General features: G+C 71.0%; 47 protein-coding genes and 2 pseudogenes (1 of these 49 running past the window's edge). 27 read left to right on the forward strand and 22 right to left on the reverse strand.

All coding sequences use genetic code 11. From position 1 onward, the window contains the following. Window positions 1–1,148: 1,148 nt before the first annotated feature. The 9 genes from IEY89_RS11460 to IEY89_RS11500 all read right to left on the reverse strand — a co-directional run bounded on the left by IEY89_RS11460 (window position 1,149) and on the right by IEY89_RS11500 (window position 9,805). Window positions 1,149–1,985: a glycosyltransferase family protein gene (locus tag IEY89_RS11460; RefSeq protein WP_189147241.1), complete on the reverse strand. Its 837-nt coding sequence runs from the start codon at window positions 1,983–1,985 to the stop codon at window positions 1,149–1,151. Between the two features lie 124 nt (window positions 1,986–2,109). Beyond that, window positions 2,110–2,715: a GTP-binding protein gene (locus IEY89_RS11465; protein ID WP_189147242.1), complete on the reverse strand. Its 606-nt coding sequence runs from the start codon at window positions 2,713–2,715 to the stop codon at window positions 2,110–2,112. After that, window positions 2,702–3,058: a DUF742 domain-containing protein gene (locus IEY89_RS11470; protein WP_189147243.1), complete on the reverse strand. Its 357-nt coding sequence runs from the start codon at window positions 3,056–3,058 to the stop codon at window positions 2,702–2,704. Before IEY89_RS11470 ends, IEY89_RS11465 begins: the two co-directional genes overlap by 14 nt. 1 nt (window position 3,059) lies before the next feature. Further along, complete coding sequence (locus tag IEY89_RS11475; RefSeq protein WP_006377390.1) at window positions 3,060–3,485, reverse strand: roadblock/LC7 domain-containing protein; 426 nt, start codon at window positions 3,483–3,485, stop codon at window positions 3,060–3,062. A gap of 14 nt (window positions 3,486–3,499) precedes the next feature. Continuing rightward, the gene (locus IEY89_RS11480; protein WP_189147244.1) at window positions 3,500–5,950 is read right to left on the reverse strand and encodes a sensor histidine kinase; all 2,451 of its coding nucleotides are present in this window, start codon (window positions 5,948–5,950) and stop codon (window positions 3,500–3,502) included. A gap of 288 nt (window positions 5,951–6,238) precedes the next feature. After that, a complete protein-coding gene (locus tag IEY89_RS11485; protein ID WP_189147245.1) occupies window positions 6,239–7,258 on the reverse strand; it encodes a substrate-binding domain-containing protein in 1,020 nt (339 codons plus the stop codon). Window positions 7,259–7,755: 497 nt separating this feature from the next. Further along, entirely contained in the window at window positions 7,756–8,571 is an 816-nt protein-coding gene (locus IEY89_RS11490) for an SAM-dependent methyltransferase (RefSeq protein ID WP_189147246.1), read from the reverse strand. Between the two features lie 66 nt (window positions 8,572–8,637). Beyond that, entirely contained in the window at window positions 8,638–8,928 is a 291-nt protein-coding gene (locus IEY89_RS11495; protein ID WP_373287227.1) for a DUF397 domain-containing protein, read from the reverse strand. A 1-nt stretch (window position 8,929) separates the two neighbouring features. Beyond that, window positions 8,930–9,805, reverse strand: coding sequence for a Sco1979 family transcriptional regulator (locus IEY89_RS11500; protein ID WP_189147247.1), 876 nt, complete (start codon window positions 9,803–9,805; stop codon window positions 8,930–8,932). Between the two features lie 293 nt (window positions 9,806–10,098). Here IEY89_RS11500 and IEY89_RS40560 point away from each other — a divergent pair, with 293 nt between their 5' ends. The 8 genes from IEY89_RS40560 to IEY89_RS11540 all read left to right on the forward strand — a co-directional run bounded on the left by IEY89_RS40560 (window position 10,099) and on the right by IEY89_RS11540 (window position 19,617). After that, entirely contained in the window at window positions 10,099–11,304 is a 1,206-nt protein-coding gene (locus IEY89_RS40560; protein ID WP_229695168.1) for an ATP-binding protein, read from the forward strand. Window positions 11,305–11,524: 220 nt separating this feature from the next. Further along, complete coding sequence (locus IEY89_RS40565; RefSeq protein ID WP_308437429.1) at window positions 11,525–11,857, forward strand: hypothetical protein; 333 nt, start codon at window positions 11,525–11,527, stop codon at window positions 11,855–11,857. 247 nt (window positions 11,858–12,104) lie between these two features. Then, complete coding sequence (locus tag IEY89_RS11515) at window positions 12,105–13,241, forward strand: MFS transporter (RefSeq protein ID WP_229695190.1); 1,137 nt, start codon at window positions 12,105–12,107, stop codon at window positions 13,239–13,241. Window positions 13,242–13,348: 107 nt separating this feature from the next. Beyond that, complete coding sequence (locus tag IEY89_RS11520; protein ID WP_189147250.1) at window positions 13,349–15,115, forward strand: glycoside hydrolase family 35 protein; 1,767 nt, start codon at window positions 13,349–13,351, stop codon at window positions 15,113–15,115. Then, window positions 15,112–17,481 (forward strand): beta-galactosidase, encoded by a 2,370-nt coding sequence (locus IEY89_RS11525; protein ID WP_189147251.1) that lies wholly within the window; start codon window positions 15,112–15,114, stop codon window positions 17,479–17,481. The genes IEY89_RS11520 and IEY89_RS11525 overlap by 4 nt, the downstream gene beginning before the upstream one ends. 98 nt (window positions 17,482–17,579) lie before the next feature. After that, window positions 17,580–18,656, forward strand: a complete 1,077-nt coding sequence (locus IEY89_RS11530; protein ID WP_189147252.1) for a LacI family DNA-binding transcriptional regulator — start codon at window positions 17,580–17,582, stop codon at window positions 18,654–18,656. A gap of 137 nt (window positions 18,657–18,793) precedes the next feature. Continuing rightward, window positions 18,794–19,150, forward strand: a complete 357-nt coding sequence (locus IEY89_RS11535) for an ArsR/SmtB family transcription factor (RefSeq protein ID WP_189147253.1) — start codon at window positions 18,794–18,796, stop codon at window positions 19,148–19,150. A gap of 29 nt (window positions 19,151–19,179) precedes the next feature. Next, window positions 19,180–19,617, forward strand: coding sequence for a hypothetical protein (locus tag IEY89_RS11540; protein ID WP_189147254.1), 438 nt, complete (start codon window positions 19,180–19,182; stop codon window positions 19,615–19,617). Between the two features lie 43 nt (window positions 19,618–19,660). Here IEY89_RS11540 and IEY89_RS11545 read toward each other — a convergent pair whose 3' ends face one another. Next, complete coding sequence (locus tag IEY89_RS11545) at window positions 19,661–21,169, reverse strand: LCP family protein (protein ID WP_189147255.1); 1,509 nt, start codon at window positions 21,167–21,169, stop codon at window positions 19,661–19,663. 86 nt (window positions 21,170–21,255) lie between these two features. Between IEY89_RS11545 and tatA the strand changes: the two genes are divergently transcribed. Together tatA and IEY89_RS11555 are read left to right on the forward strand one after the other, a co-directional pair. After that, complete coding sequence (gene tatA, locus IEY89_RS11550; RefSeq protein WP_189147256.1) at window positions 21,256–21,546, forward strand: Sec-independent protein translocase subunit TatA; 291 nt, start codon at window positions 21,256–21,258, stop codon at window positions 21,544–21,546. A gap of 10 nt (window positions 21,547–21,556) precedes the next feature. Continuing rightward, window positions 21,557–22,294: pseudogene (locus tag IEY89_RS11555) on the forward strand (Type 1 glutamine amidotransferase-like domain-containing protein). On the opposite strand, the gene IEY89_RS11560 reads toward IEY89_RS11555, so the two are convergent. Further along, a complete protein-coding gene (locus tag IEY89_RS11560; RefSeq protein ID WP_229695169.1) occupies window positions 22,216–22,767 on the reverse strand; it encodes a DUF6114 domain-containing protein in 552 nt (183 codons plus the stop codon). The pseudogene IEY89_RS11555 and the gene IEY89_RS11560 overlap by 79 nt on opposite strands. Continuing rightward, complete coding sequence (locus IEY89_RS11565; protein ID WP_189147257.1) at window positions 22,767–23,498, reverse strand: DUF6230 family protein; 732 nt, start codon at window positions 23,496–23,498, stop codon at window positions 22,767–22,769. Before IEY89_RS11565 ends, IEY89_RS11560 begins: the two co-directional genes overlap by 1 nt. Window positions 23,499–24,251: 753 nt before the next feature. On the opposite strand from IEY89_RS11565, the gene IEY89_RS11570 reads away from it, so the two are divergent. Continuing rightward, complete coding sequence (locus IEY89_RS11570; protein WP_189147258.1) at window positions 24,252–24,911, forward strand: Tat pathway signal sequence domain protein; 660 nt, start codon at window positions 24,252–24,254, stop codon at window positions 24,909–24,911. A 33-nt stretch (window positions 24,912–24,944) separates the two neighbouring features. On the opposite strand, the gene IEY89_RS11575 is transcribed toward IEY89_RS11570, so the two are convergent. Then, complete coding sequence (locus IEY89_RS11575; RefSeq protein WP_189147259.1) at window positions 24,945–25,952, reverse strand: lytic polysaccharide monooxygenase auxiliary activity family 9 protein; 1,008 nt, start codon at window positions 25,950–25,952, stop codon at window positions 24,945–24,947. A gap of 386 nt (window positions 25,953–26,338) precedes the next feature. Here IEY89_RS11575 and IEY89_RS11580 point away from each other — a divergent pair, with 386 nt between their 5' ends. Beyond that, window positions 26,339–28,144 carry a S8 family peptidase gene (locus tag IEY89_RS11580; RefSeq protein ID WP_189147260.1) on the forward strand — a complete coding sequence of 602 codons (1,806 nt, stop codon included), beginning with the start codon at window positions 26,339–26,341 and terminating at the stop codon, window positions 28,142–28,144. 134 nt (window positions 28,145–28,278) lie between these two features. On the opposite strand, the gene IEY89_RS11585 is transcribed toward IEY89_RS11580, so the two are convergent. Together IEY89_RS11585 and IEY89_RS11590 are read right to left on the reverse strand one after the other, a co-directional pair. Then, a complete protein-coding gene (locus tag IEY89_RS11585) occupies window positions 28,279–29,142 on the reverse strand; it encodes an NAD(P)H-binding protein (RefSeq protein ID WP_189147261.1) in 864 nt (287 codons plus the stop codon). Continuing rightward, window positions 29,139–29,780: a ScbR family autoregulator-binding transcription factor gene (locus IEY89_RS11590; protein WP_189147262.1), complete on the reverse strand. Its 642-nt coding sequence runs from the start codon at window positions 29,778–29,780 to the stop codon at window positions 29,139–29,141. Before IEY89_RS11590 ends, IEY89_RS11585 begins: the two co-directional genes overlap by 4 nt. Before the next feature lie 258 nt (window positions 29,781–30,038). On the opposite strand from IEY89_RS11590, the gene IEY89_RS11595 reads away from it, so the two are divergent. The 4 genes from IEY89_RS11595 (at window position 30,039) to cyc2 (ending at window position 35,254) form a co-directional block, all read left to right on the forward strand. Next, on the forward strand, window positions 30,039–30,935 hold the full coding sequence (locus IEY89_RS11595) for a ScbA/BarX family gamma-butyrolactone biosynthesis protein (RefSeq protein WP_189147263.1): 897 nt from the start codon (window positions 30,039–30,041) through the stop codon (window positions 30,933–30,935). 72 nt (window positions 30,936–31,007) lie between these two features. Further along, entirely contained in the window at window positions 31,008–31,658 is a 651-nt protein-coding gene (locus IEY89_RS11600; RefSeq protein WP_189147264.1) for a ScbR family autoregulator-binding transcription factor, read from the forward strand. Window positions 31,659–31,760: 102 nt separating this feature from the next. Further along, window positions 31,761–32,966, forward strand: coding sequence for a damage-control phosphatase ARMT1 family protein (locus tag IEY89_RS11605; protein ID WP_189147265.1), 1,206 nt, complete (start codon window positions 31,761–31,763; stop codon window positions 32,964–32,966). Between the two features lie 134 nt (window positions 32,967–33,100). Then, window positions 33,101–35,254 carry a germacradienol/geosmin synthase Cyc2 gene (cyc2, locus tag IEY89_RS11610; RefSeq protein ID WP_189147266.1) on the forward strand — a complete coding sequence of 718 codons (2,154 nt, stop codon included), beginning with the start codon at window positions 33,101–33,103 and terminating at the stop codon, window positions 35,252–35,254. Between the two features lie 97 nt (window positions 35,255–35,351). Here the strand turns inward: cyc2 and IEY89_RS11615 are convergent, their stop codons facing one another. Then, window positions 35,352–36,881, reverse strand: coding sequence for a hypothetical protein (locus tag IEY89_RS11615; RefSeq protein WP_189147267.1), 1,530 nt, complete (start codon window positions 36,879–36,881; stop codon window positions 35,352–35,354). A gap of 171 nt (window positions 36,882–37,052) precedes the next feature. Here IEY89_RS11615 and IEY89_RS11620 point away from each other — a divergent pair, with 171 nt between their 5' ends. Then, window positions 37,053–37,730: a PDZ domain-containing protein gene (locus tag IEY89_RS11620; RefSeq protein WP_189147268.1), complete on the forward strand. Its 678-nt coding sequence runs from the start codon at window positions 37,053–37,055 to the stop codon at window positions 37,728–37,730. A 9-nt stretch (window positions 37,731–37,739) separates the two neighbouring features. Here IEY89_RS11620 and IEY89_RS11625 read toward each other — a convergent pair. After that, window positions 37,740–38,488: pseudogene (locus IEY89_RS11625) on the reverse strand (metallophosphoesterase). 191 nt (window positions 38,489–38,679) lie between these two features. On the opposite strand from IEY89_RS11625, the gene IEY89_RS11630 reads away from it, so the two are divergent. Both IEY89_RS11630 and IEY89_RS11635 read left to right on the forward strand, forming a co-directional pair. After that, the gene (locus tag IEY89_RS11630; RefSeq protein WP_189147269.1) at window positions 38,680–39,807 is read left to right on the forward strand and encodes an aminopeptidase P family protein; all 1,128 of its coding nucleotides are present in this window, start codon (window positions 38,680–38,682) and stop codon (window positions 39,805–39,807) included. 54 nt (window positions 39,808–39,861) lie between these two features. Next, entirely contained in the window at window positions 39,862–40,809 is a 948-nt protein-coding gene (locus tag IEY89_RS11635; RefSeq protein ID WP_189147270.1) for an aminoglycoside phosphotransferase family protein, read from the forward strand. 14 nt (window positions 40,810–40,823) lie between these two features. On the opposite strand, the gene treZ is transcribed toward IEY89_RS11635, so the two are convergent. Further along, on the reverse strand, window positions 40,824–42,569 hold the full coding sequence (gene treZ / locus IEY89_RS11640; protein WP_189147271.1) for a malto-oligosyltrehalose trehalohydrolase: 1,746 nt from the start codon (window positions 42,567–42,569) through the stop codon (window positions 40,824–40,826). Between the two features lie 182 nt (window positions 42,570–42,751). Between treZ and IEY89_RS11645 the strand changes: the two genes are divergently transcribed. From IEY89_RS11645 to IEY89_RS11655, 3 genes are all read left to right on the forward strand, one after another. After that, the gene (locus tag IEY89_RS11645) at window positions 42,752–43,303 is read left to right on the forward strand and encodes an FHA domain-containing protein (protein WP_189147272.1); all 552 of its coding nucleotides are present in this window, start codon (window positions 42,752–42,754) and stop codon (window positions 43,301–43,303) included. Window positions 43,304–43,480: 177 nt separating this feature from the next. Next, window positions 43,481–44,806 (forward strand): M14 family zinc carboxypeptidase, encoded by a 1,326-nt coding sequence (locus tag IEY89_RS11650; protein WP_189147273.1) that lies wholly within the window; start codon window positions 43,481–43,483, stop codon window positions 44,804–44,806. Continuing rightward, entirely contained in the window at window positions 44,803–45,261 is a 459-nt protein-coding gene (locus IEY89_RS11655) for an SSI family serine proteinase inhibitor (protein ID WP_189147274.1), read from the forward strand. Before IEY89_RS11650 ends, IEY89_RS11655 begins: the two co-directional genes overlap by 4 nt. Before the next feature lie 42 nt (window positions 45,262–45,303). Here the strand turns inward: IEY89_RS11655 and IEY89_RS11660 are convergent, their stop codons facing one another. The 3 genes from IEY89_RS11660 to glgX form a co-directional block, all read right to left on the reverse strand. Next, window positions 45,304–46,560, reverse strand: a complete 1,257-nt coding sequence (locus IEY89_RS11660) for a M14 family zinc carboxypeptidase (protein ID WP_189147275.1) — start codon at window positions 46,558–46,560, stop codon at window positions 45,304–45,306. Window positions 46,561–46,895: 335 nt separating this feature from the next. Next, a complete protein-coding gene (gene treY / locus IEY89_RS11665) occupies window positions 46,896–49,295 on the reverse strand; it encodes a malto-oligosyltrehalose synthase (RefSeq protein WP_189147276.1) in 2,400 nt (799 codons plus the stop codon). Between the two features lie 110 nt (window positions 49,296–49,405). After that, window positions 49,406–51,541, reverse strand: a complete 2,136-nt coding sequence (gene glgX, locus IEY89_RS11670) for a glycogen debranching protein GlgX (protein ID WP_189147277.1) — start codon at window positions 51,539–51,541, stop codon at window positions 49,406–49,408. Between the two features lie 190 nt (window positions 51,542–51,731). Here glgX and IEY89_RS11675 point away from each other — a divergent pair, with 190 nt between their 5' ends. The 4 genes from IEY89_RS11675 (at window position 51,732) to IEY89_RS11690 (ending at window position 56,142) form a co-directional block, all read left to right on the forward strand. After that, complete coding sequence (locus IEY89_RS11675; RefSeq protein ID WP_189147278.1) at window positions 51,732–52,556, forward strand: Tat pathway signal sequence domain protein; 825 nt, start codon at window positions 51,732–51,734, stop codon at window positions 52,554–52,556. Window positions 52,557–52,635: 79 nt separating this feature from the next. Continuing rightward, window positions 52,636–53,934 carry a copper amine oxidase gene (locus IEY89_RS11680; protein ID WP_189147279.1) on the forward strand — a complete coding sequence of 433 codons (1,299 nt, stop codon included), beginning with the start codon at window positions 52,636–52,638 and terminating at the stop codon, window positions 53,932–53,934. A 114-nt stretch (window positions 53,935–54,048) separates the two neighbouring features. Further along, window positions 54,049–55,287, forward strand: a complete 1,239-nt coding sequence (locus IEY89_RS11685) for a DUF5919 domain-containing protein (protein ID WP_189147280.1) — start codon at window positions 54,049–54,051, stop codon at window positions 55,285–55,287. 111 nt (window positions 55,288–55,398) lie between these two features. Continuing rightward, entirely contained in the window at window positions 55,399–56,142 is a 744-nt protein-coding gene (locus IEY89_RS11690; protein WP_189147281.1) for a 3'-5' exonuclease, read from the forward strand. 180 nt (window positions 56,143–56,322) lie between these two features. Here IEY89_RS11690 and IEY89_RS11695 read toward each other — a convergent pair whose 3' ends face one another. Then, complete coding sequence (locus IEY89_RS11695; protein WP_229695170.1) at window positions 56,323–57,309, reverse strand: DMT family transporter; 987 nt, start codon at window positions 57,307–57,309, stop codon at window positions 56,323–56,325. Window positions 57,310–57,403: 94 nt separating this feature from the next. On the opposite strand from IEY89_RS11695, the gene IEY89_RS11700 reads away from it, so the two are divergent. Then, window positions 57,404–57,671, forward strand: the 5' end (the start) of a protein-coding gene (locus tag IEY89_RS11700; protein WP_189147283.1) for a LysR family transcriptional regulator. It continues 635 nt past the right edge of the window; only the first 268 of its 903 coding nucleotides appear in the window; its start codon is at window positions 57,404–57,406; the stop codon falls past the right edge of the window.

Genomic DNA, 57,671 nt, shown 5'->3' on the forward strand with positions numbered 1-57,671 from the left:
ATCCTGGTCCAAACGCTGTCCACGGGAGGGGAACGCGCGTTGGACGCTGTCCGTGCGACCGATCTGGACCAATCCGCAGAAACCCTGCCCGAAACGTTGCGGAAGGCTGCAAAGCCACATAAGCGAGGGGCGTTCATCGACGCCACCTGGCATAACGGAGGCACTGGACTTGCCCTCGCAGCGACCACCGCCGCCATCCTTCCCACCAGCTACTCGACATGGGCGCGAATAGCAGCTGGCTCGGCGACGTTCCTCATCGCTCTCTTGCGAGCACTCGACTTCGCCTCTCGGTGGCGCTGGCATCTCAACATGCGAGCCCGCTACACCAGCCTCGTGGATCGAGTCGACCGCGTCGCCGTACTTCCTCTCACGCGGTAGGCGGAGGTGGCGTGGTGGCCAGTTCAGGGTTGGCGGATGCTTCCGCACCGCTGGTGCGGCTGCAGGGGGTGTCCCTGAAGCGTCGTCCAGCGTCGCCGTCGGCTGGGCCAGGGCTCGCACAGGGCGGTGTCTGCGTGCCGGGCGTATCCCCAGCGGCATGAAGATCGTTAGCGGGGCATGAACAACACCAAGCGTGTATTTGCTGCTGCTGTCCTCGGAGCCACCGCGCTTCTTGGACCTACCGCCGCCACCGCAGCAGCAGCAGAGCTCACTAACGTGTCCTGTGGCCTCCCCTCTGACCTCTGCCCCGTGACCAACCCGCTCGGCCAGGCCCTGGCTCCCGTGCTCGACACCGTGTACGTCTTGTTGGGGAGCGCAGGAATTTAGGCAGCCCGGCTGTGTGAGTTCGCGCTTTCCGTTCCGGTCCGCCCGGTTGACAGCAGGTACACAACCGGGTTCAGAACGGCGGACCAGCGGCTCCGAATCCTCGCGCGTCTTGAGGCGGTGGCACGGGCGGCAGAGCGGTTGAACGTTCCCGTCCGTGTCCGTCTCGCAGATCTCCCTTCACCGATCGCTCGGGCTGGGATTCCGCAAGTTCTGATAGCCGGGCTTACCAGCACAGAGGGTCGGGCGGGTCCAGCGCGGGTCCTCGGGGGCGCCGGTGAACAGGCGCCGGGCGCGGGCCGTGAGACCGTCCCCGGAGGCCGGGGATGCGGCACGTCGGCTGTGGCGGGGCGCGCTGTCGCGGGTCGGCGGCGGGGCGAGGGTCGTCATGACGCGTACTCCAAGCTGGGGGCGGGGCTGCTGATGTGCTGCGGCGCGCCGATCGGACTCGATACGGGCCCGCGCTGTGGGACGGCGATCCGGGAGCGGCCGGTGAGACCGGCGCGCAGCATCCGGCGCGTGCCCCTGAGGCCGTCCGGCGTGGTGTGGACGATGCCGACACGGCTGCCGGGGGCGTCGAACCGGTCGACCGGCACTTCGTGGACGCCCAGACGGTTGCGCTGGGCCAGGACCAGCAATCCGGTGTCGGGGAACCAGTCGTTGTCCGCGGTGTACGGGGCGAGTTCCGTCCGGCGGTTCAGGCCGGAGGAAGCCGGCGGCGCCTTGTCGGCGCACGCGAGCCCCTGCGTCTCCGGCGTGATCCGCCGGACGGGCTCCGAGGCCCGGAAGGCGTCGGTGCGGACCGCCTCGAAACCGCACTGGGGGTCCGAGAAGCGGGCCACGAGCCCGATCTTCGGCAGGGCGTTGTACGACCGGGAGACGAACTCGCGCTCCGGACCACGCACCACGTCGGCGGTCGAGCGGCTCCACCCGTGTTTCAGGGCGCGGCCCCGGCACCGGCCCTTGGCATCCGGACGGACGGCGTGGACATGGGGGAGGCGCAGCGGCAGGTCGTTCGCCGCCCGGCAGGTGGCGTCAGTGCCGGCGTTGTCCGCGACCGTGATCCGGAGCGGGAGCGGGAGCGGGAACGGGAACGGGAAGGAGGCTACGAGGCAGGCGTGGAGACGGCCGACACTGTCGGCGAGTACGTGCGCCTCGTTGTACACCGGCACCACGATCTCGACCGAACGCCGCCGGACGCCCCTCGCGTTCGTTTCGTTCATGGCAGTGACGATCGGGGCCGTGTCTGGGGCGACCCTGAGGCGACTCTGAGCGACGAATGAGAATCAGCGAACTCACAGCCTGCCCACAGGGGACCATGTGGCAGGAGCCCACTTACACGTGACGTCAGGCAGTGTGCGCGCTGCCGCCGCCCGGGGTCGCCGACGCTATCAACTGGTCGATCAGGGCTATCAGCACGTCCCGGCACGACTCCCGGTCCCGTGCGTCGCACAGCAGGACCGGTGTGTGCTCCGGCAGCGCCAGCGCCTCCCGGATCTCGTCCGGCTCGTACGGATGTTCCCCGTGAAAACCGTTCACCCCGACGACGAACGGGATGTCCCGGCGCTCGAAGAAGTCGATCGCCGCGAAGCTGGACTCCGGCCGGCGTACGTCGATGAGGACCACGGCCCCCAGCGCGCCGATCGCCAGGTCGTTCCACATGAACCAGAACCGCTGCTGGCCCGGCGTACCGAAGAGGTACAGGATCAGTTCCCGGCTGAGGGTGATGCGGCCGAAGTCGAGGGCCACGGTGGTGGCCTTCTTCTGTTCGATGCCGTCGAGGTCGTCGATGCCGAGGCCGGCCGCGGTGAGCGGCTCCTCGGTGCGCAGGGGCACGATCTCGCTGACCGAGCCGACCATCGTCGTCTTGCCGACACCGAAGCCGCCTGCGATGAGGATCTTGACCGTGTCGGGCGCCGAGGTCCCGTTCACGGTCGGGTCAGAGCCGGCCAAGGCCGTCCCTCACTTTCTGGAGCAGGTCCATGTCCGTGGTGCGCGAGATCTGGCGCGGGGACCGGGCCGTGATCCGGCCGGCCTCCAGCAGGTCGCACAGCATGATGACGACCACGCTCACCGGGAGATCCAGATGGGCCGCGAGCTCCGCCACCACGACGGGCCGAGCGCACAGCCGCAGGATCCGGGCGTGCTCGGGCTGCGGCCGTTTGCCCCCGTCGGGCTGCGGCTCCACGGCCGTCACCGACGTGATCAGTGTGAAGTCGGCGCGGCTGGGCCGGGTCCGCCCGCCGGTGAGCGTGAACGGCCGTACGAGACGGCCGGCCGCGTCGCTTCCGTTCACCTCACTCGCCGGCCGCGCCGACGACCCCGGCACGCGGCGCCGCGCTGAGGTGCTCACCGATCTTCTTCACCAGCATGTTCATCTGGTACGCCACGACGCCGACGTCCGCGCCCTGGCTGGTCAGCACCGCGAGGTGGGCGCCCGGGCCGGCCGCGGTGAGGATCAGGTAGCCGTTGCGCATCTCGATCAGCGCCTGGCGCACCGGGCCGCCCCGGAAGTCCATGCTGACGCCCTTGCTGAGACTCATCAGCCCGGACGCGGTCGCCGCGAGCCGCTCGGCGTCGTCACGCAGGAAGGCCGTGGATCTGCTGACGACCAGTCCGTCCTCGGAAAGCACGACGGCGTGGTTCACCTCGGCTACCCGGTCCACGAGTCCGGTGAGCAACTGGTCGAGCTCGGTGTGCGTGGCGGGGGTGGGGCGTGTCATTTCTCTGTCCTTCATCAGCGGTCTGCGGGCGGAGTCGAGGTGACCGGGGTGCCTGCGGAGGGGAGCGGTACTGCAGGTTCCTGAGGTGTGTCGTCCTCCCCATGGTCGTACTGCTCTTCGGCGTCGTCGTCACGGGCCTGGAGGGTTCCGCGCTGGAAACCGGAGAGCGAGGAGGCCGCGCGCTCCGCCGAGAACTCGTCGAGCGCGTCCTCGGACGTGCCGCCCTGTTCGGTGTCCTCCAGCAGTTCCGCGGCCAGACTGGTCTGTGGCACGCGGCGCGGCAACGGGGTGAGTCCGCCCTTGCGGGCACCGCCGCTCCGCTCGGCCTTCCGCTCACCGCCCTGCCCGGCGCCCCGGTCCGCCCCGACGAGGGCGGCCTGCCGGGGAGCGGAACCGGCGTCGGCCGTCCGGACGCGGGACGTGGCGGGCGGGGTCTCCCGGATCCGCTCGTGCGCCGCGCGCTCCGCCACGACCGGGCCGGGCACCTCGGCGGACGCCGCCTTCGCGAACGAGGAATCCGTGTCCGGCGCGGTGAGTTCCCGTACGACGACATCATGCGGGATCAGTACGATCGCCGTCGTACCGCCGTAGGGCGAGGAGCGCAGCGTGACATGGATGCCGTGCCGGACGGCGAGGCGCGCGATCACGAACATGCCGAGCCGCAGGTCGTCGGCGAGCGCCACCACGTCGAACTGCGGGGCCTTGGAGAGGTGTTCGTTGAAGGACGCGTAGTCCTCCTCGGACATGCCCAGTCCGCGGTCCTCGACCTCGATGGCCAGTCCCTTGGCGACGATCGCCGCCCGTACGCCCACCGGGCTGGGCGCGGGGGAGTAGGCGGTCGCGTTGTCGATCAGCTCGGCCAGCAGGTGGATGACGTCGGCCACCGCGGGCGGCGCCAGGTACACGTCCTCCTCCGTCTGCACCTCCACCCGCTGGTACTCGGCGACCTCACCGACGGCGCTGCGCAGGATGTCGATCAGCGCGACCGGCTCGGTCCAGCTGCGGCCGGGCCGCTCACCGCTGATGATGACCAGGTTCTCCTCGTAGCGGCGCAACTGGCTCGCCGTGGAGTCGAGTTCGTAGAGGCCCTTGAGGATCTCCGGGTCCTGGTGGGCGCGTTCCAGCGCGTCCAGCTTGGTGAGCTGGAGGTTGACCAGGTTCTGGCTCTGCCGGGCGATGCCCAGGATGACCTTCTGGAAGCCGCGCCGGGTGTCGGCGAGTTCGACAGCGGTGTGCACGGCGGTGCGCTGGGCGGCGTTGAACGCGTGTGCCACCTGGCCGAGTTCGTCGTGACCGTAGTCCAGCGGCGGGGTGGCCGACTCGACGTCGACCTTCTCGCCCCGGTTGAGCCGCGCCACCACGTCCGGCAGCCGCTCCTCGGCCAGGCCCAGGGTGGCCATGCGCAGCCCGCGCAGCCGACGGGACAGGGACCGGGTGATGCGCCAGGACAGGACGATGCACAGCAGCAGCCCGCCGAGTCCGCCGGCGCTCAGCGAAGCGGCCTTGATCAGGAGTGACCGTGCCTCGTCGTTGCTGCGGTCGAGCAGTTCCTGGGTCTCGTCATGGATGAGCGAGCCGTACTGGACGCTCAGTTCGTCCATCGCCGCGATCCACTGCTTCTGGCTGTTGGGCAGGGTGATCCTCCGTTCGGCGCCGCCGCCGGGCGTGCCCGACGCGAGCACCTGGTCCTCTATGGACGTCAGGGTCCGCCAGGCGGCCCCCTGGAGGATCGTCTCGGTGCGGGTCTTCGCCGTGCCGGTCAGGGACTGGATCAGCTGGTCCTCGACGACCCAGCGCCGGGCGCTGACCAGCCGGACGTAGGCCTCCCACTCCTTCTGGTCGAAATGCCCCGAGGGCCAGGCCAGCATCAGCTGCGAGTCCTCCTGGGCGACCAGTTCGGCCGCCTGCTCCAGTGAGACGAGCGGACCGGCCTGCGAGGTGAGGTCGCCGTCGTCGACCTGGGAGAGCTCCTGGAACGCGTGGATCTGGTTGCCGATGATCGACGAGTACTGGTCCAGTACCTGCTGGGGGGAGATGTCGGTGAGATGGTCGACCTGCCCGCGGTAGTACTCCAGGCTGCCCGTCGCCGCGATGACCGAGTACATCCGTTCCCCGATCCGGTCGGGGGCCTCCTGGATGGCCTTCGTCTGACCGACCAGCTTCGCGACCGCCGCGTCCGTCGCCCTGCGCTGCTCGTCCAGGGCGCTGCGGTCGCCCCTGGGCGAGGACAGCCACACGGCCGACAGGGTGCGTTCCCTCTGCAACGCGAGCGTGGCGTCCGTGCCCATGGCACCGGTCGCCCTGCTGAGCTGCGTCTGGTCCCGCAGCCGCTGGCCCTCCGAGAACATCTGAATCGTCGTCACACCCCACATCGCGGCGAGGGTGACGCTGGGCACCAGCGCGAGCAGGATCAGCGAGAGACGTATGGAGCCGAGACGGCGCCGGGCACCTTTGCGTGGAGGCATCGTCGTCCTAGGGCGATCAGCGGTGGGCGGAAGTGACAAGTGACAAGTGGCATGTGACAGGCGGTGGGTGACAGCGGAAACGGAACGGGTGGCGGAACACGCGTGGGTCCGCAGGATGCTATCCGTACAAGTGAACGTACGCACCGTGAGCCCCCAAAGCTTGGGGCAGCCGTTGTACGAAGGTTGCTGCGCAAGGAGATTCGGGAGCGAGCCGGAAGAGGATACGGAACGTCTGCGGAGGGCCGGAGTGGGACGGGAGGAGGTACGGGGGCCGGGTACGGGTGTGGCTCAGCGGGTGCCGTTGGCCGCGAACCTGGCGACGTCGGCGATGTTCTGCTTGGTGACGAAGGCCGGCCCGGTGAGCACGGGAGCCGATCCGCCGCCGCTGAAGTTGCCGTTGGACTTGTACAGCCAGAGCGAGTCGACCGCGAGATAGCCCTGGAGGTAGGGCTGTTGGTCCACGGCGAACTGGACGTCACCGCTCTTGATGGCGCCCACGATGTCGTGGTCGAGGTCGAAGGTGGCGATCTTCGCCTTGCTGTTCGACTGATCCACCGACTTCACCGCCGAGAGCGCGAACTGTGCGCCCAGGGTGACCACTTCGTCGATGCTCGAGTCCTGGTTCAGCCGGGCCGCGAGGGCAGCGGTCACCGTGTCCAGGTCGGTGCCGTTCACGTACAGGTTCTCGGTGTCGCCGGTGAACGTCTTCTTCACCCCGGCACAGCGCGCCTCCAGGCCGACGTTTCCCTGCTCGTGGATGACGCACAGCGCGTGCCTGACCTTGAGCGCGTTCAGCTTGTCGCCGAGCGCGCGGCCGGCGGTGCTCTCGTCCTGGCCGAAGAACTGGAGCAGGCCCGCCGAACGCCAGGCGTCGATGCCCGAGTTGAGACCGACCACGGGTATCCCCGCCGCCTTCGCCTGTGCGATCGCGCTCTTCATCGCGTCGGGCTTGGCCAGGGTCACGGCGATTCCGTCGACCTTGTCCTTGATCGCGTCGCGCACCAGATCGGCCTGGGCGGCGGCACCGGGGTCACTCGTGTACGTCAGCTCGATGTCGTCCTTGGCCGCGGCGGCCTGCGCGCCCTTCCGCACCCGCTCCCAGAAGGTGTCGCCCTTGGCCCCGTGGGTGATCAGGGCGACCTTGAGCCGGGCGGTGCCGGCGCCGGCGGCGCCCTGGTCGGAGTCCGCCCCGTCGGAGCCGGAGCCCGAGCAGCCGGCCGCGAGAAGGCAGACGGCGGCCAGGCCGGCGACAACGGCCGTGACACGGGCGGATCGTGGGGAGGCGGAAGAGGCGGGGGGTGTGTTCATGGAAATGCGGCACCTCGCTGCGCGGCCGAGGAGGAGGAGGGTGGGGAGTGGGAGTGGGACGAGGGGGTGGGACAAGCGGGATTCGGGTACGGCGAAATCTGCGCGATCGTCGGGTGACGTGCACCGACTGTCCGACTTTCGCTGGGCGGAGCCAATCGGATGTGACGCCTGGTAGTCAAGTGAGCAACCAGTTGGAACCAGGGTCCATGCGGCGATACGGGATGTGCCGGGTGCGGGTGATCCTCCTCGGTCGGTCCCCGGCAGTATCAGAAGGATCGCCGGTGCGGAGGGGATCGGAAGGGGAAATGGGACCTCTGATTCCCTTTCGTGCACTGATGTTTGCCCGCGCGTCGAGGCGCTGGATGCGAACGTCCGTTCGCCCTGGCGGTGTGCCAGGGCGAACGGGCGTACCGGGACGTCGAACCGCGGCGGGAGTGCCCGTGCCCGTGACCGCGGTCACCGAACCGCCGCCCCTACGGCTTCCGATCCACCGCCCCCTACGGTTTCCGAGCCACCGCCCCGTACATGGCGATGTCCTCGTCCCTGATCCCCTCGCCGCTCGTGGCGTCCGGGTGCCACTTGTGGACCTGGACAATGCCCGGCTCGACCAGGTCGAGGCCCTCGAAGAACTCCTCCGCCTCCGGGAACGTGCGCAGGCGCATCGGCATGTTGCGGGCCTTGTACTCGCGGGCGACCCGGCCCACCTCCTCCGGGGCGAACTCGGCGGTGCCGATGGTCATCGCCAGGTAGCTGCCCGAGGGGAGGGGTTCGAGAAGGCGGCGGACGATGCCCACCGCGTCGTCCTCGTCCATGACGAAGTGGACGATCGCGATCACCGTGAGGGCGACAGGCTTGGTCAGGTCGAGGGTCTCGCGGAAGTCGGGGGAGTCGAGAATGGCCTCCGGGTGCTGGAAGTCGGCCTCGATGTACGCCGTCCGGCCCTCCGGTGTGCTGGCCAGCAGGCCCTGGGAGAGAGTGAGGACGATCGGGTCGTTGTCGACATAGACCACCCGGGACTCGGGAGCCACCGACTGCGCGATCTCGTGCAGGTTGGGGGAGGTGGGGATGCCGGTGCCTATGTCGAGGAACTGGCGGATGCCCGCTTCCTTGGCCAGGTAGGCCACCGCACGGTTCATCCAGTCGCGGTTGGCCTTCATGTGGATCGGCAGGGCGGGCCACTCGTGCGACATGGCGTCGCCCGCTTCCTTGTCGGCGGGGTAGTAGTCCTTACCGCCGAGGATGTAGTCGTAGATCCGCGCGGAGTGTGCGTTCTCCGTGTCGATTCGGTCGGCCGGCCATCCGTTGTCGGGCACGCGGCCCTCCCATTCAGGTCATCGGGCTGAGTCTGGTCAGTCAAGTCTCAGTAGAAACAAGGCAGTTCAGAGCAGAAAGTCTGCGACACCCGCCTTGACGCCGGCCAGGAAACTCGTCATCTCGTGCGGGGTGAAGACCAGGGCCGGGCTGTCGGGATCGGTGGACTGGCGGACGGCGACCCGGCCGTCGGCGAGCTTCTTCACTTCGACGCAGGCGCCGCCCGCGTCGTCGCTCCACGGCTTGGACCAGCCCCGGGAACCGAGTTCATGGGCCGGCATGCCGTTGCGTACGGGGTGGGAGTGGCTGGTGTGGTTGGAGTGGGTGTGCGTGAGGTGGGGGTGTGTGGGGTGGTGCATGTCAGAGCTCCTTGCGAATCGCACCGAGGAGGGCCTCGGTCTTTCTGGCGGGCGCCGACTGCGCGCCCAACCGGTCCAGAGCCTCTCGATAGACGACGACGTCGTCACCCTTGTCGAGATACACCGCGCCGACCAGACCGCTCAGATAGACGATGTCCGGCAACTCGGGTGCCCTGAACCGGAAGAGATGGAACGCCCCGGCCCGCATCGCGGGGTGCGGGCCGTTGCCGAAGGGCATGATCTGCAAGGTCACATGGGGCAGCGCGTTCATCGCGATCAGATGGTCGATCTGCGCGCGCATCACCTCCGGACCGCCGACCGGCCACCGCAGCACGGTCTCGTCCATCACGATCCACACCCGCGGTGGTGCCGCGCGGGTCAGCAGTTCCTGGCGGCGCAGACGCAGCGCCACCCGGCGGTCCGTCGCCTCCGACGAGCCGTGCGGATTGCCGGCGCCCAGCAGCGCACGCGCGTAGTCCGCCGTCTGGAACAGACCCGGCACGAACTGCGCCTCGTACGCACGGATCTGCAACGCCGCCTGTTCCAGGCTCAGATACGCGGCGAACCAGTCGGGCAGTACGTCCCGGTAGTTGTGCCACCAGCCGCGCTTGTTGGCCTCACGGACAGACTTCAGGAACGTGTCGATCTCCTGCTGGTCCGTCACCCCGTACGTCTGCAGCAGTTTCTCGACGTCCGGCAGGCGGAGCCTGGCCACCTTGGCCGCTTCCATCCTGCGGATCGTGGAGTGGCTGACACCGATCGCCACACCCGCGTCCTCGAAGGTGAGACCGGCACGCGTGCGCAGCTCCTCCAGCTGTCTGCCGAGGATCATGCGCAGGACGGAGGGGGCGCCGCCCCAGTCGGTCTCCGCGGTCACGCCTACCCCCTCACACCGGGCTCAGGGTTGCAGTCTGTCACGATCATCTTTTGACGGGAGCAGCATGCACCCCACAAATTGCAAATTTCAACTTGCTGGTTGCGAGCCGTTGTTGTCAGGTGTCACAGTGTTCATACCTTCCCGGAAACGGTGAACGACGAGATCGAACGGCCCAGTTGGGGGAGAAAGGGCCGCAACCTGCGCTGTTTTGATGCGGGTTGACCTGCTCGCGGATCACCTTCGGGGCGGTGTCGCACCGGCCAGGGTGCGCAGGCAACGAAAGGCGAACGGCGATGGCTCCGCCCTCCCTCCCCCAGCCACTCGGCCGAATGCCCAGCGGCCGGCTCGCCGGCCACGCGGCCCACCCCGATCACCCGGACCACCTCGATCACTCTCCGCAGTCGGACATGTTCGGTCTGCCCGCGACTCCCGCCTCCGTGAGCGCAGCTCGCCGGAAGGTGCGCGAGCTGCTCGACGGCTGGGGGGTCGACCCCGACACCTCCGACAACGCCCTTCTGGTGACCTCCGAGCTCGTCACCAACGCCCTCACCCACACCGCCAGTGAGCGGATCGTCTGCCGGCTGCATCTCTCCGGCGGTCGGCTGCGGCTCGAGGTCGAGGACGAGAACCGCGGCGGGACCCTGCCGGCGCAGCGCAGGCCCGGCCCCGACGAACAGTGCGGACGCGGACTCCTGCTGGTCGGCATGCTGAGCGCCGACTGGGGCGTCCGCGACGCCCCGCACGGCTCAGGGCGCATCGTCTGGGCCGAACTCCTCACGGAGCAGGCCGAGTTGGCGGACACCGCCGCAACGGCGCCGCCGATTACGGCATCGACGCGGGTCCCGGCGACGGTTCCTTCCGAGGCGGCGTCGGCGTCAGCCACGGCAGTGGCTTCCGCCAAGCCCGCACCGACCGCCGGGAGTGCGCCCTCCGCCCCCGAAGTGGCGACACCGGCCAGCCCCGCACCCAGCCTCCCCCCGCCCCCTGCCGCCGCGCTCGCCGCCGCGCCGACGCCGGTCGGGCCCGTACCCACCCTCGCCCCTGCCGTGCCGGCCGCTGCATCCGTACCTGCGCTTCCCTCGGTCTCTGCTGCCGGGTTGGCCGCAGGGTCTGCGCCGGTCGGGGCCGTACCCGCCCTCGCCCCTGCCGCGCCGCCCGCTGTACCTGTGCCTGTGCTTTCCTCGGTCTCTGCTGCCGGGTTGGCAGCCGCGTCGGCGTCGGCCAGCCCCGTACCCGCACTCCCGCCTGCCCCTGCCGCCGCGCTCGCCGTACCGGTACCTGCCTTTCCTCCGGCGCCCGCCGCCGCGCTCGCCGCTGCACCAGTACCCGCCCTACCCCCGGCTCCACCCGCCCCCCACGCCGTACAGGCCGCCGCACCCGACCCCTGGCACACGTCGGCCTCGCACCGCACCCGGCCCGTCCCCCACTCGGCCGAAGGAATCGCCTCACATGGACCGTATGGAACGCCAGCACCGCATCCCCCGTACTCCCTCTCCTGACCCGCGCCGACGCGGCCCGCACGACCCGGTCGCGCACCCGTCGCGCATGCCTCACCCGTCCTGCATCCCCCACGTACCTCGCCCACTCCAGTCCGCCCTCCACCTCACGCCCCCGCCGCTCCACGCGCCCCCCTCGGCCAAGTCCCCGCGTGAGTATTCGGGCCACCCCGGCCACCTCGTCCTCCCCGCCCGGCTGACCGCCGGTCTCGGGTGCGACGCCGTGGGCACGCCCCGTGAGTACGGGCAGCGGATCATGGACTCCCTGCCCCGCGTCGGCTGTGTCTTCGCCGACGACCAGCGCTGGTGGTGGATCGTCCCGTCCGGTTCCCATCTCGGTGTCAGCTGGCCGCCGGACACGCGTTACGTGGTCGGCGCCCAGCTGGCCGACCCCTCGTGGACGCGCACCAGGCCGCCGTCCCCGTCCGTCCGGCCCCGGCTGATCCACAGCCCCGAGGGCGACTCCCCGTACACCCCGCCGATACCGCTGTACGTCCTCGCCTGCCGACTGGCCGGACGTGTTCCCCGTTGGTCGCTCGGCGGCACGGGCGGCTGATCCCGCCGACTCCGTTCCGAATCCCCTGAGGCGAATGGCCTCGGGGGATCTTGACGGCACAAATGTTACCGGTAACATCGTTGCCGTCCCCGCACCGGCGCGAGGACAGGGTCAGCCGCGTTCTCGACCACAGGCGACGGGAGTCCACGTGACCGATCAACCGACCGGACGACCGGCGGTCACCGAACAACGGTCCCTCCCGGCGCCCCCTGCGAACCCGACCGTTCCGGTCTTCAGCCCCGTCGCCGTGGTCGCCTCCTGCGTCGGCTTCGTGCTGATCGGGGTCATCCAGGCCCTGTACGGTCCGTCGATCCCGGCCCTCCGTGACGAGTTCGGGCTCTCCCCGTCGGCCGCGGGACTCGGGCTGAGCGCCCACTTCGCCGGCGGGGTCGCCGGAGTGCTCCTCTTCGACCGGCTGTACGTGCGGATCGGCAACCGGCAGATCCTCGGCAGCTCGTACGTGCTGATGGCAGCCGGCGCCGCGGGCTTCGCGCTGGCGCCGAACTGGCCCGTCGCGCTGGCCGCCGCCCTGCTCGCCGGGCTCGGCTTCGGCGGTGTCGACTACGGCCTCAACCAGCTGTTCGCGGTCGGCTTCGGCAACCGTTCGACGGCGATGCTGAACATCCTCAACGCCCACTTCGGCATCGGCGCGATCCTCGGCCCGGCCCTGATCGGCATGGTCGGCGCCGAGCACTATCCTGCCGTCTTCCTTGCCTTCGCCCTCGCCAACCTGCCCCTGCTGCTGTGCCTTCGAGGCGTACGGGACCATGTGCCGCAGCCGACCCCCGCGCCCGGCGCCTCCGGCGGCCCGGGCCGGCAGGTGCTCGCCCGCAGCCTGGGTTCCGTACTCGGAGTCTTCGTCACCCTCTACGTCCTGCACGTGGGCATCGAGGCGGGCGTCGGCGGCTGGGAGCCGACGCACCTGGAGACGGTCGGATACGGCGCCGGAGCCGCCGCCACGGCCACCTCCGTCTACTGGCTGATGATGACAGCCGGCCGTTTCCTGGCCGCCCCGCTCGCCCTGCGCTTCTCGCCGCAGTCGATCATCGCGGTGTCCTGCGCCGGTATGACCGTCTGTCTGCTGCTGGCCGCCGTACCCGGACTCGCCCCCTACGCCTACGCGGGCGTCGGTCTCTTCATCGCGCCGATTTTCCCCACCGGGCTGCCCTGGCTGAACCGGGCCGCCCCAGCGGCGCGGAGAGCCGGTGCCGTGGTCATCGCCGCGTCGATGGCCGGGGGAGTGGCCGCGGGCCCGGCGCTCGGCAAGGCCATCGAGTGGTCCGGCGTTCGGGCCGTGCCGCTGCTGCTGTGCGGGGTCTCGGCGCTGTGCCTGGCGGCCACGCTCTGGCTGATCCGGGCGACCAGGACGACCCGGGCCCACTGAACGTCCTCCACTGAACGCCCCCTACTGAACTGAACGACTTCTGCCGGCCACCTCACCTCCAGCGAACCGGCTGGAACCCATGAACCGAACCGAAGGGAATCCCCCGCATGCCCACTCCCGCCCTGACAACGACGTCCGACGGTTTCCTGCTGCACGGCGAACCGTTCCGGATCATCTCCGGCGCGATGCACTACTTCCGCGTCCACCCCGACCAGTGGGCCGACCGGCTCCGCAAGGCCCGTCTGATGGGCCTCAACACCGTGGAGACGTACGTCCCCTGGAACCTCCACCAGCCCGAGCCCGGCACCCTCGCCCTCGACGGCATCCTCGACCTGCCACGCTATCTGCGGCTGGCCAAGGCGGAGGGGCTGCACGTCCTGCTACGGCCCGGCCCGTTCATCTGCGCCGAGTGGGACGGCGGCGGACTGCCCTCCTGGCTCACCACCGACCCCGACATCCGGCTGCGCTCCAGCGATCCCCGCTTCACGGGCGCCATCGACCGCTATCTCGACCTGCTGCTGCCACCCCTGCTGCCCTACCTCGCCGAGTCCGGCGGTCCGGTCATCGCCGTCCAGGTGGAGAACGAGTACGGGGCGTACGGCGACGACACCGCGTATCTCGAACACCTCGCGGAGAGCCTGCGCTCGCGCGGGATCGGGGAGTTGCTCTTCACCTGCGACCAGGCCAACCCCGAGCACCTCGCGGCGGGCAGCCTGCCCGGTGTCCTCACCACGGGCACCTTCGGCAGCAAAGTCGCCCAGTCACTGGAGCAGTTGAGGGCCCATCAGCCAGAAGGGCCCCTGATGTGCGCCGAGTTCTGGATCGGCTGGTTCGACCATTGGGGCGAGGAGCATCACACCCGGGACGCCGCCGACGCCGCCGCCGACCTGGACCTGCTGCTCTCGGCGGGCGCGTCCGTCAACATCTACATGTTCCACGGCGGCACCAACTTCGCCTTCACCAACGGCGCCAACCACGACCACGCCTACCAGCCCATGGTCACCTCCTACGACTACGACGCCGCCCTCACCGAGAACGGTGACCCCGGGCCGAAGTACCACGCCTTCCGCGAGGTGATCGCCAGACACGCGCCGGTCCCGGACGAGCCGGTCCCCGCACCGAGTGTGAAACTGCCGCCCACCGTCGTCGAGTTGGGGCAACGGTCGCCCCTGCTTCCGAACGTGGGGCTCCTCGCCAAGCCCGTGCGCACCGAGGACCCGGTGACCATGGACGAACTGGGGCTGCGCGCCGGATACGTGCTCTACCGCACCACCGCTCCCCTCGCGGGCGACGGGCTGCTGCACTTCGCGGGCGGGGTGGGCGACCGGGCGCAGGTGTTCGTCGACGGCGCCCCCGTCGGCGTACTCGAGCGCGAGCGGCACGACGAGTCCCTGCCCGTCCGGATTCCCTCTGCCGGAGCGGCGGTCGAGGTGCTCGTGGAGAACATGGGCGGGGTCAACTACGGGCCGCGCATCGGCTCGCCCAAGGGGCTCCTCGGGGCGGTCACCTTCAACGGCACCGCCCTGCACGGCTGGGACAGCCACCCCCTCACCCTGGACGACCTCAGCGCGCTGCCCTTCGCTCCCTCGGACGCGACCCCGGCCGCCCAACCCGCCTTCTACCGGGGCACGTTCGAGGTCGTCACCCCTGCCGACACCTTCCTGTCGCTGCCCGGCTGGACCAAGGGCCAGGCCTGGATCAACGGCTTCCACCTCGGCCGCTACTGGAACCGCGGCCCGCAGCGCACCCTCTACGTGCCCGCGCCCGTACTGCGCCGGGGCGCCAACGACCTGCTGCTCCTTGAGCTGACCGCCACCACCTCCGCGCAGGCCCTGCTCACCAGCGCCCCCGACCTCGGCCCGGTGAAGCCATGACCCACCACTCCCTCCGGATCCCCGCGACCGCCGAACCCCCGCTCACCGGCCATCTCCCCTTCTCCGACGCGCCGGGAGCCGCCGACCCCATCGGGGTGACCAGCCGCTGGTTCACCCGGGGCGGACGCCCCTGGTTCCCTGTCTCCGGCGAGTTCCACTACACCCGCTACCCGGCGGGGGAGTGGGAGGAGGAGCTGCTGAAGATGAAGGCGGCCGGCGTGAGCGCCGTCGCCAGCTATCTCATCTGGATCCACCACGAGGAGACCGAGGGCCGGGTGCGCTTCGACGGCGACCGCGACCTGCGCCGCTTCGCCCAACTCTGCGCCCGCCACGGCCTGGACTTCATCCCGCGCATCGGCCCCTGGAGCCATGCCGAGGTACGCAACGGCGGACTGCCCGACTGGCTGCTCGCCCGCACCGGCGCACCCCGCACCGACGACCCCGCCTATCTGGAACCCGTACGCGGCTGGTTCGCCGCGATCGCCGAGCAGTTGACAGGGCTCGACCGGGCGCACGGCGGCCCGATCATCGCCATCCAGATCGAGAACGAGCTGTACGAGCAGCCGGGCCATCTCCTCACCCTGAAGCGGCTGGCACAGGAGGCCGGGCTGAGCGCCCCGCTCTGGACCTCGACGGCCTGGGGAGGGGTCCGACTCCCGCCCGACGAACTGCTTCCGCTGTACGGCGGCTACACCGAGACCTTCTGGACGGAGTGGGACGGCGGCTGGCCCGACACCTGCCGCAAGCACTTCTTCTTCACCCACCAGCGCGACGACGAGGGCATCGGCGCCGACCTGCGGCCGACGCACGTGCGGGGCGGCGAACCGGCTTTGACCGACCGATTCCCCTGGGCGACCTGCGAGTTGGGCGGCGGGATGGCCGTGGCCTACCACCGTCGGCCACGGGTCGACGCCGCCGACATCGGCGCCCTCGGGCTCACCAAGATCGGGTGCGGCTCGGTCTGGCAGGGCTACTACATGTTCCACGGCGGCACCAACCCGGCGGGTGAACTGACCACCCTCCAGGAGTCCCACGCCACCGGCTACCCGAACGACCTGCCCGTCCTGACGTACGACTTCCAGGCGCCGCTCGGCGAGTACGGCCAGTACCGGCCCTCCTACGACGAACTGCGCCTCCAGCACCTGCTGCTGGCGGAATTCGGCGAGCGCATCGCCCCCATGGAGTCCGTGCTGCCCGCGCGGCGGCCGACCGGACAGGACGACCGGGAGACCCTGCGATGGGCCGTGCGGAGCGACGGTGGCTCCGGATTCCTCTTCGTCAACAACCACCAGCCGCACGAGCCGTTGCCGGACCACCCGGACGCGTCCTTCACCGTCGGGTTCCCGGGCGCTCCCGAACTGACTGTTCCCAGTGCGCCACTGACGATCCCTCAAGGAGCCTATTTCTGCTGGCCCTTACGTCTCGACGTCGCCGGACTCCGACTCGACTGGGCCACCGCCCAGCCGGTGTGCACGGTCGACGCCGGCGGACGTACCGTCCTGGTGCTGGCCGCCACGGACGGGATTCCCGTCGAACTCGCCCTGGACATCGCAACGTTGAGGTACGTGCACACCCCCATGGGGAAGGTCGTGTCCGCCGACGGTCGCTTCCTGGTCACCGGACTGCGGCCCGGCACGGACGCCCTCGTCGAGGTCGGGACGGTGGACGGCGGACAGGTCGGCCTGCTGGTACTGGACGCGGCGACCGCCCGTACCGCCTACCGGGGCGTGGCCTGGGGCGCCGAGCGGCTCATCCTGTGCGGTGCCGGGGACGGGGTGGTCTTCGACGAGCCGGCCGGGGAGGTACGGGTGCACAGCGCGGCGCCGGAGACGTCGTTCGCCGTACTGCCCGCGCCCGAGACGCCTCCCGGCGAAAACCTGGCGATGGCCTCCGACGGGGTGTTCACCCGCTACACGCTCCCCACGGGCGGCGACTCCGGCACCCTCGACGTGTCCCTCGTCCGGGGCGCCGGGTCCGCCCCCGACACCGTCACCGGCGTACTGGACCGGGCCAGTGCCCCCGCCGACAAGTACTTCGACACCTCGGCCGCCGAGTACCTCATCGACGTACCGGACGAACTCCCGCGCACCGGAACGCTGTTGCGCATCCACTGGACCGGGGACATCGCCCGCGCCTATGTCGGGGACACGCTGGTCGCCGACCAGTTCTTCTCGGGGCGGATCTGGGAGATCGGCCTCGACCGGCTGCCGGAGGACGCACTGCGCGCCGGCGGCGGGCTACGGGTGAGGGTGCTGCCGTTCGCCGCCGAGGCGCCCGTGTACCTGCCGGTGCCCGTGCCGGTGGGAGAGGCCGGGATCGCCCGGGTCGAGTGGGTCACGGTCCGGACCCAGGTGATCGGAGGGTAGGGCCTGCCGGTGGAGATGCCCGTCCGGCGGCCTATCCTGTGGCCCAGCCGGGCGGGGCACGACCGCCACCCACGGGACAGAGCCGAAGGATGCACCCCATGACCCGAAGTGCCGCTGGCGGCGCCGCGCCCAAGGGACGCAGCCGGCGCAACTTCGCGGGAGCGAGGCCGGTGATGGACGACGTGGCACGGCTGGCCGGCGTCTCCAAGCAGACCGTGTCGCGGGTGCTCAACGACAATCCGGCCGTCAGGGCCGAGACCCGCGAGTCGGTGCTGGAGGCCATGCGGTCGCTCGGGTACCGGCCGAGCCGCAGCGCGCGTTCGCTGGCCAGCGGGCGGACCCGGATGCTCGGGGTGATCTCCTTCGACGCGGCCCGCTACGGCCCCGCCTCCACCCTCACCGCGATCAACACGGCCGCCCAGGACGCGGGCTACCTGGTCAGCTCCATCGCCCTCGACACCGCCGACCGGGACACCGTCGTCCAGGCCGTGGACCGGCTGTCGGCGGAGGGCGCCGACGGGGTCATCGCCATCGCCCCGCAGCGGCGCGTCGGCAGGGCGCTCGCCGGGGCCCACCTCGACATCCCCCTCGTCGTGATGGACAACGCCCTCGACGACGACACCCCCATGGTCACCGCCGACTCCCGGGGCGGGGCGCGCCTGGCCACCGAACACCTCCTGGGCCTGGGCCACCGTACGGTCAGGCACATCGCCGGACCGACCGGCTGGACGTCCGCCGAACGCCGGGCCGCGAGCTGGCGCGAGACCCTGGAGAAGGCCGGGGCCGAGGTGCCGGAGCCGCTCGTCGGTGACTGGAGCGCCGACTCCGGGTACGAACTGGGCCGGCGGCTCGCCCGGGATCCGGACGTCACCGCCGTCTTCGCCTCCAACGACCAGATGGCGCTCGGCGCGCTGCGCGCCTTCCACGAGGCCGGCCGCCGGGTCCCGGACGACGTCAGCGTCGTCGGCTACGACGACATCCCGGAAGCCGCCCATCTGCTGCCCCCGCTCACCACCATCCGCACCGACTTCCAGGAGATCGGCACCCGCTCCCTGCGGCTCCTCCTCGCGCGGATCGACGGCGCGGAGGAGCCGGCCGCGGCCCTGGGAGCCGTGGTCTCCGTCATCCCCGCCCACCTCATCGTGCGACGGAGCACGGGCCCCGCACCGGCCTAGGGTTCGCCAAGGGGCTGTCGTCAAGTCCCGACTGCCCCGGCGGGTCAGGCCGGAGGACGGTCGCGGCACGGAGCAAGCGGTGAGCGGGGCCCCGCGTCTCCGGCACCGACCCGCCGGGCAGGTCCTAAACTGGCCCGGTGGTGACAGGTACGGGTAACGCCGGTTTCGACGATCCGTCCGCAGAGGTGCTGACGGAGGCCGCCGGGGTATTCGGACTGCTCGCCTCGCCGGCCCGGCTGCACATCGTGTGGGCGCTGGCGCAGGGCGAGAGCGATGTGACCGGGCTCGCCGAGCGGGTCGGCGGCGCGCTGCCCGCCGTGAGCCAGCACCTCACCAAACTGAGACTCGCCGGACTCGTGCGCTCCAGGCGCGAAGGGCGTCGGCAGGTGTACTTCGTCGACGACCCGGACATCGTCACGGTCGTACGGCTGCTGGTCGGGCGGCTGACGGACCGGGCCGAGAACACCCCCGTACGGCACCTCCGCGGAGTCTGATCTCCGGACTCCTGCTGCCCTTCCCGCCGATGCTCCCGGCCCAGGTCCTCGCCCGGAACCTGTGCTTCGACACGGCCCAACGGGCCTACGCCCACGACTGTCCCGCGCCCGGCGCCCTGCCCAGGCCGGACGTCCCGCGCCCTCGTGAGCTTCACCGCTTCCTCCGCTTCCTCCGCTTCCTCCGCTTTCTCGGCGGCTTCGGCGCGCTCAACGCCGTCGCCGACCTCGCGGCCTTCGGCGTGCCCGCCCTCGCGCTGCACGGCCCGGACGCTCTGGACGACCGGGCCGTCTTCCCCCCTGCCCGGTCCACCGAGCACCTCCTCACCCGGGCCGTGGTGATGCCGCTGCTCCGGGGCGGCTGCTGCCGGTGTCCCCGCTCGGCCCGCCGCCGGGGCTGGCGGGGGCTGCCCGGCGCCTGCTCCGCGCTTGTGGCGGCCGTGCTGGGGAGCCTGTACGGGGTGCCCTAGCCGCCGTCCGGCGGTGGCGGTTCTCGGCGCGGGGCCGCCCGGGTCAGCCGTAGGTGAGGTTCGAGCAGGGGTTGTCGTCCGCCGAGCGGGCTCCCTCGGCGATCTCCTTCGGGACGGCGGTGGGCTGCGGGGAGGCAGCGGAGCGGCCCTTGTACGACTCGCCGACGACCACGTTGACGCCCGCCGCCGTCACCGGCTGGATGGCCGCGCCAGGGAAGACACGGGCCACCGTCTGGGCATCGGACTTGTGCCCGGGGCCGTACTCGATGACCGTCGTCGCGTGGTCCTGGCTGCTCGCGGTCGCCGTGCCGGTGACCGCGAAACCGTCGGAGGTCAGCTCGGCGGCGGCCTTCGCGGCCAGGCCCGTGACGGTGGTGCCGTTGTAGACGGTGACGGTGATTCCCTTGCCGGACACGGGAGTCGGGTCGGCCGTGGGGCGGGCGCTCGGCGAGGCCTTCTTCCTGCCGCTCGCGTCCTTGCCGTCCAGGGTGCGGTCCGCCTTGAGGGCGGCCCAGAGTTCACCGGCGTCCGGTTCGACGATCGCGACGCGTGCACCGTCGTACCGCCAGGGGATGGTGACGAACTTCGTGTTGTGCAGGTCGATGTCCTTCAGTGTCATCGCGAAGGAGATCAGCTTGTCGGCGGAGCCGAGGCCGGGGTCCACGGTCAGGGACTTGGTGGCCGCCTCGGCGAGCGGAAGCAACTTGGTCGGGGTCAGGCCGTTGCTCTTCACCTCCTTCAACAGGCTCGCGACAAAGGCCTGTTGGCGCTTGATGCGACCGATGTCGGAGCCGTCGCCGATGCCGTGCCGGATCCGGACGTAGTCCAGCGCCTTCTGCCCCGAGACCCGCTGCTCGCCCTTGTCGAAGAGCAGCTTGCCGCGCGTGGTGCGCTTGGGGTTGAGATCACGCTCGTACAGGTTCTGGGGGAGACACACCTTCACCCCGCCCACCACCTCGGTCAGCGCCGCGAAGGCCTTGAAGTCGACGACGACGGTGTGGTCGACCCGCATACCCGTGATGCTCTCGACCGTGTTCTGGGTGCAGGCGGGGTTGCCCTTGGCGGTCTCGCCGACCGAGTAGGCCTTGTTGAACATGGTGTCCGGCCGGGCGGTCGTCCACGTGCCGTCGGGCAGCCTGCAGGGCGGGATGGTGACCAGGGTGTCGCGGGGTATGGAGACGGCCACGGCGTTCTTGTGGTCGGCGTAGATGTGCAGCAGGAACGCGGTGTCGGAGCGGCCGACGTCGTTCACGTCGCCGCCACCGAGCGCGGCGTTGCCGTCGTTGCGCGCGTCCGAGCCGATGACCAGGACGTTCTCGCCCTTGGACGAGCCCGCGGCGGGGCGGTTGTCCGAGATGCCGCCCGCGTCGAAGGTCTTGATGTCACCGTCCAGCTTCAGATAGACCCAGCCGGCGCCGGCCGCGAGGAGCAGGAGGAGGGAGAGACAGATCGCCAGTGCCAGCCGCCCGCGCCGACCCGGCTTGCGCCGCCGGGTGCCCGCGCCCGACCGGTGTCGCGGGGGTACGGCTGCCCTGCTCGTGCTGGTGGTCATCGGCGCCCTTCTCACGTCTCACCCTGGTCGTACAGTTGCGCAAAGTGGCAACTGTTATGTGTGACGAAGGAAAGGGCGGTGAGGTTGTGCTCCGGAACGGACTCGAACCGTGGCACCTGTTGGTGGTGGCGATCGTGGTCATCGTCATGCTCGGCTCGAAGAGGCTGCCGGACACCGCACGCGCCCTGGGCCGCTCGATGCGCATCCTCAAGAGCGAGGCGCGGGCACTGAAGGCCGACGGGTCGCCAACCGGGTCGGCGGGTGGGGGATCTTCGCAGGTGAGCGGTGGTTTCCCGGCTGAACCTGTCGTCGACCGGGCCGAGCCCGCTGTCGCCGAGACGGTCGCCGACCGTCGGGAGTCCGTCGTCGATCGATAAGATCATCCGCATGGCCGCTTCCGAATCGGCCATCCTCGCGACCTCGGGCGGACACCGCACGGTGGCAGGACCATGGTGGCGTTCGACGCTCTCTACATCACGCCGTCGACCTCTCCGGGGCCCACGGCCGCAGGCCGCGCGTCCTGTACGTCGGTACGGCCGTCGGGGACGCCGAGCACGTCACCGCCCGCATGGGCGAGGCCGCCCGGATCGCGGGCTTCGACCTCACACGGCTGCAGCTCTTCCCATGCCCGACTTGGCCGACGTCGAGGGCACGGTGCTCGAACGGAACGTCGTCTGGGTCAGGGGCGGCTCGGTGGCGAATCTGCTGGCGGTGTGGCGGGTGCACGGCCTCGACCGGATCATGCGGCGCGCCTGGGAGGCGGGTGTGGTGCTCAGCGGGGTGAGCGCGGGCTCCCTCTGCTGGTTCAGGGGTGGCACCACCGACTCCTTCGGCCCTGAACTCAGGCCGCTCACCGATGCGTTGGGCTTCCTGCCGTACGGCAACGGCGTGCACCACGACAGCGACGCGGGCCGCTCCCCGCTGGTCCACCGACCTGTCGCCGACGGCACCCTGCCCACCGCACACTGCACCGACGACGGGGTCGGCCTCGTCTGCCGAGGAACCGAACTCGTCGAGGCGGTCGCGGAGTTGCCGGGCAGGGGTGCCTACATCGTCAGGTGTGAGGGTGACTCGGCGGTGGAGGAGCGCATCGAGCCGCGCAGGCTGCCTTCGCCGCCCTCGTGACCGTCGTCCGCCGCTGTGGGCCCGGTGGACTCCGTGGCGTCAGGACCTGCCATGGCGGCCTTGCCCTTCTGCTTCTCCTTGCGCCGCTGCCTGCGGCTGACACGCGGTTCCTGGTCGGGAAGCCAGCCGAAGGCCATACAGCTGCCCACGGCTCCCAGCGTGAGGCCCACGAAGAAGCCGCCGAGGTTCGAGGTGACCCAGGTGCCCAGCGTCAGCATGATGCCGACGATCGAGTAGAACAGCCGCTGCGTGGGGTTGAAGATGATCAACAGGCCGCACACCACCATCAGTGTCGGCAGCAGATAGCCCGCCAGACCCTGCATACCGATGTGCAGGACGACCTTGAGCGACGCCTTCACGGTGAACAGGATCTCCGCCCCGCCCAGGGTCAGCAGCACCCCGGCCAGGAACGGACGGCGGGCCCGCCAGGTTCTGAAAGCGGGCCCCACCCCCTGGTGCTCGATGCCCGACATCAGCAACCCGACTCGCTGAAGCTCAGCTTCAGCCCGGGCAGCTTGAACACGGCCGCCGTGGTGGCGTAGTTGGTCTGCCGCAGGTTGGCGATGTGGACGGTGTCCGCCTGCTGGCTGAAGACGCCGGCCGGACCCTTGACGCCCGCCTTGTTGAGCGTGCTGGCATCGTTGCCGATCTCGATGTTGCTGAAGGACGCGTTGCCCGACAGCTCGGTGGAGTCGGTCGTCAGGTCGGACGCGCTCACCGGAGTGCCGCTGCTGCCCGCCTTGATCAGCAGGTGGACCCCGCCGAGGTCGACACTCTGGCAGAGGTTGGTGAGCGTCGCGGTCTTGATCGCGGAGGTGACGACGAGCACCTGGCCGCCGGTGTCGCCCTCGTTCGGGCTGTCCTCGATCATGTGGTCGAGCCCGCCGAACTGCTCGAAGCCGGTGCCCTTCAGCTCGGTCGCGGTGACGACGAACGGCATGCCGGAGATGGCGAACTGGACGCCCAGGGCGCCCTCGGCAGTGAGGACCGCGAGCGTCGCGGCGACCAGGGCGGCCGGCACCGCCATCACGGCGGCGCGGCGTCCACGGACCCGCCCGCGGCGCTCGGTGCCCTTTTCGGCACCTTCGAAGAATTCGGACACGTTGGTGGATCCCGCGGCCCCGGCGCCTTCGGAAGCGTTACCGCTTCCTGGCTGCTCGGGGCTGGATCCGGCGGACGACGAGGCGTCCGAGGACGAGGCCATGGCTGCTCCCAGTACATAGTCAACTACGTCAATGCTGGTCAAGCTTCTGTGGCACGTTGTCCTGGCGCGGACAGCGGCTGCGGCGTACGTCTCCTCGCAACTCCCGGCGGTTGCAAGGGCTTTCATGGTTACGCCCCAGTAGCCGCCGAGGAAGTTACCCGTGGTTACTTTGAGGGGTCAAGGGAGTTGTGGAAAAAGGGTGCGGATTATGCGCCACCTGTGGCTTCACGGGGTGATCGAGGGTCGTTCGGGGGGTCCGAAGGGCCCTCACAGGGGTGCCGCACGAGACGGGGAGACCCGAAGAAGTCCAAGGGGAAGGTGACGGTGAAGTCCGACGGAAGGCATCAACTTCCGTCCAATCACTTGACGTTGACGGTCTCTCAGGTCTAGAACTCGACCTGGTTTCCCCGGATCCGTGGCGCCGGATCCGCAAGCGATGCGAGTCATCGCTCTTCCCGGACTCATTGCTCATTCCGCAGTCCGCCTCCGAGGCACCGGCATGGCCGTTTCCCCCTTGGGCCACCGCCGGGTCGCCCTGTCCCGCCCGGTCCGGCAGGAAGCCTCCCTCCAAGCCTTCCCGCCGGTCACCGGCCGGTCGTCGTTGCCGGTCCGTCACGTAGGGAGAAGGCGTTACGGGCCGGCAACGGCCTTTTTCCCGCGTCCTTCATGCGTTCCGCACGCGTACTTTCGCGTGTCCCGACCTCTTCGACACCCCCTCAACACCCCCAGTTCCAGAGAGAGGCACCCGCAATCATGCGTACTCGTACCCGCTCCGCCCTCGCCCTCGCCGCCGCCGTCGCCGGGCTCTCGGTCGCCGCGGTCACCCCCGCGTCCGCCGCCGACAGCGTCCTCACCATCAACAGCGCGGCCGGCGACGCCGTCGCCGTGGGCGATGTCCTCAGCGCCTCCCTCGCCACCGGCACCGCCGCCACGCTCTACTCCAGCGCGACCGGCACCAGCGGTGTCTCCTGCGCGGCGTCGACCTTCACGGCTTCGGTCACCGACAACCCCGCGGCGCCCGGCACCGCCACCGAGACGGTCACCGCCCACACCTTCGGCACGTGCACCAGCAATGTGCTCGGTGTGCTCGGCGTGACCAGCGTGACCGTCAACAACCTGCCGTACACCACCGCGGTGGGCTCCGACGGCTCCGTCGTCGTCACTCCGGCCGCGGGCTCCACCATCCAGACGACCGTCGTGCTGCGCACCCTGCTGGGCAGCATCAACTGCGTCTACCAGGCGCCCAGCCTGACCGGTACGACCGGCGAGGCCGACAACAGCATCAACTTCTCCGCCCAGGCGTTCACCAAGTCGTCCGGCTCGTCGCTGTGCTTCAGCAGCGGCTACTTCACCGCCAAGTACGCCCCGGTGAAGGACGTGACGCAGGGCAACGCCACGGTCTTCGTCAACTGACGAACCATCAATAAGCGTCTGGGCTGCCGGTGTTCACCGGCGGCGCAGACGCAGGGCGAGGGCGGCGACCACGGCGAGCAGTACCGCCGCGGCGCCGGCCGCGACCAGGTGCCGTGCCCCGGTGCCGTCGGTGGCCGACGCCACCGGCGCGCCGGCCACGGTGCCACCGGCCTGAGGGGCGGCGGAGTCGGCGGACTCCGCCGCCCGTCCCGTTCCCACGGCCTGTGCCGGCCGCTCGGCCGGATCGGCCGACGCGGTGCGCTCGGCAGGCTCGGACTGCGTCGCGGGAGAGGCAGAAGGAGAGGGAGAGTCGGTGGCGGTCGGCGTGGAGGCTCCGGAGCTGTCGGAGTCGCCGGTGTCACCGGAGCCGTCGGTGTTGCCCTTCGCCTCTGGGAACACCACGTCCGAGCACGAGTAGTACGTGTCCGGCGTGCTGGAGTTCTGCCAGATCGTGTACAGAACATGACGGCCGGTCCGATCGGACGGCAGCGTCATCCCGATGCGGTACGCGTCACCCGTCATCGCGGGGTCCCTGACCTCGGCGAACGGCCGACCCGGCAGGTCGGACCAGTTCAGCGGGCCGGACGGGTCGTACCCGGGCTTCGTCAGGAACATCTTGAACGTGCCGGTGTGCGGGATCGTCGAGCGGTACGTCATCGTCAGCCGCGCGCCCGGCGTCAGTGTGGTCGAGGGCCAGTCGGAGCGCGCGAGGTCGAGGCCCCGGTAGTCGGACAGCCCGCCGCTGCACAGTCGGCCGTCGGGGATCACCGCGCGGTCCCGGCCGTTCACGTCGGCGACCCGCAGGTTGTCCCAGAAGGTGAAGGGCGCCCCGCCGTTCGCGGTGACCGCCGCCCGGCAGGCCGCCGTACCGGCCGGACGGCCGCCGTCGGGGGAGCAGGCGTAGGCGCGACTGACCGGCCCGGTCGGGGCGCCGTGCGCCTGAGCGGAACCCGCCGCGGACAGTGTGAGCAACAGCGGTGCCGCGAAGGCGGCGGTGCCGGCGAGTGCGGCGGCCGAGAGCGTGCGGCGGTGGGCGGTCATCCGGGACGTCTCCTCGACCAGGGGGAACAGGTCTGCTTTCGGGCAGTACGGGAAGCGGACGGGCCGCGTTCAATCAGTGGGTGACGCAGGCAATCCCCCGCAACTCACCCAACCCGGTCAGTTGATCGTGATGCAGGGTCGGTTTCCGGCGTTCAAGGGTGGGGATCCGGCCTGATCGAGGGTTTCCCCTGTATCCGGATGACCTTCTCTTTGCCTACTGTTCCACCACAGCCGCCCCACAGGTCACCCCGGAACGGGCCGCTCGCGCTTGGCCGGCCACCGCGCCGCTTTTCGAACCGCACCCCCCGCCGCTTCGACGACGAAGCGATTCCCCGCCACTCCCCGCTGCCCGCGCGGCCCGGAGTACGGCCCCGAAAGGCAAGCCCTTGCGTACTTCACCCACCCGTGTCACGGGGCGGAAGCTGATATCCGCCGCCGCGGTCTCCGCCGCACTGGTGGCCGCGGCCACCACCTCGGTCGCCGTGGCCCAGGAGCCCGCCGCCTCGGCCACCGCCTCGGAAGCCGCCGCGCAGGCGGTCGCCGCCCCGGCCGAGCGACTCATCGTCGGCTACAAGGCCGGTGCCGCCGAGGCCAAGTCGAACCCGGCCGCCGACGCCGACGCCGTCGCCAAGGGCAAGGAGGCCGGCGAGAGCCTGGACTTCCAGCGCCGACTGGGCACCGGTGCCGCCCTCGTCGACCTGGGCGAGCAGCTCAGCAAGGCGGACGTCGCCGACGTCATCGCCGAGTACCAGGCCGACCCGCAGGTCGCCTACGTCGTGCCGGACCGCCTCAACAAGCCGCAGGCCGACCCGAACGACACCGAGTACAGCAAGCAGTGGGACCTCTTCGAGACCACCGCGGGTATGCGCGTCCCGGGTGCCTGGGACACCGCGACCGGCACCGGCGTGACCGTGGCCGTCATCGACACCGGCTACGTCGCCCACTCCGACCTGGCCGCCAACATCGTCGCGGGCTACGACTTCATCGCCGACACCGCCGTCTCGGTGGACGGCAACGGCCGTGACAGCAACCCGGCCGACCCGGGCGACTGGTCCGCCGCGAACGAGTGCCAGGCCGGCGCCCCCGCCAGCACCTCCTCCTGGCACGGCACCCACGTCGCGGGCACCATCGCCGCCGCCACGAACAACGGCAAGGGCGTCGCGGGCATCGCCTACAACGCGAAGATCTCCCCGCTGCGCGTCCTCGGCAAGTGCGGTGGCTACGACTCCGACATCATCGACGCCATCACCTGGGCGTCGGGCGGTACGGTCTCCGGCGTTCCGGCCAACGCCAACGTCGCCAAGGTCATCAACATGAGCCTGGGCGGCTCCGGTGCGTGCACCTCGGCCACGCAGACCGCGATCACCAATGCCGTCAACCGTGGTACGACGGTCGTCGTCGCGGCGGGCAACAGCAACGCCAACGCGGCCAACTACTCCCCGGCGAGCTGCGGCAACGTCATCTCGGTCGCCGCGCTGAGCCGCACCGGTGCGAAGGCCTCGTACTCCAACTTCGGCTCCACCGTGGACATCGCGGCCCCGGGCGGCCAGACCAGCACCGGTACCGCCAACGGCATCCTGTCCACGCTGAACTCCGGTACGCAGGGCCCGTCCACCGAGTCGTACGCCTACTACCAGGGCACCAGCATGGCCGCCCCGCACATCGCCGGCCTGGCCGCGCTGCTGAAGTCGGCGAACTCCTCCCTGACCCCGGCGCAGATCGAGTCGGCGATCAAGACCAACTCCCGTGCACTGCCCGGGGCGTGCTCCGGCGGCTGCGGCGCGGGCCTGGCCGACGCCACGAAGACCGTGCAGGCCGTGAGCGGCACCGGCGGCGGCACGACGGGGACCGTCTTCTCCTCCGGCACCGCCGTCTCCGTCCCGGACAACGGCTCCGCCGTCGAGTCCTCGATCGCCGTCACCGGCCGGACCGGCAACGCCCCCTCGGCCCTCCAGGTCGGCGTCGACATCACCCACACCTACCGCGGTGACCTCGTCATCACCCTGGTGGCGCCCGACGGGTCCACCTACCCGCTGAAGGCTTCCAGCACCTCGGACTCCGCCGACAACGTGAACACCACGTACACGGTGGACGCCTCCAGCGAGACCGCCAACGGCACCTGGAAGCTGCGCGTCCAGGACGTGGCCGCCTCGGACACGGGCAGGATCAACAGCTGGAAGCTCACCTTCTGAGCTTCTGGCTCACCGCCCCCAGGGGCGAACCACCCGTCGGCGCAAGTGAACTGACGGCGTGACAGAAACGGGCGGGTCGGTCGGCGTGGATGGACGCCGGCCGGCCCGCCGTCGTATGTGAGCCCTCGCGCTCGTCACCCGGCCGCCGGGCCGCCGAACTCCGCCCGATGCTCCGCCGCCCACTCCCGGTACCCGCGGGCGGGCCGGCCGAGCAACTCCGCCACGTCCGGCTCCACCTGCCCCTTCGACCCGTGCCGCCCCCGCGCGGTACTCTCCGCGAGGGCGTGGGCCACCGGCTCCGGATAGCGTGCGAGTAGACCCTGCAACACCTGATACTCCGTCAGTTGGACATACTTCAGACGGCGTTGCAGCAACTCGCCCAGGATCTCCGTCTGTTCCACCGGGGTGACCCCGGCCGGCCCGGTCAGCGCGTACGCCCGCCCGGCGTGTCCCTCCGGGTCCGAGAGTGCCCGTACCGCCACGTCGGCGATGTCCCGCGGGTCGACGTTCGCGTTCCGCGCGGTGCCGTCGGGGCCCCGGACGACCCCCTCCTCCCGGACGGAGCGGGCCCAGCCCAGGGTGTTGGACATGAAGGCGCGCGGACGCAGGAAGGTCCACGCCAGGCCGGAGGCGAGCAGGAGCTCCTCGTTGTACCGCTGCCACCGTGTGATCAGGTCGGTGGCCCCGGGGTCGGTCACCGCCTGGGCCGACAGCTTCACCACCTGAGGTACTCCCGCCGCTCGGGAGGCCGCCACGAAGTTCTCGTCCTGGGCCGGCGCCAGCGGGTTCGAGGTGACGAGCAGAGCGGACCGTACGCCGGTCAGCGCCGCGCGCAGCCCGGCGGGGTCGTCGAAGTCCCCGCGCACCACCTCTATTCCGGGACCGGCGAGGGTGACGCGGTGCGGGTCGCGGGTGAGCAGGCGCAGCGGGCCGGTGCCCGCCAGGCGTTCGGCGACCAGCCGACCGACGGTGCCGGTGGCCCCCGTCAGCAGAATCACGGGACGGGGACGGCGGAGAGGATGCGGACGCCGCGGTCGGCCCGGCTGTCCAGTCCGAGCAGAAGCCCCGGTACCGCGATGCCGGGCAGGATGTGGGACCACAGGACCGAGATACGGTGCGCGAGGTCCGCCCGGTCGGTCAGGGCCCGCGACATCAACTGGATGCCCGCGAAGCCCCCCACCAGCAGCTCCACCGTGTCCCGCGGTTTCACCGTGGGCAGCAACTCGCCCTGGGCGCCGGCCTGTTCCATCAGCACGGTCAGCCGCTCCCCCCACTGCCGGAACGGTCCGGTGTGGTCGACCCCGGGGGGCGTCGCCTGGTCCACCGTCAGCCGCACGCTGCCTCGCAGCAGGGAGTCGGTCAGCAGCCGCTGCGCCACGACGAACGTCATGTCGATGATCTCCTGCAGCTTGCAGGGCTGTTCCGGGACCGTGCCGAACGGCACCTGTTCGTCCAGCACCGCCTGGGCGAGGGACTCCTTGGAAGGAAAGTGGAAATACAGGGCGCCCTTGGTGACCTCGGCCCGTTCCAGCACCATGGAGATGGTGGTGGAGGTGTAGCCGTGCTCGTCGAAAACCGCGCCCGCGGCTTCCAGGATCGCTCTGCGCGTCCTGATGGCGCGTTCCTGTTTTGCCATAAGAGCCCCTCCCTGGCGCGCAGTTGGCCGGTGTTCGTGTCAGTGTCGAATGGGTGCCGTGCTGTGCGTGACCGAGTGTCGTCAGGTGCGCCGGAACCGCTGATCATAGGGCGGGGCCGACTGATCTCGTTGAAAACAAACCGGTCGCCTCGTACTCTATCGCTCACCTAAGCGGGCGCCTTTCCGTCTGCCACGCCATACGGGGGGACCGAGGGAGAGACATTGCTTCCAGTGCCGCAGTCTGCCGAAACCCCACTCATGACGGTCGGCGTTCCGCGCCAACTCGTGCACCGCGCGTCGATCGCGGAGACCTTCCCCACCGGTTGGTCCCGCACCGGGACCGACCGGTTCAGCGTCTCCGCGCAATGGCCGCGGGTCCACTGCTTACACGTGTCGCCGGACCGGACCGCATACGATCCGCTGCTCGTCGTGGAGACCGTACGACAGGCCGGAACCCTGCTCAACCACACTGAGTACAAGGTGCCGTTGGACCACCGGTTCGTGCTCCAGGAGTTCCGGATCACCACGGTTCCCGAGCACCTGCGCGTGGGGTCGGCGCCGGCCGAACCCACTGTCGACATCACCTTCTCCGACCTCCGTCATCGAGGCAAGCGCCTGGTCTCGGCCCGCTACGAGGCCGATGTGCGACTGGACGGTGAACTGGTCGCGCACGCCGACGTCGCCTTCACCTGCACCAGTGGCGCCGTCTTCACCAGGCTGCGCGGCGGCCGTACGGCGGCAACCGTCACCGCCCTGCCCGTTCCGCCGGGACTGCCCGTCGCCGACGTGGGGCGGGGGGCGGCGGCGGACGTCGTCCTGGCGGTGCCGCAACAGGTCGAAGGTCACTGGCAGTTGCGAGTAGATACCGGTCATGCCGTTTTCTTCGACCATCCACTTGACCACATACCGGGCATGCTGCTTCTGGAGTCCGCCCGCCAGGCCGCGCTGGTCCGGACGGGCCCCGACGGAGGCCTGATACCCGCGTCCTTCGACACGACGTTCCACCAGTTCGCCGAACTGGACCTGCCCACCTGGATCGAGTCGACGGACACGGGTGGCGGGGCCCTGAAGGTGGTGGGAACGCAGGAGGGACGCACGGTTTTCGAGTGTGTGGTGGGCACCGCGGAACGGTCGGCTATCTTGTACAGGGAGTAATAAACAAACGGCATATCCCGTTTTTCTCAAGGGAGTTCGGGAGCACCGGTACGGTGGGGAGGAGTGGCGCCGATGGCGAGGCAGTTACGCGCCGAGCAGACCCGCGCGACGATCATCACGGCCGCGGCCGACCTGTTCGACCGCCACGGTTACGAGTCGACCAGCCTGAGTGACATAGTCGAGCACGCCCATGTCACCAAGGGCGCCCTCTACTTCCACTTCGCGGCGAAGGAAGATCTGGCCCACGCCATCCTGGAGATCCAGTCCAGGACCTCCCGCCGGATGGCCAGAGACATCGACGGCCGCGGCTACTCCTCGCTCGAAGCGCTGATCCGCGTCACGTTCGGGATCACGAGGATGGCCGTCGAGGGTCCGATCGCCAGGGCGGGTCTGCGCCTGGCCGCCGGTGATGTCACCGTCCGGCCGCCGTTGCGCCACCCGTTCCGCGAATGGTCCGAGATGGCTTCCGGCAAACTCCTCGGCGCGGTCAAGGAGTCCGACGTGCACCCGGACGTCGATGTCGACGCGATGGCGCACTCCCTCGTCAGCTTCTTCGTCGGCAGCCGCGTGGTCAGCCGGGCGGTGGAGCCGGTGGCGCGCCAGCCCCGCCGGACGGCGGACATGTGGCGGCTCACCATCCGGGCGCTGGTGCCCACACCCAGGCGGGCGCGGTATCTGGGCCTGGTGGCGCAACTGGAGCGGGAGATGCGGGCGGTGGCGTGAGACGGGTGGGGCGGGCCGTCTGATCCGGCGGGGGACGGGTTGCCCCGCCTCCGCCCGGGGATGTCCCGGGCCGCTTGATTCCCGGACGGTACGGTGAGGCGCATGCCTGCCTCCGACTCCGTGTCCCCGCCCGTGATCCTCGGCAACGAGCCGGGCTCGTTCCCCTGGAGCGTGCTGGCCGAACGGCATCCCGCGCTCATCCAGAAGGTCCGGGACGCCTTCCCGTACGGCCCGGAGCAGCACCGCGCGCTCGACGCACTCCTCAAGAGCTGCACCGAGGGCGTCGTCGAACCGCTCCCCACCGACGCCGAGGACCGCGAGCAGTGGGCGGAGTGGGGTACCAGGGAGTACGCGGGCCGGTCCTGGTTCGACGTGCCGTGGCTGTGGGCTGAGGGGTACTTCTACCGTCAACTCCTCGAAGCGGTCGGGTACTTCGGCGCAGGTGGCGGTGCCTGGCGGGGGATCGATCCCTTCCGCCCCTTCAAGCTGGCCGAACTGGACGCCCCCGAGACCGACGAGGAACTGGCCGCGCTCGACGACCTGGTGAGCGGGCCGCAGGAGGAGCAGGCGCGCGCTCTGCTCCACGGGTCGCTGTGGGGCAACCGGGCCGACCTCGGCTTCCGGCTCTCCGGCGCGGACGAGGGAGGGGAGGCGGCGGGCCTCGTCGCCGACGACGGCGAGGCACTCTGGGCGCTGTTCCGGTCCGCCGGCCCCGACGCGGGCCCGGTGTGTCTGGTCGCGGACAACGCGGGCCGGGAACTCGTTCCCGACCTGCTGCTCCTGGACCACCTGCTGACCCGGGGATACGCCGAACACGCGGTCCTGCACGTGAAACCGCACCCGTACTTCGTCTCCGACGCGACCACCGCCGACGTGGTCGACGCCCTGCGCCGGCTGATCCAAGCCCCGGGGGCCGCCGCCGAGCACGGACGCCGCCTCTGGTCCGCGCTGGCCGACGGCCGCCTCGTGGTACGCGCCCACCCCTTCTCCTGCGCCCCGCTCCCGTACACGGCGATGCCCGGAGACCTCCGCGAGGACTTCGCCTCGGCGACGGTCACTCTGATGAAGGGCGACCTGAACTACCGCCGACTGGTCGGTGACCGTCTTCGGCCGCCCACCACGCCCTTCGCGGACGTGACCGCGTACTTCCCCGGCCCGGTGGCCGCCCTGCGCACCCTGAAGTCGGACGTGGTCGTCGGCCTCGACGCCCGTACCGAGTCGGCGCTCGTCGCCGCGGACGGACAACGCTGGCGGACGAGCGGTACGCGTGCGGTGATCCAGGTGTCGTCGACGCAGGTGCTGTCGTAGCCGTCGCAGTCCTCGCATGGGGAGTGAACTCACAACACCTGTCCGGAATCCCGGAATCGATCCTGATTCACGCGATGGTGTGATCATGTCCCGCCCCGTGGATGGCGCGTGCGGGGCAGGGGTAGGGCCCGCCCATGACACAGCCGTTCGTACTCCCGCACTTCTACATGCCGTATCCCGCGCGGCTGAACCCGCATCTGGACGAGGCGCGCGCCCATTCGACCGTCTGGGCACGGGAGATGGGAATGCTGGAGGGCTCAGGCGTCTGGGAGCAGTCCGACCTCGACGCGCACGACTACGGGTTGTTGTGCGCGTACACGCACCCCGACTGCGACGGGCCCGCCCTCTCGCTCATCACCGACTGGTACGTGTGGGTGTTCTTCTTCGACGACCACTTCCTGGAGGTTTTCAAGCGCAGCCAGGACCGCGACGGCGGCAAGGCCTATCTGGACCGGCTGCCCCTGTTCATGCCGCTCGACCTCTCGGCCCCCGTACCGAAGCCGCAGAACCCGGTGGAGGCGGGCCTCGCCGACCTGTGGGCGCGCACGGTTCCGTCGATGTCCGTGGACTGGCGCAGGCGGTTCGCGGTGGCCACCGAGCATCTGCTGAACGAGTCGATGTGGGAACTGTCCAACATCAACGAGGGACGGGTCTCCAACCCCGTCGAGTACATCGAGATGCGCCGCAAGGTCGGCGGCGCGCCCTGGTCGGCGGGGCTCGTGGAGTACGCGACCGCCGAAGTGCCCACGCCCGTCGCGGAGTCGAGGCCGCTCAGGGTGCTGATGGAGACCTTCTCGGACGGCGTCCACCTGCGCAACGACCTGTTCTCCTACCAGCGGGAGGTCGAGGACGAGGGTGAGCTCAGCAACGGCGTGCTCGTCCTGGAGACCTTCTTCGGGTGCACGACCCAGGAGGCCGCCGACACCGTCAACGACATCCTCACCTCACGGCTTCACCAGTTCGAGCACACCGCGCTCACCGAAGTGCCCTCGGTGGCCCTGGACAAGGGCCTCACGCCGGACCAGGTCGCCGCGGTGGCCGCGTACACGCGCGGGCTGCAGGACTGGCAGTCCGGCGGTCACGAGTGGCACCTGCGCTCCAGCCGGTACATGAACGAAGGAGCCCTGGAGGAGTCGCGGCCGTTCGGAGTCGGCGGTTTCGGCACGTCCGCCGCCAACATCGGCGCGCTCCTGGCCTCGGCCGGCGCCGAACGTCTGCGCGCCTACACGCATGTGCCGTACCAGAAGGTCGGCCCGTCCCTGCTGCCGGACTTCTACATGCCGTTCGGGCTCACGCTGAGCCCGCACCTGGACGCCGCCCGGTCCCGCCTCGTCGACTGGTCGCACAGCATGGGCATCCTCCAGGAGGGCGTCTGGGACGAGGACAAACTCGCCGCGGCCGACCTGCCGCTCTGCGCGGCCGGCATCCACCCGGACGCGACGGCCGACGCCCTCGACCTCAGCTCCGCCTGGCTGGCCTGGGGCACCTACGGCGACGACTACTACCCCCTTGTCTTCGGCCACCGCCGCGACCTGGCCGCGGCCCGTCTGTGCACCGAGCGCCTCTCCGCGTGCATGCCCATCGAGAGCGAGGGGTTCCCGGTTCCGGTCAACGGCATGGAACGCGGGCTGATCGACCTGTGGCAGCGCACCACGGTCGGGATGAACCCCGACCAGCGGCGCACGTTCCGTGCGGCGGTGGACGTGATGACCGAGAGCTGGGTGTGGGAACTGCTCAACCAGATCCAGAACCGTGTCCCCGACCCGATCGACTACCTGGAGATGCGCCGCGCCACTTTCGGCGCCGACCTCACCATGAGTCTGTGCCGGATCGGTCACGGCCGGGCGGTCCCTCCGGAGGTCTACCGCAGCGGCCCCGTCCGGTCGCTGGAGAACGCGGCCGTCGACTACGCGTGCCTGATCAACGACGTGTTCTCCTACCAGAAGGAGATCGAGTACGAGGGTGAGATCCACAACGGCATCCTCGTCGTCCAGAACTTCTTCGGCTGCGACTACCCGACCGCGCTCGGCATCATCCACGACCTGATGACCCAGCGCATGCAGCAGTTCGAGCATGTCGCCGCCCATGAATTCCCGGTCCTGTACGAGGACTTCAAGCTCACGGAGGAGGCGCGCGCGACCATGGACGGCTACGTCGCCGAACTGCGGAACTGGCTGTCCGGCATCCTGAACTGGCACCGGGAGGTCCCCCGCTACAAGTCCGACCACCTGGCCAGCCGGTCCCACGGCTTCCTGCCGGACCGCAGTTCGGTGCTCCCGATCGGCTGAGGGCTCCCTGCCCACCGGAGAGCGGCCGGCCGGGGACCGGTCCGCGTCCCGCGCGTGCCTGTCGGCCACGGCGCGGGGCCGGCCCCGCCGTTGTCCGTCAGCCCAGGTCGCGGACCCGCTCCGCCGTCTCCTCGGCGAGTTCCCGTACGCCCGTGGCGGCGTTCGCCGAGAGCTCGCCGAGTATCGCGTCGGAGGAGGCCAGCAGGGCGCGGGCCTCCTCCGGGAGGTCCGCGTCGGCCAGGGCGCGGGTCAGGGTGTAGTGCTCCTCGGCGATGAACCGGCCGAGGTTCACCCCGTGCCAGAGCCGCAGGGACGTGTCCCGGGGGTCCGTCAGCGTGGCACGCAGGGTCGCCAACGTGGCCGTTGCCCGCGGCAGCAGGCCCAGCTCGCGTTCGAGGCGGGCCTGTGTCAGACGGGCCGACACCCGGTTCCAGGCCGTGTCCTGGAGGTCGGCGGACAGACGCTGGGCGCGCAACGCCTGGAACAGATCGCCCAGTTCCTGGAACTCCCGGCTGAGCATCCGCAACATCGAAGTGTCCAGCGGCTCCGATGCACCTGCGGGCACCCGGAGCAGACTCTGCCCCCACTCGATCTCGTCCAGCAGGCGGATCAGCGCGACCCGGGCACGTTCCGTCATGCCCTGTGCGCGGGCCAGCTCCGTCCAGGTGAACGCGGGCTCGTCCGACGGATCCGTGCCGAACATCGAGGCGTCCAGATCCAGCGCCCACTGCCGCAGTTCGGCACCCGTGGCCCCCGGCCCGGGCAACTCGCTCAGGCCGCACGCCGTGTCGAAGTCCGTGTCCCGGACCTCGTGCAGCAGCGGCAGGTCCTCGGCCAGGCCGCGCAGGCCCACCAGGACGGTTCCGAGGCGCAGTTCGTCCGTCATCGAAGAGCTGGCCTCGTATCTCACCAGGTGCCGCAGCAGGCCCAGATCGCCGTCCGCGCGGTCGAACTGCGCCGCCCGCAGGGCGAGTCGGCGGCGCAGCGGATCCCGGGCCACCGCATCCCACGCCGACGGGCCCTCGCCCGCCCGCAACGTGGCCAGGTCGGCCCGGCCGGGGGCGAGCACCGGCTCCCACAAAGGCGGGCGCGGATGCCGGTCGAGCCGTTCGTACGCCCGGCCCTCCTCCGCGTTGAGCAGCAGGAAGTCGGGCTCGGTGCGCAGCAGCGCCGTGTGCAGCATGCCGATCAGCTCGTGCGGGGAGCGCTCGGGCAGCCCCAGGGCGCGGCGCAGTTCCGCGCGTTCGGCGTCGATGTCGTAGTCCGCGCGGATCTCCTCCTCCGTCTCCGCGACCCGCGCGAGGATCTTCTCCGTACCGTCGGCGGGCGACAGATCCAGGTAGTCGTGCCAGCCGGGCAGACCGATCACCATCTCCAGCGCCTCGTCGGCACTGGAACCGATGAGCCCGGCCGAACCCTCCGAATCGGCGTACAGCACGGATCCGTCGCCACACACGAAGTACGTACCTCCCGCGCCGTCGCCGGCCACCGGCGTCAGCGGTCCGCCCGAGGCGAGGCGGACCTTCTCTCCGTGATCGGCGCGGCCGAGGTCGAAGTCGAAGGGGAACGCGGCCAGTCCGGCCTCGGCCCGGCTCTGTCGCAGCAGCCGCAGGGCGTGATCGGTCATGCCGCAGAACGTAACAGCCCCCACTGACAACGCGAATATCGCGCTCTGTCACCAGTTTCCGCATCAGGACGGACACCTATGGCTGCCCATGTCCGACCCCGCGTCAGTCTCACTCGTTCGTGGCTCGTGGTGCGCCGGTGTGCCGGGTAGAGCATCTGGCGGAGGCGAACCATGGAACAGACTGCGCTGCGTCCCAAGCCGATGCCCGGTCAGGAACCGGCCGGCGGCGTCACATCCCGACCGGTCCGGCGCCCGCATGCGGCGCGACGGCGCGGCCGACGGCTGACGACCCTTCTGTTCGGCCTGTTCGTCGGGGCCGTCCTGGTTCTCGCGGGGGTCGGGCTCGGCACGCTCGGCGTCACGGTGATCGGTATGAGCAAGCTCGCGGACCTGCAGCGGCAGGCGGGGGAGAGCGGCCAGAAGGGGCGGTCGGGGGAGGCGCCGGGCGCACGGGGTGGAGCGCCCGCCGAGTCCGGCTCCGGCGCCGGGGCCGCGTCCCGGTCCGAGTCCGGATCCGCGTCCGGGGCGGCTCCTTCCCGGTCGCCCTCGGGCAGCGCGAGCCCGGCCTCCTCGTCCTCGGCCGTGACCGCGACTCTCGGTGTCGAGGCCGTGGACGCCGAGAAGGCGGGAGCGCTGCTCGTCGGCGTCCATGTGCCGGGCCCGGGCTACAGCGCGGGCCTCGTGCGGGGCGACGTACTCCTCGCGTTCGACGGGAACCGGATCGACTCGGCCTCCGATCTCGCCCGGGTGGTCGCCCGCGCCCGCCCCGGTACGGAGATCACCCTCACGGTCCTGCACCGCAGCGGCGGCTACCAGCGGCTGGTGGCGATCCCGGGTGTCGTCACCTGATCGCCTCCGTCATGCGACCACCCTGAAACGGCTGGTCAGCCGCCCGGTGTCGTCCAGTACATGAAAGGCGAAGCCGACCGGAGCGTCCCGGTCCGCGGCGTCCTCGCTCTCCCAGGGCAGCCGGAGGGTCCACGTCACGCCCGGGCCGGCGAGCAGCGGCCGGCCGGCGAAGGCCGTGGCCGCCGGCGTGTGCGCGTGTCCGGTGACGAGCCCGGCGATCCGCGGCCGGCGCTCCATCAGGGCGGCCAGCCGGCCGGGTTCCTCCAGCCGGTAGGCGTCGGGCAGGGGATGGTGCAGGGCGGATGGTGGAGGGCGAGCAGCGCCGGCATGCCGTCGTCCAGTTCGTCGAGCGTCTCGTCGATCCAGTCGTAGGTCTCGTCGTCGAGGGCGCCTTCGTCGCTGCCCGGCACGCTGGAGTCGCACATCAGGACGGCGGCGTCGTCGAAGACGTGCGCGCTGTTGACCGGCCCGTCGGTGGCGGGCAGTCCGAGCAGCGCCTTGCGGTAGGGCGCGCGGCTGTCGTGGTCGCCCGGGCAGGTGAGCACCGGAAAGGGCGCGTCGCCGGTGCGCAGCCCGAGGATCCGCGCTGCCTCCTCGTACTCGGCCTCCGTGCCGTGGTCCGCGATGTCCCCGGTCACCAGCAGGGCGTCCACATGCTCCGGCAGCTCCCACAGCCGGTCGCGTATCTGTTCGGCGCGCGCCGTCGACCGCGCGGTTCCGTCGAGGTGCAGATCGCTGATGTGGGCGAGTACGAGCATGGGCCTCCACCTCTCTTAATGGTTCTGGCAGATCTAAGCATTAGATCTAATGGTTGCTCAACTCCTGGCCGTTAAGCGAAGGGGGTGGGGGAGGTGACGCGGGTGGTGGGGGCCGTCAATGGGCTCGCGCCGCCCCGTGCATCCGGGCAGGATGCTGCCCGTAAGCCCCTCGCTCTTCCACGGAGGCCCGGATGACCGGCAGCACACCCGCGCCCTTCACCGCCGACGACTACCGGGCCCGGATGCGGCGCGCCGCCCGCGCGGCCGAGGACGCGGGGCTCGCCGGACTCCTGGTGGCACCGGGACCCGACCTGGTCTGGCTCACCGGCTACGCGCCCACCGCGGTCACCGAACGCCTCACCCTGCTGGTGCTGGCCGCCGGACAGGACCCGGTTCTCGTGGTGCCCGCCCTGGAGGCCCCGGACGCGGCACACGCGGCGGGCGCGCCCGCCCTGGCCCTGCGCGACTGGACCGACGGCAAGGACCCCTACGCGGCCACTGCCGACCTCCTCGACCCCGCGGGCCGCTTCGGGGTCAGCGACAACGCCTGGGCACTGCATCTGCTGGCACTCCAGCAGGCGCTGCCCCGCAGCTCGTACGTCTCGCTCACCGAGCGACTGCCGATGCTGCGCGCGGTGAAGGACGCGGCGGAACTAACACGCCTGGCAGCCGCGGGCGCGGCTGCCGACGCAACGTACGAGGAGATCCGGAAGTTTCCCTTCGGCGGACGCCGGGAGAGTGACGTCGCGGGCGATCTCGCCGATCTGCTGCGGCGGTTCGGACACTCCCAGGTCGACTTCACGATCGTCGCCTCCGGCCCCAACGGCGCCAATCCGCACCACGAGGCCGGCGACCGCGTCATCGAGCACGGAGACATGGTCGTCCTCGACTTCGGCGGCCTCCTGCACGGGTACGGCTCCGACACCTCCCGCACGGTCCACGTCGGCGAACCGGACGCCGAACAGCGCCGGGTCCACGACGTCGTGCGCGAGGCCCAGGAGGCGGGCTTCCGGGCCGTGCGGCCCGGCGCCGCGTGCCAGGACGTCGACCGTGCGGCCCGCGCGGTCATCACCGAGGCCGGGTACGGCGAGTACTTCATCCACCGCACAGGTCACGGCATCGGCGTCACCACCCACGAGCCGCCGTACATGATCGAGGGCGAGGAACAGCCCCTCGTCCCCGGCATGTGCTTCTCCGTAGAACCCGGTGTCTACCTGCCCGGACGCTTCGGCGTACGCATCGAGGACATCGTCACGGTGACCGAGGACGGCGGCCGTCGCCTCAACGACACGACCCGCGAGATGGTCATAGTGGACTGACCGCACGCCAGGAGCCCACCCCCGCCCTCACCCCCGGACGACAGCGGCCCGATCATGACCCAGGCACCGACACCCACCGCGGACACGGTCCGCAGACTGCTCCGTTCCCTGCTCGCGGACGGCACGACCGGTACCGCCGGCCCCGACGTCCGGCCCGTCCGCACGGCCGGGGCGGCCGGCGAGCACTCCACCTGGTGGGTCGGCTCCCGGCACGTACTGCGTCTGGCCCCCGACCGTGAGACGTCCGCGCGACTGCGCCGCGAACCGCGCCTGCGCGACCTCGTACGCCCGCACATCGGCGTCGCCGTCCCCGTCGGCGTGGCGCACGGCGAGTGGGCCGACGGACTGTCCTACACGCTGGACACCAGGCTGCCCGGCGGCTCGGCCGAGGAGCACGACGTCTCCGCGGTCGGCGAGGCGGACCTGGCCGCGCTGCTCACAGGGCTGCGGGAGGTGCCCGTACGCCAGGCCGAGACGCTCGGTGTGCCGAGGGTCGGGCCACGCTCCCTGGAGGCGCTGCGGCGGGCGGCCGAAGGCGCGGCCGAACGCCTCGCCGAGGCCGACGAGTTCGACCCCGTCCGGCTCGACCAGCTGACCGCGTCCGCCACCGCACAACTCGCCGCGCAGGCCGGTACGGCGGTTCTCGTCCACCACGATCTCAGGGACGAGCACCTCGTGGTGAGCGCCGACGGGCGGGTGCGCGGGGTCCTCGACTGGACCGACGCGGTCGTCGGCGACCCGGCGGAGGACATCGCCGGCCTCGCCCTCGCGGTCGGCTCACCCGCCGCCGTACGGGCCGCCACCCTCGCCGGGTACGCGGCCCGCCCCTGCCTGCGCGGCCTGTGGCTCGCCCGCTGCGACACGGTCGTCCGGCTGGCCGGGAGCCTCGCCGGCCGCGACTCCGGCCCGCTGCCACTGCTGAGAGTCCAACTGCGGCGGGCGTGGGAGGCGATCCTCCTGGAGCGCGTGACGGAGCTGCGGGAGGAGGACGAGGAGGGGTAGGTCTCACCCCGTGCTCACCCTTGCTCCAGCACCACGCAGGACTCCCCGGGAACGTGCAGCAGCCCGTCCCCGCCCGGCAGTTCGACCGGTTCCCAGGCGGCCAGCACCCGCGCCCGCCGCGGGCCCAGGGGGATCGCCGCCGACTTCGGGGCGAGGTTCGCCACGACACGTACGTCCCCGCGCCGGAAGGCGAGCCAGCGGGCCTCCTCGTCGTACGCGACCTTGATGTCCGAGAGGTCCGGGTCCGTGAGGTCGGGCTGGGCGTGGCGCAGGGCGATCAGCTCCCGGTACCAGGACAGCACACGCGCGTGCGACCCGCGTTCGGGCTCCGACCAGTCGAGGCAGGAACGGTCACGGGTCGCCGGGTCCTGGGGGTCCGGCACGTCCTCCTCGGCCCAGCCGTGCGACGTGAACTCCCTTCGCCGGCCCCGCCGTACGGCCTCCGCGAGGTCCGGGTCCGTGTGGTCGGTGAAGAACTGCCACGGGGTGCCCGCCGCCCACTCCTCGCCCATGAACAGCATCGGCGTGAACGGCCCGGTGAGCATCAGGGCGGCGCCGCAGGCGAGCAGCCCGGGGGAGAGGGAGGCCGAAAGGCGGTCGCCCTGGGCGCGGTTGCCGATCTGGTCGTGGGTCTGCGTGTAGCCGAGCAACCGGTGTGCGGCGACGCCGGTGCGGTCGAGCGGGCGGCCGTGCGCGCGGCCCCGGAAGGACGAGTACGTGCCGTCGTGGAAGTAGCCGCCCGAGAGCGTCTTGGCGAGCGCCGCGAACGGGGCCCGCGCGAAGTCCTCGTAGTAGCCCTGCGACTCACCGGTCAGTGCCGTGTGCAGGGCGTGGTGGAAGTCGTCGCTCCACTGCGCGTGCAGTCCGAGACCGCCGCCCGCGCGCGGGGTGACGATCCGCGGGTCGTTGAGGTCGGACTCGGCGATCAGGGACAGCGGCCGGCCCAGGTCGGCGGCGAGGGCGTCCACAGCCGTCGACAGCTCCTCCAGGAAGTGGCACGCGCGCGTGTCCCGCAGCGCGTGCACCGCGTCCAGCCGCAGCCCGTCGATCCGGTAGTCGCGCAGCCAGGCCAGCGCGCTGCCGAGCAGATACGCGCGCACCTCGTCCGAGCCGGGCGCGTCCAGGTTCACCGCGGAGCCCCAGGGTGTCTGATGCGTGTCCGTGAAGTACGGGCCGAAGGCGGGGAGATAGTTGCCGGACGGTCCCAAGTGGTTGTGCACGACGTCCAGGACCACACCGAGACCGAGTGCGTGCGCCCGGTCGACAAAGCGCTTCAGCGCCTCCGGGCCGCCGTACGGCTCGTGCACAGCCCACAGCGACACCCCCTCGTACCCCCAGCCGTGCCGCCCCGGGAACGGGCACAGCGGCATCAACTCGACGTGGGTGACGCCCAGTTCCACCAAGTGGCCGAGCCGCTCGGCCGCCGCGTCCAGTGTGCCCTCGGGCGTGTACGTGCCGACGTGCAGCTCGTACAGGACCGCGCCCGGCAGCGCGCGCCCCGCCCACTCGCTCTGCCAGATGTGGCGCCCGTGGTCGACGACTGCGCTCAGTCCGTCCGGGCCGTCCGGCTGTCGGCGCGAGCGTGGGTCGGGCAGCACGGGGCCGTCGTCCACGGCGAAGCCGTATCGCGACCCGTGCCGGGCCTCGGCCTCACCGGACCACCAGCCCGCGCGCTCCGGATCGCGCTCCAACGTGTGCGTGCCTTCGTCGCACTGGAGCGTCACGCGACTGGCCTGCGGTGCCCACACCTCGAAGTGCACGGACGGTTCCCCTTACTCTGCCGAGCGGTGCTCACCGGGACGTAGCCCGTCCCATGGTGCTTCAAACGCCGACGGTCCGGGCTTCCTCCGCACGGTTGCCCCCGGTGTCGTCATGTCGGCCCGGTGGCCGCCGTTTCCGCGTTCTGTGGACACCCCGCGCGCGCTGCCCGACAATCACGAACGTGACGTCGTCCTTCGAGTTCCACACGTACCCACCGCGCCTCTCCGACGCGGAACGCGACCGGGCGCTGAAGGCGCTGCGGGAAGGGGTCGCTCTGGGTCGGCTCTCGCACGACACGTTCATCCGGCGCATGGAACTGGCGCTGGCCGCCCGCCGGTCCGACGAGCTGGCCGCCCTCACCGCAGACCTGCCCACCGAGAAGCGCCTGTCCCGCCTGGTGTTCGGGACGGTCGAAGCGGTCTCCGGCTTCACGGTACGGCTGCGCAGGGCCTGGCAGGCCGAGCGGCTCCCCAAGCTGCTGCTGCCCCACCCCGGCAACGGTCACCCGCTGCGCATAGGGCGCGACCCCGCCAACGGACTGCGGCTCACCCACGAGACGGTCTCGCGCGTCCACGCCGAACTCCGGCACCAGGGCGGCCTGTGGGTGCTGCGCGACCTCGGTTCGACCAACGGCACGACGGTGAACGGGCGCCGCGTGATCGGCGCGGCCGTCGTCCGGGACGGCGACCAGATCGGCTTCGGGAACATGGCGTTCCGCCTCTCGGCGGAGTGAGGCCGTTTCCGCAGGGCCGCTTCCGCCGGGCCGCTCCCCCGGAGCAAGTCACTTTGCGTGTCGCGGTGTTGACGTACCTCCCGAGCCGTGACTGACTGTGCGTGCGCCATGTACACCAAGTGAACCGACGGCCCCGCTGGGGAGGTTGCCCTGTCGCCGCTCCTCCGCTACCCGTCCGTGGACGAGCTTGCCGACCGGGCCGCCGCCCTCGTCGCCCGCCATCCCGCCGACGCCCGGCTGCGCACCGTGGGCACCTCGCGCGCGGGCACGCCCCTGCGGCTGGTCTCCGTGGGACACGGCAGCCGTCAGGCCCTGGTCGTCGCCGGACCGCACGCCAACGAGCCCGTGGGCGGTGCCACCGTCCTCCGGCTGGCCGAACGGGTCCTCACCGACCCCGGACCGACCCTCCGCGCGGACGCCACCTGGAACCTCCTGCTGTGCCTCGATCCCGACGGTTCGCGCCGTAACGAGGGCTGGCTCGCGGGTCCCTACACCCTCGGCCACTACTTCCGGAACTTCTTCCGGCCCGGCTTCCTGGAACAGCCCGAATGGCTGCCCGACGGCGCGGCCCGGGCCGCTCTGCCCGAGACCCGCGCGCTGCTCGCCCTCCAGGACGAACTGCGGCCGTTCTTCCAGTGCTCGCTGCACGGCGTCGATGTCGGCGGCGGCTTCGTGGAACTCACCCGCGACCTGCCGGGCCTCCCGCAGCGCGTCGCCGAGACGGCGGCCCGGCTCGGCATCCCGCGCGAGCTGGGCCCGTACGACAGCCTGTACTGGCCCGGACTGGGACCCGCCGTGCACCGGATACCGCCGCCGAGGCGTGGTGACCTGGCCGCCGCCATCACCGAGGCCGCCGTCGAGTCGACCTGGTTCCATCCGCACCGGTACGGCACGGTGACGGCGATCGTCGAGGCGCCCATGTGGGGTGTGGCCGCCGTGGAGGACGACACGGCGCCCGTCGACGCGGACACGGTGCTGCGCACCGTCAGCCACACGCTGCGGCACGACACGCGGTATCTGGAGGTGGCCCTCGGACGGTTGCGGCCCCACCTCGCGCGCGTGCCGGACGCGGACCGTCTCCTCGCCCCGGTGGACGACTACCTACTGGTCTGCCCCGGTCTCGCCGACGCCTGGGACCCCGACACCGACGACGGCACGGCGCGCCGGCTGCCACCGCTCAGCAATGCCCACCTGGCCGCCCTGCGCATCGCCGGACGGCGGCTGGCGCTGCGTACGGCGGGGCTGCTGCACCAGCTGGCGCGCGGCGCCGGGCCGGAGGCCGCCGAGGTCCTGGGCGCGCTCGACCGGCTGATCGACGAGTGGTGCGCCGACTACCGCGACGGCTGCGGGGCGCGCTGGATACCGGTCGCCCGTCAGGTGGAGTACCAGTCGCGGGTGGCGCTCGCCGCGTTCGAACTGGCGGACCGCCGCACGCGCGCGGGATCACGTTCGGGTGAGTCGGGCTGGGGCGCGGGGACCGCGGTGCCGATGCACAGGGAATGACCCACACGATCAGCACCGGCAACACGATCGAGCCCGTCCGGATCAGCAGGCCCGCCGGCACCGCGCGAGCGGTACGCGGTGCCCTGCTGGCCGTCGGCCTCCTCCTCGCGGGCTCCGCCCCGGCCCAGGCGGTCTCCCAGGAGGACGTCCGGGGCAACTGGCTCTACGTCACCGTCACCCGGGGCGAGTCGGGCGCCGCCGACACCCGCGGCACGCTGGTGCTGTGCGACCCGCCCATGGGACACGCCCAGGCGGCCCGCGCCTGTGCGGAACTCGCCGCGGCGGACGGCGACATCGGCGGCATCCCGCCGCGCAAGACCCTCTGCCCGATGCTCTACTCGCCCGTCACCGTGCACGCGCGGGGTGAGTGGAACGGCCGTCCGCGGGAGTACGACAGGACCTTCTCCAACGGATGCGAACTGGGGGCGAGGACCGGGGCGGTGTTCGCCCTGTAGGGCCTTGTCGGGGGCGCTCCGGAGGGGCACGGTTTCGCCTGCCTACCTCCTAGGAGCTCCCTCGCGCGCGTGCCGCGCCGCGGCCACCACCGTGCGTGCCTGGTGCTCGACCTGGTGCTCCAGGGGCACCCAGCGGGCCCGGAAGCGGTCCATGAAGGCCTCGCTCCAGGCCGCGACCAGGTGTTCGAGGTGCGGTGCCGCGCGGTCGTCGGTCTCCCGCAGGACCCGCAGCAGCATCGCGGCGGCCCGCAGGGGCAGCCGGCGGCCGAAGGCGTCCACGCTGCCGACGTACGCCATCGTCGTGTCGGCGGGCGGCGTGTGGGTCCAGTCGGCGGCCAGCCCGGGCACCAGCTCCAGCGCCCACCGGGTGGCCCGCAGCAGGGGCCCCTCGGCGCCCGTCAGACGGGGCTGCGCGTCGGCGAGGACCTGTTCGACCTCCACCCCGTCCCGCAGCAGCCGGCCCGCCAGCCGCCGTATCGCCGCCGCAGGCGCGGGATGCGGGGCCGGATCGTCCACCAGGTCGCTCGCCCACATAGGCACCTCGACGACCGCCGTCAGGCCGCCGTACCGGTGGGCGTGGTACCAGGTGCTGTGCCGCGCGTCGTCCGGCATGCTCGGGTACGCCGCGTCCGAGCCCGGCGCCGGCATCACGTGCACGCCGGGCCCCGACGCGGGCCAGCCCGCCGCGTCCGACGCACCTGTCTCCACCGGGATGTGCAGCTCCGCCGCCGACTTGGCGAACGGCTCGGCGAGCCCGGGGACGTCCTTCGTCAACTGCACCCAGCTGCCGCCCACATCGGTGCCGTGCAGGGTGACCTGGAGATAGGGCCGCAGTTCGTCGATGACAGTGGTCAGGGCACGGGTCTCCGGCGGCAGGCGGTCGGGAGGCAGGACGGAGGGCGCCCACTCCGGCTGCTCGGGCCCGGCGGGCCGGTAGAAACCGAGGTGGTAGTCGAGCAGGCTGCGCGGCGTCGGCGTGACGTGCAGGCTGGCCCCGTCCGGGTCCGCGCACAGCAGGAAGTGCCAGGAGGTGCCCGTCCGCAGCTCGCGGTCGTGCACGGCCCGTTCCGCGAGCGCCAGGAGCGTGGAACCGCCCGTGGGTTCGTTGGCGTGGGCGCCCGCGACGACGAGCACGGCGCGTTGTGCGTGGCCCACGGACAGCAGGTGCAGGGGCCGTCCCGCGCGGGAGAGGCCCACCTGCCTGAAGACGCACAGGCCGGGCCGCTGAGCCGCCAACGCCCGGGCGGACGAGACGAGTTCGTTCACACTGGGGTAGCGCTGCTCCGGTAGGAGACTCACCCCCGTCTGGTCCACCCGGCGTCGCAATCCGCAGTACCCCATGGCGTTCAGGAACTGTCAAGGAGGTGGTGGGGGCGGCTCCAGGGGGCGCCAAGGAGTATTCACCGTCGGCGGGAACGGCCAGTGAGGACATCTGCCGTGCGGGACGGCCGCACATCTCCCGCCGAGAGCGCGTACGCGTCCCATGGGCGGGGCGCGAAAGGGTCGACGGCACTCACCACGACGCGCTGGTGGTCCCGCGCGGGTGCCGGGAGTGTGCGCCTCTGCACGCCGGGCGCTGAGGCGCACACATGGGCGCGCGACGAAGTGTTCGCGCCCCCACCCCGACCTCCCCCTCACTCCTCGCCGACACGCTCCAGCAGTGCCACCGGCAGCCGCGCGAAAAGCTCCTCCACGCGCGCGTGCCCCGTGAACTCCCGCTCCGGAACCAGCAGATCGGCCCACCTGCCCGGCGGCAGCGGCAGCCGAGTGTCGTGCCAGCCGCCCGTGTCCGCCAGCCGCAGGGACAGCCGGGTCACCGCCGTGACCACCTCCCCGGAGCGCGCGAACGCAACACAGTGCGCCGCCGCCGGACCCTCCGCGTCGAGCGGCGTGTACGTCGCCGTGTCGCCGAACACCGCCGGGCGCCGCGCGCGCAGCCGCAGGGCAGTCGCCGTCAGCGCCCCCTTCTCCCCGGGGACATCGAGGGCCTCGGGAGGGAACCGGACGGGACGGCGGTTGTCCGGGTCCACCAGGGCCCGGTACTCGCTCTCCGTGCCCTGATAGAGGTCCGGTACGCCCGGCATCGTCAGGTGGACCAGCGCCGCGCCCAGGACGTTCGCCCGGATGTACGGCTCCAGGGCGCCCCGCAGTGCGGCCACGTGCTCGCCCGGCGCCCCGCACGGACCCGCCGCCACGAACGCCGCCACCGCCGCCTCGTACGCGGGCTCCTGCTCCGTCCAGGCGGTGTGCAGGCCCGCCTCCCGGACGTGCTTCAGCAGGGCGCCCTGGAGGCGCTCACCGTCCGCCGGGCCCAGGCCGAAGGCCGTCTGCCAGGCCGCCCACGCCAGCTGGGCGTCGGGCACGCCCTCACCGGCGCGCGTGACCTCCGCGAGGACGTCGGCCCAGCGCTGCGGGCACTCGGTGAGCACGGCCAGCGCCGCGCGGACGTCGGCGCTGCGCTTCGTGTCGTGCGTCGACAGCACCGTCCCCGTGGCCGGCCAGTCGCGCTGCACGCGCGCGCAGTAGGCGTGGAAGTCCTCCGGGGAGACCGCGGGGCTGCCCGGACTGCCTCCCACCTCGGTCGCCGACAGCAGCGGCACATAGCGGTAGAACGCCGTGTCCTCCACGGACTTGGCCCGCAGCGCCGACGAGGTCTGCGCGAACCGGTCCCGGAACTCCACCCGCTCGGGCCCGTCCGCGTCGCGGCCCTGCCCGAGCAGCAGGCCCCGTACGACGTCCACGGCGCCGCCCTCCTCCGGGACGACGAACGCCTGCCGTGCCTCCGCGGCGGCCTCCTCGGTGACCACGGAGGCCGTGTCCCCAGGGGTGTAGGGGCGGTAGACCTCCATACGGACCAGCAGCTCCCGCAGCGCGGTACGCAGGGCCCAGGGGGCGCGGTCGCGCAGCGCGGGGTCGGGGGAGGCGGCGCAGAGACGGTTCGCCACGCGGGTCAGCCGGTCCACCTCGGTGGCCAGCTCGTGCGTCACCACCTTGTACGCGGCCCGCCGTACCGTCGCCTCCCAGTGCCCGCCCCGGTCGGCCTGGGGGGCCGCGAACCGCCGGTACTGGCCGAGGAGCTCACCCACGCCCGCCGGGTCCGTGAACAGGCCGTCCAGGTGCCGCAGGGCGTCGTAGCCGGTGGTCCCCGCCACCGGCCAGCCCGCCGGCAGGTGCTCCCCGTCGGCCAGGATCTTCTCGACCACCGTCCAGCGGCCCCCGGTCGCCTCGTGCAGCCGGCGCAGATACCCGCCCGGGTCCGCGAGACCGTCCGGATGGTCGACCCGCAGCCCGTCCACCACCCCGTCGGCGAGCAGCTCCAGCAGCTTCCCGTGCGTCGCCGCGAACACCTCGGGGTCCTCGACCCGTACCCCGATCAGCTCGGAGATGCTGAAGAAGCGCCGGTAGTTGAGCTCGGTGCGCGCCAGCCGCCACCACGCCGGGCGGTACCACTGCGCGTCGACGAGCTGCGGCAGCGGCAGCTCCTCGGTGCCCTCGCGCAGGGGGAGGACATGGTCGTAGTAGCGCAGGACGTGACCGTCGTACCCCAGGTGCGCGTCCTGCCACCGCTCGACCTTCAGCTGGTCCCACACCTCGCCGAGCGGCTGCCCGAGCACCGGCAGCAGCAGGCGCCCGCCCTGCGCCTCCCAGTCGATGTCGAACCACCGCGCGTACGGTGAGCCGGGGCCTTCCCGGAGCACCTCCCACAGGGGGCGGTTGTGCCGTGGGGACATGGCCATGTGGTTGGGCACGATGTCCGCGACCAGGCCGAGACCGTGCTCCCGCGCGGTGTGTGCCAGCGCTCGCAGCCCCTCCTCGCCGCCCAGCTCACCGCGCACGCGCGCGTGGTCCACGACGTCGTAGCCGTGCGTCGAGCCCGGCACGGACTCCAGGAACGGCGACAGATGCAGATGCGAGACGCCGAGCGAGGCCAGATACGGCACGGCCGCCGCCGCCGCGCCGAACGGGAACGAGGGCTGGAGTTGCAACCGATAGGTCGCCGTGGGCACGACCGGGTCAGGACGCTCAGGTGTCATGGGAACCTACGTACCCGCCCCACCGCCTTTCGTGTCATCGACTCCCGCACACGGCCGCCGAAACGGACCTCCACGCGCGCGTGGAGGTCCGTGAGAAGGCAGTAGGAAGGCTAGGCCGGGCGTTGCAGCACCGTCAGGCTGCGGTCCACCAGGGTCAGACGGTCGCCCGCCGCCACCTTCGCGCCCGTGCCCGGTGCCACGCCCTCCGGGCGCGCCGTGTCGATCACGACCTGCCACTGCCGGCCGTGGTTGACCGGCACCACGAACTCCAGGGTCTTCGGCGAGGCGTTGAACATCAGCAGGAACGAGTCGTCGGCGATGCGCTCCCCGCGGGAATCCGGCTCCGAGATGGCGTTGCCGTTGAGGAACACGCTCATCGCGCCCGCCTGCGCCGAGTTCCAGTCGCGCTGGACCATCTCCTCGCCCGCCGGAGTGAACCAGGCGATGTCCGACAGGTCGTCGTGGGTGCCCTCCACGGGGCGGCCGTGGAAGAAGCGGCGCCTGCGGAAGACCGGGTGGTCCTTGCGCAGCCACACCATCGCGCGGGTGAAGTCCAGCAGTTCGGCGGAGCCGGAACCGGATTCGTCGCTGTCGCCGTCACCCGGCCACGGGACCCAGGAGATCTCGTTGTCCTGGCAGTACGCGTTGTTGTTGCCGCCCTGGGTGCGCGCGAACTCGTCGCCGTGGCTGATCATCGGCACGCCCTGGGACAGCATCAGTGTCGCGATGAAGTTCCGCAGCTGGCGTGCCCGGAGCGCCAGGACGTCGGGGTCGTCGGTCTCGCCCTCCGCGCCGCAGTTCCAGGACCGGTTGTGGCTCTCGCCGTCCCGGTTGTCCTCGCCGTTGGCCAGGTTGCGCTTCTCGTTGTACGACACCAGGTCGTTGAGCGTGAAACCGTCATGACACGTCACGAAGTTGATCGAGGCCAGCGGGCGGCGGCCGTCGCCCTGATAGAGGTCCGAGGAGCCGGTGAGCCGGGACGCGAACTCCGCGAGCGTGCGCGGCTCGCCCCGCCACATGTCCCGTACGGTGTCGCGGTACATGCCGTTCCACTCGGTCCACAGCGGCGGGAAGTTGCCGACCTGGTAGCCGCCCTCGCCCACGTCCCACGGCTCGGCGATCAGCTTCACCTGCGACACCACCGGGTCCTGCTGGACCAGGTCGAAGAACGACGACAGCCGGTCCACCTCGTGGAACTGCCGGGCCAGCGTGGCCGCCAGGTCGAAGCGGAAGCCGTCGACGTGCATCTCGGTGACCCAGTAGCGCAGCGAGTCCATGATCATCTGGAGCACGTGCGGGGACCGCATGAGCAGCGAGTTCCCGGTGCCCGTGGTGTCCATGTAGTAGCGCTGGTCCTCGGCGAGCCGGTAGTACTGGGCGTTGTCGATGCCCTTGAAGGACAGCGTCGGGCCGAGATGGTTGCCCTCCGCGGTGTGGTTGTAGACCACGTCCAGGATGACCTCGATACCGGCCTCGTGCAGCGCCCGCACCGCCGACTTGAACTCCAGCACCTGCTGGCCCCGGTCGCCCCAGGAGGCGTACGCGTTGTGCGGCGCGAAGAAGCCGATCGTGTTGTAGCCCCAGTAGTTGTTCAGGCCCATGTCCACCAGCCGGTGGTCGTTCACGAACTGGTGCACCGGCATCAGTTCAAGGGCCGTGACGCCCAGTGCGGTCAGGTGTTCGATGATCGCGGGGTGGGCGAGGGCGGCGTAGGTGCCGCGCAGTTCCTCGGGCAGCGCCGGGTGGCGCATCGTCAGGCCCTTCACATGGGCCTCGTAGAGCACCGTGTGGTGGTACTCGGTGCGTGGGCGGCGGTCGTCGCCCCAGTCGAAGTACGGGTTGACCACCACCGACGACATGGTGTGCGGCGCCGAGTCGAGGTCGTTGCGCCGCTCGGGCTCGTCGAAGTGGTAGCCGTACACCTCCTCGCCCCAGGTGATCGAACCGCTGATCGCCTTGGCGTACGGATCGAGCAGCAGCTTCGCCGAGTTGGACCGCTGGCCGTGCTCGGGCGCGTACGGACCGTGCACCCGGAACCCGTACCGCTGCCCCGGCATCACACCCGGCAGATACGCGTGCCGGACGAACGCGTCGCTCTCCCGCAGCTCCACCGCGGTTTCCGAACCGTCGTCGTGGAGCAGACACAGCTCGACCCGGTCGGCGGCCTCCGAGAAGACCGCGAAATTGGTGCCGGCGCCGTCATACGTGGCACCGAGTGGGTACGCATCTCCTGGCCAGACCTGCATGCGCTCGACTCTCTCAGTTGTGGTCCATCGCTGGGGCCTACTCCCCTCCGAGTCTCCCCGAAAGTGATGGAACCACCTACGACTTACGTCCCTCTTACCGGTCGACCAGTGCGTACCCGCATACCCGGGTATGCCAAAACTTTTTCTTATCACGTACTCCCTGGGCTGCGAGGGGGAGTAAGGGGACAACGTGCGCAAGATCGTGCGCCGCCACCTGGGCAAGGTGGTTGCGGGTACGGGGATCGCGGTGGCGGGTACGGCCGTGATGGTCGCCGTGACGCTGCCGGGATCGGCGGGGGCCGACGAATCGGGAGGCACCGGGACCACCGGGAGCACGGCGAGTACGGGCGGCGGCGCGGGGCAGCCCGCGCAGGAGCAGGCCGCGGTGCAGCCGGGTGTCGTCGAGCAGGTGCCCGTCGAGGGCGAGAAGGGCGAGGGCCGGGATCCGCTGACCGACGGTGAGATGGCGCGGGTCGAACGGATCGTCCTGAACCGGCAGCTGCTCAACTCCAGTGAGAACGTCGAAGGCGAGCGGGGCCCGCAGCGGATCGGCATCGACCTCGCCGACCCCGAGGCCGCCGAGGCGGACGACCCGAACGCGCCCCGCCGCGCGGACGTGTCGTACTACGACTACAAGGACGACACCCTGGTCACCAGGACCGTCAACCTCGACACCGGCAAGGTCGAGCGGACCGGCGTCCAGCGCGGCGTGCAGCCGCCGCTGAGCCGCGCCGAGACGGCCGAGGCGACCAGGCTTCTGATAGCCGACTCCCTGGGCGCTGGCCTGAAGGCCGACTACAAGGACGCCACCGGCGCGGAACTCACCTCGCCCGACCAGCTGCTCGTCAGCAGCATGGGGTACCGGGCCACTCCGGGCGCCCAGCCCGCCGTACTCGACGCGTGCGGCGACCATCGCTGTGTGCGGCTCTTTCCGAAGGTGAAGAACGGGCCGTGGATCGACGCCCGTTCGCTCGTGATCGACCTGAGTGCCCGCAAGGTGGCCAGGCTCGGCTGACCCGGGGCGACGACCGCCATCGGTTCACCTCCCAACCTTTTCCCTGCTCAACTCTCTCCTCCTAGGGAGTCTCTTCGTCATGCGCGAAAAGTATGTGCTCGTCGGCCTCTCCGCGGTCGCGCTGGCCGCCGGCCTCACCACCGCGGCGGGGCCGGCGACCGCCCAGCCGAAGGCCGGACCCGTGCCGCCCGCCGAGTGCAGCGCGCCCTACCGCATCGAGCAGAAGCTCACCACCGGCACCACCTGGCGGATGTGCTGGCGCTACGAGAGCGAGGCCGGGCTCGTCCTGGAGAACGTCTCGTACCAGCCTCCGGGGGAGTCCCAGCCGATCAAGGTGCTGAACTCCGCGAAGCTCGGCCAGATACACGTCCCCTATGACGACGGGAAGGCCGAGTACCAGGACCTCACCGCGGCGGGCTTCGGCCAGGGTCTGATGAACCTGGCGCCCGGTGAATGCCCCGGCGGCACCATCAAGACCGTGGAGGTCCCCGAGGCGTGGGACCCGGACAACGCGAACGTCAAGGGCCTGTGCACCACGACCCGTTCGCGCGGCCACGCCTACCGCATGCAGAGCGACACCGGCACCAAGGTCTGGCAGACCCAGGGCAAGGACCTGCTCGTCTACACCGTCAACCAGGTCGGCTGGTACGAGTACATCACCGAGTGGCGCTTCCAGGACGACGGCACCGTCAACATGAACATCGGCGCCACCGGCAGCCTCGCGCCCGACGACTACGACGCGGGTGACGGCCGTGGCTGGCCCATCGGCAAGGGCGCCAAGGCGTACGCCACCAGCCACAGCCACAACGTCTTCTGGCGGCTCGACTTCGGCCTCGACGGCTCCTCCAAGGGCAAGGTCGAGCAGTACGACTCCGTGGTCAGTCCGCCCGCGAACGGCCAGGAGGGGCCGACCAACAAGACGACCCGCACCCAGGTCAAGAAGGAACTCGCGGGCGACGCCAAGAACATGCGCTGGTGGCGTGTGGTCAGTGCCACCGGCAAGAACAAGGACGGCCATGCGCGGTCGTACGAGATCGTCCCCGGCGCCACCACCAAGTACCCGGGCCGCAGCTACACCCGGCACGACGTCTACTTCACCGAGTACAACAAGTGCGAGCAGTTCGCCAGCGACAACCTGGGCGACTGCGGTGCCGGCGCCAAGAGGTCCGTCGACGGATGGGTCAACGGCCAGACCCTCACCCACCCGTTGGTCTGGGTGAACGTGGGCTTCCACCACATAGCCCGGGACGAGGACCAGCAGCCCATGCCCGTCCACTGGCAGGGCTTCTCCATCGCCCCGCGCGATGTCACGGCTATGAATCCGCTCACTCCCGCCGGGCTCGCCAACCAGAACGGGCATGTCGAAAGCGGTAGTTGAGAAACGACCCTGTCCATCCTGCTGCACCGCCGACCGCTCCCGGAGTACCCTTCCTTGATCGTTGGCCGGGATCGGCCACGGGGAGAGCTCGGGGGAGCGGAAGGCGGTGCGCGGGTGGGCTCGGGAGGGCTGGAGCTGCCCCCTGGTGACGAGGGTCACGAGGGGAACTCCACAGAGGTCCCGCCCGGCGCGGTGTCCCTGGCACGGCCGATGGAGACGGGCTCCATCGGACCGGAACTGGACTGGGACGCCGATGCCTGGCACGAGGTGCGTACACGCGCCCAGCGGGCCGGCCGGGCCTACATCTGGCTGAACCTGGTCGAACAGCGGCTGCGCGCGGTCGTGGCCGCCGTCCTGCGCCCCATCTACGAACCCGTCCACGGCGACGAGTGGGTGGTCGCCGCCGCCGGGCCGGCCGGCCAGGAGTGGGTGCAGCGCGCGGTCGCCGTACGCGAAGTCAGCCGCCGCAAGGGCTACTTGCTCGACCCGGCCGACGACAACGTCCTCAGCTTCCTTACCCTGCCCCAGCTTCGTGAGCTGATGGTGCAGCACTGGCCGTGCTTCGAGCCGTACGTCGACGAGCGCCGCGACGTCGAACTCGCCCTGGACGAGCTGGAGGTCACCCGCAACGTCGTCTCCCGCAACCGGGCCCTGTCCGAGGCCGTCCTCGGCCAGGCCGAGCGGGCCTCGGGCAAGCTCCTGGAGACCCTCGGCGCGGGCGGTGACGTGCCCTCCGCGCGCCGTCTGCCGGTGGACGCGGTCGAGGACCTGGTGGGCGAACGGTACGGGGACGTGGTCGCCGTACACACCGACCGCGTACGGCTGATGCGCCAGTTCCCGGCCGAGGACATCTTCGGCGGAGCGCGTCGCCTCGACGCCATCGGTATCGGTCTCAACCTGCTCGTGCAGAACTTCTCCGGGCGGCGGCTGGTGCGGCTGGCGGAGTCGGGCTGCCGGGTGAGGCTGCTGTTCCTGAACCCCGCGTCCAGCGCGGTGAAGCGACGTGAGCGGGAACTCGGCATCAAACGGGGCGAGTTGAGCCGGGCCGTGGAGATGAACATCCTGCACATGCGCCGGGTGCGGTCGAAGCTGCGCGACCCGGGCGCCTTCGAGATCCAGGTCTTCGACGAGACGCCCCGCTTCACGGCCTACCTCGTCGACGGGGACGGCTCGGACGGGGTCGCGATCGTGCAGACGTATCTGCGCCGGACGCGGGGGATGGAGGCGCCGGTGCTGGTGCTGCGGGGCGGGAGCCGGGTGGTCAAGGCGGGCGCGGCAGAGGAGATCGGCCTTTTCCCGACATATCGCGAGGAGTTCGAGGTGGCCTGGGCGGATTCACGTCCGGTGTCCTGACCTGCCTGTCTTCCTCAAACGGAATGCGGTCCTCTGATTGTCAGTGGCTCATGGGATCGTGGAGACCACTGGGGGAAAGCACCACCAAGAAGGCAAGAAGGGGGGCCGGGCATGGGCTGGCACCATGAGCTGCTGATCGGTTTCGACCTGGAGACGACCGGAACGGATCCGAGCGAGGCGCGCATCGTCACCGGCGCGGTGATCGAGGTGAGGGGCGGTGAGCCGCTCGGCCGCCGGGAATGGCTGGCCGATCCGGGTATGGAGATCCCGGCGGACGCGGTGGCGGTGCACGGCATCACCAACGAGCGCGCCACCAGCGAGGGCAGGCCGGCGGACCAGGTCGCGGACGCGATGGCGGACGTGCTGGCGACGTACTGGAAGACGGGCGTGCCGGTGGTCGCCTACAACGCGAACTTCGACCTCACCCTGCTCTCCGCGGAGTTGCGACGCCACGGCCTGCCGTCCCTGCGGGAGCGGCTGGGCGGTCTGGAGCCGGCTCCGGTGATCGACCCGTACACGATCGACCGCTCCGTCGACCGCTACCGGCGCGGCAAGCGCAACCTCGAAGCGGTGTGCAGGGAGTACGGCGTCTCGCTGGACGCGGCTCACGACGCGTCGGCGGACGCGCTGGCGGCGGCGCGGCTGGCGTGCGCGATAGCCGAGCGGCACCCCAAGGTCGCGGCGCTCGGGCCGGTGGAACTGCATCGACGTCAGATCGAGTGGTACGCGGAGTGGGCGGCGGATTTTCAGAGCTTCCTGCGGCGCAAGGGGGAGGCCGACGCGGTGGTCGACGGGACGTGGCCTGTGCGGGGGGTGGTGGGCGAGATCTCCCACCCACCCGCTCGTTTCCAGTAGGTTCACCAGGCGCCCTCGAACCCAGGCTCATTCAGCGAGTCCGGCGTTCGACGGCTGACGTTGCTGCAGTCCAGGTCGGGCTTCCCACCCGCCCACGCGTTCACCGCATCCGTTCGGCGTCGGCTCGCATCTCCGGCCCGTCTGGGGTCCCCCTCTGGGGGAGTTTGAGGACGAGCGCGTTCAGCGCGATGGGGGGTCTGGGGGCGCGGCCTCCGGGGACAGGATGGGACGGGGAGGGGCGGCGGGGGCGAGGAACTTGGCCTGTGCCGCGCGGTGGGCGCGTTCCACCGACTGCCCCCAGTACGTGCCCGTGACCATCAGCGTCGCACCCAGCGCCGTGAGCGGAGTCAGATGCTCACCGCCCAGGGCGATCCCGATCGCGGCAGCCCAGATCGGCTCCGTCCCCAGCAGCAGGCTGGCCCGGCTCGCCGACGTACGCTGCACGGCCCACGTCTGGGCGAGGAACGCGAACACGCTGCAGAACAGCGCGAGATAGAGCAACTGCGTCCACGTCCCGGAGTCGGCGCGAACGAGCGTCGGCAGGTCGGGAGCGGCGGCCGGCAGGAACAGAGCCGTGCCGATCACGGTCTGGAGTGTCGTGAGGTGAAGGGGGCGGATCGGCCGGCCCGTGGTGAGGCGTCCGACCAGCGCCACGTGGACCGCCCGTACCAGCGCCGCGCCGAGCATCAGCAGGTCGCCCAGCCGCAGCGCGTGGAAACCGTTGCCGGACATGAGCAGGCCCACGGCCAGGACACAGACGCCGGCGGCGGCGTAGAAGGCGGGGGGCAGCCCGCCGGGGTGTCCGGCGCGGTCGAGCAGCGGGGTGAGTACGATGGTCAGGCTGATGATCAGGCCCGCGTTGGCGGCGGTCGTGTGGGCGACCCCGTAGGTCTCCACGACAAGGACGGCCGCCTGCGTGACCCCGAGCGGCAGCCCGGCCCGCACCTCCTCCCGGGTCCACAGCCGGGAGCCGCTGCCCGGCGCCCGTTCCTTCCCCCGCCCGGCGGCGATCAGGCCCAGACAGGCGAGCGCGGAGAGGGCGTAGCGTGCGAAGAGGACCACGAGGACGGGCAGGGCGGAGGTGGCCGTCTGGGCGGACAGATAACTGGAACCCCAGACGAGCGCGACAAGGAGGAGTACCGCATCGGTACGTCGGGAGTCGGACACGCGCCTACCGTGCACCGGCATCAACCATGAAGGCTAGAACCACCTTCTTCATCGATCTTTCAGTTTCCCTACACTGGGTGCCTACACTGGCCCCATGGACGAACGTCAGCTGCGGATCCTGCGCGAGCTCGGTGAGCTGGGCAGCGTCACCGCGGTCGCCGACGCACTGCTCGTCACGCCCTCGGCGATCTCCCAGCAGCTGCGACTGCTCCAGCGCGCCATCCCGGTCCCGCTCACCGAGCGGCAGGGGCGCCGGCTGGTGCTGACCGACGCCGGGCAGGCGCTCGCGGGCGCGGCGACCGAGGTGGAGTCGGCGCTGGCACGGGCCCGGCACACCGTCGAGGAGTTCCTGGACCGGCCGG

Origin of the sequence: Streptomyces lacrimifluminis (assembly GCF_014646095.1) — a bacterium.
Lineage (GTDB): Bacteria > Actinomycetota > Actinomycetes > Streptomycetales > Streptomycetaceae > Streptomyces > Streptomyces lacrimifluminis.

Bases quoted from the DNA above. Each gene is read 5' to 3' on its own strand.
- IEY89_RS11590 (WP_189147262.1), bottom strand. From the start codon at position 29,780: ATGGCAAAACAGGAACGCGCCATCAGGACGCGCAGAGCGATCCTGGAA.
- IEY89_RS11620 (WP_189147268.1), top strand. From the start codon at position 37,053: ATGGAACAGACTGCGCTGCGTCCCAAGCCGATGCCCGGTCAGGAACCG.
- IEY89_RS11485 (WP_189147245.1), bottom strand. From the start codon at position 7,258: ATGAACACACCCCCCGCCTCTTCCGCCTCCCCACGATCCGCCCGTGTC.
- IEY89_RS11615 (WP_189147267.1), bottom strand. From the start codon at position 36,881: ATGACCGATCACGCCCTGCGGCTGCTGCGACAGAGCCGGGCCGAGGCC.
- cyc2 (WP_189147266.1), top strand. From the start codon at position 33,101: ATGACACAGCCGTTCGTACTCCCGCACTTCTACATGCCGTATCCCGCG.
- IEY89_RS11595 (WP_189147263.1), top strand. From the start codon at position 30,039: ATGACGGTCGGCGTTCCGCGCCAACTCGTGCACCGCGCGTCGATCGCG.
- IEY89_RS11630 (WP_189147269.1), top strand. From the start codon at position 38,680: ATGACCGGCAGCACACCCGCGCCCTTCACCGCCGACGACTACCGGGCC.
- IEY89_RS11655 (WP_189147274.1), top strand. From the start codon at position 44,803: ATGACCCACACGATCAGCACCGGCAACACGATCGAGCCCGTCCGGATC.
- IEY89_RS11575 (WP_189147259.1), bottom strand. From the start codon at position 25,952: ATGACCGCCCACCGCCGCACGCTCTCGGCCGCCGCACTCGCCGGCACC.
- IEY89_RS40560 (WP_229695168.1), top strand. From the start codon at position 10,099: ATGGCTCCGCCCTCCCTCCCCCAGCCACTCGGCCGAATGCCCAGCGGC.
- IEY89_RS11690 (WP_189147281.1), top strand. From the start codon at position 55,399: ATGGGCTGGCACCATGAGCTGCTGATCGGTTTCGACCTGGAGACGACC.
- IEY89_RS11460 (WP_189147241.1), bottom strand. From the start codon at position 1,985: ATGAACGAAACGAACGCGAGGGGCGTCCGGCGGCGTTCGGTCGAGATC.
- IEY89_RS11475 (WP_006377390.1), bottom strand. From the start codon at position 3,485: ATGACACGCCCCACCCCCGCCACGCACACCGAGCTCGACCAGTTGCTC.
- IEY89_RS11635 (WP_189147270.1), top strand. From the start codon at position 39,862: ATGACCCAGGCACCGACACCCACCGCGGACACGGTCCGCAGACTGCTC.
- IEY89_RS11570 (WP_189147258.1), top strand. From the start codon at position 24,252: ATGCGTACTCGTACCCGCTCCGCCCTCGCCCTCGCCGCCGCCGTCGCC.
- IEY89_RS11680 (WP_189147279.1), top strand. From the start codon at position 52,636: ATGCGCGAAAAGTATGTGCTCGTCGGCCTCTCCGCGGTCGCGCTGGCC.
- IEY89_RS11520 (WP_189147250.1), top strand. From the start codon at position 13,349: ATGCCCACTCCCGCCCTGACAACGACGTCCGACGGTTTCCTGCTGCAC.
- IEY89_RS11540 (WP_189147254.1), top strand. From the start codon at position 19,180: ATGCTCCCGGCCCAGGTCCTCGCCCGGAACCTGTGCTTCGACACGGCC.
- IEY89_RS11530 (WP_189147252.1), top strand. From the start codon at position 17,580: ATGACCCGAAGTGCCGCTGGCGGCGCCGCGCCCAAGGGACGCAGCCGG.
- glgX (WP_189147277.1), bottom strand. From the start codon at position 51,541: ATGCAGGTCTGGCCAGGAGATGCGTACCCACTCGGTGCCACGTATGAC.
- IEY89_RS11525 (WP_189147251.1), top strand. From the start codon at position 15,112: ATGACCCACCACTCCCTCCGGATCCCCGCGACCGCCGAACCCCCGCTC.
- IEY89_RS11495 (WP_373287227.1), bottom strand. From the start codon at position 8,928: ATGCACCACCCCACACACCCCCACCTCACGCACACCCACTCCAACCAC.
- IEY89_RS11560 (WP_229695169.1), bottom strand. From the start codon at position 22,767: ATGTCGGGCATCGAGCACCAGGGGGTGGGGCCCGCTTTCAGAACCTGG.
- IEY89_RS11565 (WP_189147257.1), bottom strand. From the start codon at position 23,498: ATGGCCTCGTCCTCGGACGCCTCGTCGTCCGCCGGATCCAGCCCCGAG.
- IEY89_RS11545 (WP_189147255.1), bottom strand. From the start codon at position 21,169: ATGACCACCAGCACGAGCAGGGCAGCCGTACCCCCGCGACACCGGTCG.
- treY (WP_189147276.1), bottom strand. From the start codon at position 49,295: ATGACACCTGAGCGTCCTGACCCGGTCGTGCCCACGGCGACCTATCGG.
- IEY89_RS11600 (WP_189147264.1), top strand. From the start codon at position 31,008: ATGGCGAGGCAGTTACGCGCCGAGCAGACCCGCGCGACGATCATCACG.
- IEY89_RS11480 (WP_189147244.1), bottom strand. From the start codon at position 5,950: ATGCCTCCACGCAAAGGTGCCCGGCGCCGTCTCGGCTCCATACGTCTC.
- IEY89_RS11605 (WP_189147265.1), top strand. From the start codon at position 31,761: ATGCCTGCCTCCGACTCCGTGTCCCCGCCCGTGATCCTCGGCAACGAG.